The following is a 54,817-nucleotide window of genomic DNA, read 5'->3' as shown; positions in this document are numbered from 1 at the left end:
TGCAGGGTCGCGGTATTCCGAACTATCTGGCGTCGCCAGTGATTGCACCGGACGGAAAGAGTGCTTGGGTCCCATCGAAACAGGACAACGTCAAGCGCGGAACCCGGCGCGACGGCTTGGCCCTGAACTTCGAAAGCACGGTGCGCGCGATCACCTCGAGGATCGACCTGGTGACCTTCGCGGAAGACTATGCGGCCCGCGTCGATCACGACAACTCGAGTCTCGCCAGTGCCGCGGCCTTCCACCCGACCGGGGCGTATCTGTTCGTCGCGTTGCAGACGAGCCGTCACGTCGCGGTGATTGATCCGGTCCGGGAAGTCGAACTGTTCCGCTTCGATGCGGGGCGCGCACCCGATGGGGTCGCCGTCTCGCCCGACGGCTTGACCCTGTATGTCAACAACTTCATGGATCGGACTCTGGGGGTCTTCGATCTGACGCGGCTGGTTCGGTATGGCGAGTTCAGCGTGCCTGCGTCTGCAGCCGTCGACGCGGTCGCCGTCGAGAAGCTCTCGGCCGTGGTTCTGACGGGCAAGCAGTTCTTCTACGATGCCCGCGACACCCGGTTGTCTCGCGATGCGTACATGAGTTGCGCGGCTTGCCACAACGATGGTGGGCACGATGGGCGCACATGGGACCTGAGCAGCCTGGGAGAAGGGCTGCGCAACACGATCAGCCTGCGCGGTCGGGCTGGTGGACAGGGCTTCAAGCATTGGAGCGGAAATTTCGACGAGATCCAGGATTTCGAGGGGCAGATCCGAACGCTTGCGCAAGGCGCCGGGCTGATGACGGACGTGCAGTTCAATACCGGAACACGGTCTCAGCCGTTGGGCACAACGAAGGCCGGGGTCAGCGCAGACCTTGACGCGCTGGCGGCCTACGTGGGCTCGCTCAATACGTTCGCGCCGACGCCGAATCGCAACGCAGACGGTAGTCTCACCGCAGCTGGGACAGCAGGCCAGGCCGTGTTCGCCAGCAAGTGCTCGACATGCCATTCTGGAACGGCGTTCACCGAGAGCGGAGCCAGTACATTGAGAGACATTGGCACGCTCAAGGCCTCCAGCGGCAACCGTTTGGGCGGAACGTTGACGGGGATCGACACACCGACGCTTCGCGATGTTTGGGCCACGGCACCTTATCTGCATGACGGGTCTGCGGCAAGTGTGACTGCAGCCATCCAGGCGCACACGGCGATCGTGTTGACGGCGACTGAACTGTCCAACGTCGCGTCGTATGTCGCTCAGATCGGCGCCGAGGAAGCCACCGCCCCGACGAGCACGCCCGGCGGCGGTGGAGGCGGTACACAGTACGTGAGGCTGGAGGCTCTGTCGGAGGTGATGGGGCGGGCGTACACGACGATGGCGGAGTTCAACCTGCTGGATGCGACCGGAGCGGTCATTCCGCGCACGGGGTGGACGGTGGTGGCCGACAGCCAGGAGACGCAAGGCGAGAACGGCGCGGCGACGAACGCGATCGACGGCAGCACAACGACGTTCTGGCACACGCAGTGGCAGGCAGCCAGCCCGCCGCCGCCGCATACCTTCACGGTGAACCTGGGCACGGCGAGGTCGGTGGGTGGATTCAAGTACCTGCCGAGGCAGAACCTGAGCGTTGGCCGGATCGCGGGCTGGCGGTTCCTGACGAGTCCAGACGGCACCAACTGGACGGTAGTGGCTCAAGGTACGTTCACCAACGACGCGACAGAACGCACCGTGACCTTCCAGGCACCGACGAACCAGGTACCGGTGCTGACAGCCGTTGCGAATCTCTCGACGACGGTCGGGCAGAGCGCTACGTTGGCACTGAGCGCGACCGACCCGGACGGAGACGCGCTGACCTACTCGGCTACCGGGCTGCCGGCGGGCGTGGCCATCAATGCCGGAACGGGCCTGATCGCCGGGAGCCCGACGGTGGCCGGCACCTACAACGTTGTCGCCCAGGTCAGCGATGGCCGTGGAGGTGTGGCCAATCGAGCTTTCGTCTGGACGGTCACGGCCGCCAGCGGTGGAGGCGGTACACAGTACGTGAGGCTGGAGGCTCTGTCGGAGGTGATGGGGCGGGCGTACACGACGATGGCGGAGTTCAACCTGCTGGATGCGACCGGAGCGGTCATTCCGCGCACGGGGTGGACGGTGGTGGCCGACAGCCAGGAGACGCAAGGCGAGAACGGCGCGGCGACGAACGCGATCGACGGCAGCACAACGACGTTCTGGCACACGCAGTGGCAGGCAGCCAGCCCGCCGCCGCCGCATACCTTCACGGTGAACCTGGGCACGGCGAGGTCGGTGGGTGGATTCAAGTACCTGCCGAGGCAGAACCTGAGCGTTGGCCGGATCGCGGGCTGGCGGTTCCTGACGAGTCCAGACGGCACCAACTGGACGGTAGTGGCTCAAGGTACGTTCACCAACGACGCGACAGAACGCACCGTGACCTTTACGCCGCCGTGAACGGAAAGGAATGACCGCTGTCGGGTATCGTTCTGCCGCGCGAAGTGGGCTTCGTGCGCTGAAGGAATACAACAGCGGCAGGTGCCCTCTGGCGTGGTTGACGGTCTGGACGGGCTTGCTGCTGGGATTGGGGGCAGTTCCGGCTGTGCCTTTCGCTCAGCCGGCGGAACAAGCTCTCGGTGCTCGCCTGTATGTCGGGCAGCAGATGCTCGCGGGGTACATCGTCGGACACGAGACCCCGTTGCCGACGACGGCAAGTCGCTGCATCAACTGCCATGAATTGGCTGCCGCATCGGCTCCATCGGCTGGATCGCAGAAGACAGCGGCGTTCGGGCCTCGCTTGTCTCCGGAAGGGCTGAAAGGACTGGCGGCTCGTCGTGGGGGGCCACCGACGCGTTATGACTTGGACGCGTTTTGCGAACTGCTCAGAACGGGCGTCGACCCCGCCAAGGTCATCATTCAGCGCGCGATGCCGCGCTACAGGATCGACGGGCCTCAGTGCGAGGCTCTGTGGATTTACGTCACGCAACCGGGGCCGTGAATGCGTGGCCTGGAGATCCCATTGAATCGACGTCATTTCGTCATGATCGCAGCCGCGACGGGTCTGGGCCTGGACAGCGAGGCGGCGCCGCCGCCGCCACCTCCGGCTCACGCGCCGTTCGGGCCGGTCGATCCTCCCCAGTTGGCACTGGCCATCCCACTGGTCGGGGACGACGGTAAGACCTTCACGCTGGTGCAACACCTGCGGGGCAAAGTAACGGCGGTTCAACTGATGTTTGCGGGGTGCAGTGCCATCTGCCCGATCCAGGGCGCTTTGTTCGCAGGGGTCGCGCAGAAGATCGAGGCAATCCGTGATGCCCAGCTTCTGTCATTGACCATCGATCCGCTCAACGACGATCCGGCGGTATTACGTCGGTGGAAAGCGAGTTTCGGGGCGCATCGCTTGTGGAGCGCTGCGGCGCCTAAGCTGAAAGATGTCGACGCCTTGTTCGGTTTCTTGGGTGGGCGCAATCAAGGCGTCGACGAGCACACGGGGCAGGTCTACCTGTTCGATCGGCAGGCACGCTTGAGATATCGAACGCCTGATTTGCCGACGATTTCGTATGTCGCCGAGACCATGAGCCAATTGGCACGAATTTGAAGTAGTCTGCTTCGAGGGTCGGCGTGTTGTAAGCTGGTTAGATTTAAATTACATCTACCCAACTCACCAGCTCATGACGCGCAGCACGGGCCAGATGGGAAAACGTGCGTATATCATCGAACTCGGTTTTGCGCCAATCCTCCGCGGTTCCGGGGTGTGCGCCGACCTCCATCGTGTTCGGAGTCAGGCGCTGCAATAGAGCTTCCTGCCAGTCGGTTTCGAGGAGGGTGGCTGGCATATAAAACCAATCGGTCGTTTTCCAGCGCTCCCGCAGTTTGCGATCTTGAAATTTACCGAACCAGTATGTTGGTTTGCTGTAGGCGGGCTTGACGTAGAAATTCTGCACACATCTGACACGGTCGATGCCGAATTTGGGTAGCACTCGATTGAGCGCTTCCGTCACGACCGGCAATTTATGAACGTGGTGATGCGAATCTACATAATCTATCAGGATGCCAGCGTCTCGCGCCAAGGCGATTTGCGCGCTGATTTCTGCTTCGATCTGCTGTGGATCGATCTGCCCAAGCAAGGCGAGCGCACGAAAGCGTTGCAATGAACCCAACCGGCCGTCCGAATCCAGGAGCGTTCCGACTTTCGAGCGTGACGCTGCTGGTTTTAGTTGACCGCGTCCAGCGAGCGTGAGATGAATGCCATAGCAGAATTGGGGGTGAGTTTTAGCGAAGGCGAGTGCCTGTTCAAATGCGGGAGCACCTGTCATCAACGAAGCATTGTTGATCGATCCGTCCAGCAGGCATGCGGAGGTCGCGTCGACACTATCGGGTGACCAGCCATAGTCGTCGGCCGTGATGGTGATCTTCATGTGACGATGCTACCCGATTGCGCGCTCTTGCCATGATTGACGAACGTGCTCGTCCATGCGCGAGGCAGACATGTTCGCAGATGCGTGCGGTATCACCGAATCGTTGTCGACTCGTCATGGACTGTACGAACGCGGCGCTCCAGCCTATCTACACTACGATGTTTGCTGCAATGCGGTCGTGCCTTTAATATAACCTTGGCGCGATTTCTGCATGTTGATTCGGGCGGCATCTCAGATCGATTTTATATTCTGGCGCGATGTTGCCTGATCGGGCTTGTTTTCATTTGGATAATTGCGTGACAAAGAGAAAAGTACTAGCGATCGCTTCGGGTGGTGGCCATTGGGTGCAGTTGCTTCGACTGCGGCCGGCGTTCGAGGACTGTGAGGTGGTGTATGCCAGTGTGCATGCAGCATCCTCCGCCGAGGTTCCTGGACATCGCTTCTATTCTTTCAAGGATGCCTCGCGAAAGAACAAGTTAGCGTTCTTCGTGGTGGTGCTTCGGATGTTCTGGATCTTGTTGCGTGAACGGCCAGATGTGATCGTGACGACAGGCTCCGGGCCGGCGCTGATCTGCATCAGCCTCGGACGCTTGTTCAGTGCTCGCACACTGTGGATCGACAGTATTGCCAATTGCAAGGAGCTGTCGACCTCGGGGCGCAAGGCGAAAAAGGTCGCGACGCGGTGCCTCAGTCAATGGGAGGAGATCGCCAACGAAAATCAAATCGAATACTGGGGGCGGACTCTATGATTTTCGTGACGATTGGTTCGATGTTTCCATTCGATCGACTCGTTCGTGCGGTCGATCGCTGGGCCGGGCATGCGAACTACAGCGCTGTCAGCATGCAGATCGGCGCCGGCACCTATCATCCCAAGAATGCAAAATGGGTTCGAACGCTGCCGCCCGATGAATTTTCGAATGCCATCAGGAATTGTGATCTGATGGTGGCGCATCTCGGAATGGGCTCCATCATTTCGGCAATGCAAGCGCAGAAGCCTGTCATTCTGTTGCCACGAAAAATGCAGCTGGGTGAGGCGACCTCAGACCACCAATTGCATGGTATGGAGTGGTTGCGCGGTCGTCCTGGTGTGTGGATCGCGGAAGACGAAAGCCAGATGGAGGAACTGTTGGGTAGTTTTGTCGACGGAAAACTAAATCAGGCAATCGAAGCTGCTTCGCAATACGCATCGGTCGAGATGATCGAAAAAGTCAAGAAGTTCGTGCATGCGATCTAGCATCGTGACGCTGACGAGAGCATGAGTACTGCCATGATCGTGATGCTTTGTACCGTCGCCCGTGGTGGCATGCGTTCTGTCGTCGAAGGCTATCGTGATGATGGAATATTCGACAAGTGGGGTATCTCACTGATCGATACGCACGTCGAGGGTGGCTATTGGGTGCGTTTCAAGGTTTTCTGTGCTGCATTATTCCGATTTGCCGGTCTGCTCGTTCAGCGAAAAGTCGATGGATTGCATTGTCATGTTGCCGCCTATGGAAGCTTTTGGCGGAAATCAATATTCGCATCGCTGGCTCATTTGAGTGGGGTGCCGGTGATCTTGCATCTCCACGGTTCCCGTACCAAGGAATTCGTGGCCCGGCAGCCGCGCTGGTCGCTCCGCTTGATTCGTTGGCAGCTTCGCAAGGCGAACGCTGTCATCGTTCTGTCGGAAAGTTGGAAAGACTACATTCTTTCGATCGAACCCGCGGCACAGGTTCGCGTGATTCCAAATGGCGTGACCCTGCCGAAGGAGCACACTTACGATGCAGCCGGCAGCGAGTTCATCAATATTCTGTTCTTGGGTGAAGTCGGCGAACGCAAGGGGATTTACGATCTTCTACGAGCGTTGCCGGAAGTGCTTCGCCATTGCCCATCGATGCGACTCCAGATCGGCGGCAAAGGTGAAATGGAACGCGCTCAGGATTTGGTCCGAGAGCTTGGTATCGGTGATGCCGTCGAGTTCTGCGGATGGGTGGTCGGCGATCAGAAGCGGGCGCTGCTGCGTGGTGCATCGATTTACGTGCTGCCGTCCTATAACGAAGGCCTGCCCATGAGCATCCTGGAAGCGATGTCGTGGAAGTTGCCGATCATCTCCACCACGGTCGGTGGAATTCCGGAACTGGTGCGCGACCGCGAAGAAGGTTTCCTGATCAATCCAGGCGATGTCAAGGCATTGACGCTGGCCTTGGTCCAGCTGGTATCTGATGCCTCGCTCCGGCAGTCGATGGGTCAGAAGGCCTTGAAGCGCGTTGAGCAAGGATTCTCTTCGGTCTATGTCTCGAGAAGCATTGATGAATTGTATTCTGCCATTTTAAATAAATAGCATGATCATGTATTTTGGATTGAATTGGAACAAAAGGAGTTTGTGTGATTAGGATTGCCATGGTTGGCTTGGGGAAGATGGGTCTGTCTCATCTTGCGATTGTGCGGGCGCATCCGGAAGTTCAGCTGGTTGCCGCATGCGATACCACGACCTATTTGACGGATATTCTGACGAAGTATTCGAATCTGAAATGCTATGCCAGCTTTGATGAAATGCTGGCGAAAGAGAATCTTGATGCCTTGCTCGTTGCCACGCCGTCCACGCTCCATGCCGGCATGGTGGGAAAGGCGCTCGAGCGTGGTTTGCACGTGTTTTGCGAGAAGCCTTTCGTGCTGGACTCGAACGATGGTCAGAAGCTTGTGGAACTGGCTGATCAGAAGAGTCTAGTGACTCAAGTTGGCTATCACTATCGATTCGTCGGTGCCTTCAAGGAAGCTGCACGCATCGTGAAGTCGGGGGCGCTCGGCAAGATTCATCATGTCCGAGCCGAAGCCTATGGGCCGGTCGTGCTGCGCCAGAAGGGAATGACATGGCGCTCGGCGAAGAATCAGGGCGGCGGGGCGCTCTACGATTACGCCTGCCACGCGATCGACTTGGTCAACTTTGTGTTCGAGGCGCCTGCGTCGGTTCACGGCAGCGTGCTCAACAGGATCTTCTCGCACGACGTCGAGGACGAGGTCTATTGTTCATTTGCGTTCGCCGATGGCGCAAGTGGCCAACTGGCGGTCAATTGGAGCGACGAAAGCTACCGGAAAATGTCGACCAAGATCTCCGTTTGGGGGACCAATGGCCGCATTACCGCGGATCGACAAGAATGTCAGATCTATCTACGGCAACCGCAAGATTCCTTGCCTGGCGTTGGTGAGGGCTGGACCGTTCGCTACACGACCGATCTCACCGAAGAAGTATGGTATTACCTGCGAGGCGAGGAGTACTCCGCGCAGATAGATTATTTCGTGCAAAGCATCAAGCAAGGACGCAGAGATGGGCAGAACAGTTTCCGGTCCGCGCTCGAAACCGATCAGATTGTCGAAATGATCTTGTCGGAGAAGGAAACGGCGGAAAAGACTGGGGAAGTCACTCCACGCGCGGCGGCGCGAGGCGATCGCAAGGGTCTGATCGGTAAACTGTTTAGCTGAGATATAATATGAATCATCGCATGGACAGGGTTTTATTCGGCGACAATCAATTCTTCGGCGTCAACCATATGTCTGAGGAGAAGGCGCGCGCTCAATCAATGCGTTTTCAAGATCTTCAGGCTGTGATCGATGTTCTTGATACCGCCTACCAGGAAGGTGTCAGAACCTTCATGTGCACGACGCACGATCGTGTCGCAAAGATTTGTGATTATTTCAGAGATAATAAGCAAAAATATCCTGATTATATTTTCTATCCTTGCATGCCGTATGCTCATAAATATGCCAATGCGGTGACCGAGCATGGGATGGTGGACGCTCTGAGGATGTTCTTGCCGACCGATGGTGCGCTCGGCGCCATGCTGAAGGGTGGCGTGGCATTGGCAGGCAAGGATGCCCAAGCGATCCTGAAGTTGTTGATCGACGCGGAAATGAAGATGTTCCATGGGTTGACGACCCCTGTCATCTTCATTCAGAACGTGATCGCTGATTTGCTGATGGGTTTGGGTATGAACGAGATGTTCCGGTTCTTTGCGGATCATGTGCGAGAAAAATACAATGCCGAACCAGGATTCATCACGATGAATCTTCCAAAAATGCTCGACGTACTCGAAGAGCAAGGTATCGAAAATCCTATTGTTTGCTCCAACATCAACAAGATAGGTTTCAGAATGTGTGGCGGTGTGAAGGTTTACGAGGATATCATCCAAACTCGTAAATTCAGGCCGGTCGCGATGTCTGTCTTCGCTTCCGGGGCGATTTCCCCCAGGGCGGCCTTGTCATACGTGTGCGAACAGCGAAACATTGAATCGATCGTGTTCGGTGCTTCCAGTCGGGCGAACATCAAGCAAACCAAGGCGCTGATCGATGAATTGTCCGTCAGTCATGCCGGCTGACGCATCTGATGTCGTGTCCATCTTGATCCGGGCAAAGATGCGGTCGGGGCGATCAATGGTTTCATCGCATGATCTGTTTTAGGTCGCGAGAAAAGATGCGTTGTCAGGAGCTCTGGTTCGATGAACCAGAGCAGGCGGGACCGTTTGATGTGGTTTTCAGGAACCAAGCGGAATTTCCCGTACCTGGCAAGCGCAGCGAGGCATTTCACACCTTGCTGATCGATCTGGCACCCGAGCCGGAAGTGCTCCTCGCGTCGTTCGATCGCAACACCCGCTCTCAGATTCGGGCGGCCGAGGCTGACAAGAGTACGACGATCGAAATCATCGAGAGAGCCACGCCAGAGCAGCTTGCCGCGTTCTTGGTTTTTTATGATGATTTTTCACGCAGCAAGTCGATCTGGCCGATATGGACGCCTCGACTCGAAGCACTGCATGAGTCCGGGCGTCTTGTTCTCAGTCGCGTTATCCGAGATCAGGAAACCCTGATCTGGCATGCCAGCTTGCGGACGGCCAGTAGATTTTTAGTTCTGTATTCTGCAAGTCTGCGAGGCACCGACCCATCGCTCCGGAAGATCATCGGGCAATCGAATCGTTTGCTGCATTGGCGCGAGATGCAGTGGGTGAGGAGGCAGGGTTGCTATACATACGACTTCTGCGGCTGGTATTCAGGGGTCGAAGACAAGGCCTTGCTTTTGGTCAATCGATTCAAGGAAGAGTTTGGTGGGCGCAAGGTTGTTGAGTATAATATTATCGACGACAAAACACTGCGAGCCAAACTGATTAGATTTCTCAAGTTTCTGATCTCTAAATTCCCAAAGGAATACAAGGCAGGATGGCAGCGCTTGTTCCACGCGAGTGTTCTGCTTGTTTTGTCAATAAGTGACGGTCGAAATGTCGCAACGCCTTCGTTTTGACGTTCGCGAAGTATGCGTAACCGTGCGTCGACTGATGGCTGTTCGTCGTGATTGAATCACGGCCGATGCGTTCATGGAGGCTGATGACACGCCGCGGCGATTACCCACATTGGGTTTTAGCTATTGCCGAGGTGTTGCGTGAAGCTTTTGCCGTCGATGGAGTAATCGTCGGAATTCCTGTCGAAGGAAATGCTGAGCCGCTTTTCCCATTGGGCCTTGCCGGCCTTCTGGACTCTGCCCGGAGTGCCGGGGCCTGTTCGTTGCAGCGAGCGGGGTACGCCCGAGACGTAGGCCATATTGCGGATGATCCGCGGAATGCCCTGGTCTGCGTCGTCCTGACGGATGCACAGCATTTCCAGCAGGAAGGCTCGATCGAATTGCGCGCCGATGGCGGGCCCGCGTGTCACCTGGCTGTCGCTGTCGAACGGGCCTTGCAGTGCGGATCCGGCAGCATCGAGTTGGAGGCCATTTGGCGCTACCGCGGCCGAACCAACCGATTGACTTGGCGCTGTGCGCTCAAAGACCACTCCGTCGCGCGCTCCATGGATGCTGCGGCAGCCAGATTGACGGATCTCGTGGCTCATGTCGTCCGTCGCCTGGAGCCAACGTCTGAAGCCTCCCCGACGGTCTCGTGCCTCGTGCCCGACGTGCCGCCGCTTGCCGCACGTGGGGGCAACCTGGGTCGTGCCTTCCGCCACATGGTGCATCGGTTGACCGCGCATGATCAGTGGGCGTTTCGCGTTTACCAGAATCTGATTCCGGATCAACTCTGGCCGACGGCGGGAAATCAGTTCATAGATTTTGTTCCGCCGATCGATAAAATCTGGGCAGACCCTTTTGTGGCGCGCGACGGTAACTTGCTTTGGGTATTTTTCGAAGAGGATTCGATAAAATCACCGAAAGGGCGAATCGTTTGCGTCTCGATCGATCAGTCAGGTCGTTGTAGCGAGCCGGTGGTGGTGCTTGAGGATGCAAGCCATCTGTCATATCCGCAGGTATTCAAGTGCGATGGTCAATGGTTGATGCTGCCTGAAAGCGGAGCGCGTGGCGATTTGGTGCTTTACCGCGCCAAGAAATTTCCATTCGAATGGGAGCCGGTGGCCGACCTGTTGCAGCAGGTCCGGCTGGCGGATGCGACTTTGCATCGAAACAATGCAGGATGGTGGTTGACGGCGAGTGGCGTCGGGTCGATCAGTGGCAATAGTTGCGATGAATCACCCTACGACATGCGGCTCTACGACAGCCTGCATGTTTACCACTCGTCGTCGTTGACGCACGGTTGGCAACCCGTGTCGCTGAATCCGCTGCGGGTCGATGCGGCCACGAGTCGACCTGCCGGACCCTGGTTTCAATGGCAGGGAGAGTGGATTCGTCCGGTGCAGGATTGCCGCGGTCGTTATGGCCGGGCCGTACACCTGCTGGCGGTCGAATCCATTTCGACGCAAGGAATCAATGAGCGCTTGTTGGCAACGCTCGGCGGAGGTGGTCGCACCAATTGCGTCCATACCTACTCGAGAGTGGGCGGGGATCTCGCAATCGACTGGAATGCCTGGCGATTCCGATCCGATCTGTTTCGATCGCCAGTCGGTGCCACGTTCGAGTTTCAACGGCATGACGCCGTGGAAATCCAGGCGAGATAGTGTCCCGCAGTCGAGCCACAACTCTCCGTTGTCACGCGTGGCTGATGGGAGAGCGCTTAGCGCGATGGCTGGTGGCGTACCGCGCAGGTTGCCGATAGAGACACGACGGACGGGGCCGCCATCCTTAAGATGGCCACCAGGCCACAGGACTCGGGAGAGTCGGGGCGTCAGTAGCGATCGCGCCGTTGCGCCGAGGGACGACGCGGCAATGCGCATCGCCCCAGAATGGGTTTACAGGCGCCAGACCTTGATGCCGTTCGCCTGCAAATCCTTCTCGTCGAAATTGGCCTTCACGTCGATGAAATTGCCGCCCTTGACGACCTTGCGGGTGAAGTCGCTGGCTGTCAGCGACTTGTACTCGTTGTGCGCGACCGCAGCGACGATGGCATCGGCGCGGGGCAGTTCGTCCCAGGGCAGCAGCTTGACGCCGTATTCGTGCATGGCCTCTTCTGCGTCGGCCTCCGGGTCGTGCACGAACACTTCAATGCCGTAACTCTTGAGCTCCTGGATGATGTCGATGACCTTGCTGTTGCGCAGGTCAGGACAGTTCTCCTTGAAGGTGAGGCCGAGGACGTTGACCTTGGCGCCCTTCACGTAGCTGCCGCCGCCGATCATCTGCTTGACGGTCTGCTCGGCGATGTACTTGCCCATGCCGTCGTTGATGCGCCGCCCCGCCAGGATGACCTGCGGGTGGTAGCCCAGCATTTCGGCCTTGTGGGTCAGGTAGTACGGATCCACGCCGATGCAGTGGCCACCGACCAAACCGGGCTTGAAGCGCAGGAAGTTCCACTTCGTGCCCGCTGCCTCGAGAACCTCCGCGGTGTCGATCGAAATCTTGTCGAAGATGATCGCGAGTTCGTTCATCAGCGCGATGTTGAGGTCACGCTGTGTGTTCTCGATCACCTTGCAGGCCTCGGCCGCCTTGATGCTGGTGCAGCGGTGCACTCCAGGCTTCACGATGCGTTCGTAAAGGCTCGCCACGCGTTCCAGGGTTTCCGGGGTATCGCCGGCGACCACCTTCACCACGTTCGTGAGCATGTGCTCGCGGTCTCCCGGATTGATCCGCTCTGGGCTGTAGCCGACGTAGAAGTCGCGCTTCCACTTCAAGCCCGACGCCTTCTCGAGCTCGGGGATGCAGATCTCTTCGGTGGCTCCGGGATACACCGTCGATTCGTAGATGACAACGGCCCCCTTCTTGAGGTGGGCACCGATGGCCTTGCTGGCTCCGATCAAGGGTCGGAAATCGGGGATGTGGGCATCGTCCACTGGCGTCGGCACGGCGACGATGAGATAGTCGGCAGCACTCAGTTGCGCGGCATCGCTGGTGTACGTTGCATGAGTGGCCGCCTGCATCTCCTCATCGGGAATCTCCCGCGAGGGGTCCGTCCCGGCCTGGCATTTGGCGACCTTGGCTTCAACGATGTCGAAACCGATCACAGGCATGCTCTTGCCAAATTCCACCACCAGGGGAAGTCCCACGTAACCCAGGCCTATGACTGCAACGACTGACACGATACGTACCTCTTGCTAGGGATGATGAATACTTGTCGCGCCGGGGCATCAGATGCTTCCGGCCATCGAGTGCGATACCTGCACCAGAGCCTCGCGAGTGCGATGGCTATTGGAATATCAGTTGTGCCTGGCAACTGGCCTTGCCGGCCGAGTAGGCGTAGGAAATCGGCGAGGACGTCGTCCGCTTCTCGCGCCCGACGCCGCACTCGATCTCCGCATTGCGGGTCGGCTTGTAGCGCCCCGTCAGGCCCAACTCGGTGGTCTTGTCGTTGCCGGTTTGCGTCGAGGTGCCACCGGTCAGCGCGAAGGTATTGACGAGATCGCGTTTCTGGTACTTGAGGTCGGTTCCGAATCGGATCTTGGCTGTCGCGTCATAGGTAGCCCTCAAGCGCACCGCGTTTGAGACGCGATTGGTGTTGCCCGAGGTGCTGGCGCCGCTCGAAAAACTGTTGAAACTGTTCTCTGAACCTGTATCACGGATCAGGTCGGTGATGAAATTGAGCTTGCCGGTGGCCGCATAGGCCCAGCTCAGCGCTCCGGTCACGCCGGAGAAGTCACGCGACTGCAAGCGGTCATGGTCCTCCCGGCTGTAGCTCAGGCGCGCCGTCAGGCGGCTCAACCCGGTTGCCGCCCAAACCGCCGACAGGTCGAAATCCCGGCGATCGAAGGCATCTTCCTCGAAGACGCCTGGAGCCGACTGGATCGCGGAGGGGTAGCGGCCATCGGTGCCCCGAACGCCGGCCCCTAGCGTGAGCAGGCCGCTGGGGCGATACAGCACGCGCAAACCGAGCGAGTTCTGTCTCAGTTCCTTGAACGCGTAGCTGGCCGCCGAATAGTCGAGTTTGCGGTGGATGGCGGTGCCCTCCAGGGAGAGCAGCGACGCCATGCCGTACTGGACGCGAGCCAGCAGCTGCTGGCTGCGTTCCTCATTCCGTTCGGTGGTCAGTGTCGGGCCGTCATCCACGCCATAGCGAGCGAGGTTGCGCCGGGTCGCATAGCTGAGCGTGCCAGAGAGCTTTTCGATCGTGGCCCAATCCACGCCAGCGTCTAGATCGTATGCGGTGTTGTTGAGTTGGGAGTTGTCGCGAAAGAGGTTCCTGCTGAGGGCCGCGTTCGCGAACAAGCGCTGGCGCCCGATCGGCTGGTTCACGCCGGTCAGGAGCGATGTCGTGGAGTAGGTGTCGCTGATTTCCGGCTGACCATCCGGCGTGCGGAAGATGTTGTCTTCGCGTGTGAAGGCCTGGGATCCACCGATGTAGTACGGACTCGACGAAGGCTGGAGCTCCACCTGGGCGACCGAACTTCCAGTGCAGACGACCCCGAGCAAGGCAAGATTGAGCTTGTGGTGAAAATTCATCGTGAATCCCTTGTGAGTCTCCGGACCGCGGCCGCATCAGTAGGCATTGCGATCGAAGAACATGGTTCGAACCGTGCGAATGATGATCTGAAGATCGAGCGCGAGCGACCAGTTGCGCAAGTACTCAAGATCGTATTCCACGCGAGCCTGCATTTTCTCGATCGTGTCCGTTTCGCCACGGAAGCCGTTGACTTGCGCCCAGCCGGTGATCCCCGGTTTGACCTTGTGTCGAACCATGTAGGCCTTGATCAGTTCGCGGTACATCTGATTGTGTGCTACGGCGTGCGGCCGCGGCCCGACGATGCTCATGCGGCCCTGCAGCACATTGAAGAACTGCGGAAGCTCGTCCAAGGACGTACGGCGGATGAACGCACCAAACTTGGTGATGCGCGCGTCGTGCTTCGTCGCTTGCTTGACCACGGCTCCGTTGTCCTGAGTGGTCATGGAGCGAAACTTGTAGACCGTGATCTCGTTGCCGTCGAGCCCATTGCGCTTTTGACGGAAGATGATGGGGCCGGGCGAGCTGAATTTCACGCCGATCGCAATGGCCACCAGGATCGGCGAGATCAGGATCAAGATGAGCGTTGCCACGACAACGTCGCTGATGCGTTTGACGAGATCGTTCGTGCCTGTGAACGGGGTTTCGCAAATGCCCACGACGGGCACTCCGTTGACGTCTTCGAACCGGCCTTGAATGATGCTGATCCCGAAAACGTCCGGCACGAAATACAACGATGCGGTGGTGCCTTGGAGCGACTCGAGAAGTTCGACGATTCGCGGCTGCGATCCCAGCGGCAGGGTGATGTAGGCCTCGCGAATGCCATGCAGTGATACATACGCTGCGACGTCCGCAAGTCCGCCGAGTCGTTTGGCCATCCCGTCGACGTGCACGCGCTCATCGGTTCGATCATCGAAGTAGCCGACAAAGTCAATGCCAGTGCTCCTTCCGGAGGTCAACGCCCTGGCCACTTTGACGCCCAGCGGGCTGGCGCCGATCACAATCGCCGTGCGGCGCGCCTCGGGGAGTGCTGCGCGCCGACGCAAGATCAGCTTTCCGGCCCAGACAGCGCCCCATTGGAACACTGGCGTGATCAGCGCCCAGGAGACCAGCACGTCCCGGTTGAAGAACTGCAGACTGCGCGTCGCGTAGCCGCAGAGTGCCAGGATGGCCAGCAACACCAGCCAGGACGAGGCGATGTCGATCCCTGCGGCCACCAGGTGATCGCGGAAGCGGTTGCGCCCCGGAAAGGTGAGCACGAAGACCAGCAGGCACAGGGTCAGCGAAGCCCGTAGGATGGGTTCATCGAACCAGTGGCAGACGGCCACGTAGGTCACCACCGACACCGTCGGCTCGAGGAACGCCGCAACGAGCGAGGTCACCGACTGCGGTGCGCTGTAGAACGTTCTCTTGTAGCTGCGGTCGTCGAACATGGATAAGGGGTCAGGGCTTTCGCATCAGGCACTACCGTGGATTGCAGCCGTCCCGCGTCTGGCCGGCGGAACGCGGCAGCGGGTCATAAATACCTACAGCCATTGCGATCGACGAGAGTCGCGCCTCCCGCACTCGTCAGCGAGAATTCTCGCGCAAGTCCCCAGGGCGTCGGGCCCCTATACCCGGGGGCGCGATGCGGGCGCTTGCCTACAATTCGCAAATGCTTCACGCTTTCGACTCGCCGTTGTTCGGCGCCGCCACGGCGGCGCTCGGGCCCGCCCTGGCCGAGCGGCTCACGCTGTGGCTCAACCATCTTCTGGCTTCCGAGCCAGCGGCGGCTGAGCGTCTGGTCCGGCATGCTGGCCGGTGCGTGACCTTGCGAGCCGATGCCTTGCCGTCCTGGTGGCCGCGATCGCCGGTGCTGAGGTTCCGCGTGACGCCCGCCGGCTTGCTGGAATGGGCACCGGATGAGGGCGGCCTCGAAACGAACGATGACCTGCAGATGAGCTTCGAGGCGTCGAACCCGGGCCAGGCCGCGCTGGACTGGTTGAGCGGGCGCCGGCCGAGCGTGACGATCCAAGGTGATGCGGCCTTCGCCGCTGACTTGCACTGGGTGGTCGAGAACCTGCGGTGGGATGTGCAAGCCGATCTCTCCCAGCTGTTCGGTCCCGTGATTGCCGAGGGGTTGGTGCGTGCGGGGCAGGGCGTCGCCGCCGCGTTGCGGGGCGCCGCCCAGGCGGCCGCCACGCTCGCCGCCGGCGCGAACGGATCGCTGTCGCGATGAGGGATCTCGCACGCCTGGTCTACATCGTCTTCATCGTCCTCCGGTACGGGCTCGACGAACTGGCGCTGTCGAGTTTCCGCCAGCGCTGGGTGCGTGGGCTGGCCCGGCTGGTCGGCGTGGGGCGGCGCCTCGATGCGCCGCGCGGTGCGCGCCTGCGAATGGCCCTGGAGCGGCTCGGCCCCATCTTCGTCAAGTTCGGTCAGGTCCTGTCGACCCGGCGCGATCTGCTTCCGGTCGACGTGGCCGACGAACTGGCCAAGCTCCAGGACGACGTGCCACCGTTCCCCGCCGCACAGGCGGTGGCGTTGGTGGAGGCGGCTTTCGGTCGACCGCTGGACCAACTGTTCGCCAGCTTCGAGCACGAGCCGGTCGCCAGCGCGTCGATCGCGCAGGTGCATTTCGCAGTCCTGAAGAATGGCCGCGAAGTGGCCGTCAAGGTCCTGCGCCCTGGCGTGCTGCAGATCATCGATTCGGATCTGGCGCTGCTGCGCGTCCTGGCCGGCTGGGCTGACCGTTACTCGGCCGACGGCAAGCGGCTGAAGCCGCGCGAGGTGGTGGCGGAGTTCGACAAGTACCTGCACGACGAGCTGGACCTGGTGCGCGAGGCCGCCAATGCCACTCAGCTGCGCCGCAACATGGAGGGACTGGATCTCGTGCTGGTGCCCGAGATGATCTGGGACCTCTGCACGCCCGGCGTGATGGTCATGGAGCGCATGACGGGCGTGCCGATCAGCCAGGTGGCGCGGCTGCGAGAGGCGGGCATCGATTTCCAGAAGCTCGCGCGCGACGGCGTGACGATCTTCTTCACGCAGGTCTTCCGTGACGGCTTCTTCCACGCCGACATGCACCCGGGCAACATCCAGGTCAGCGTGGCGCCGCAGACCTTCGGGCGCTATGTCGCGCTCGACTTCGGGATCATCGGCACGCTCACGGAGTCCGACAAGGACTACCTCGCGCAGAACTTCATCGCCTTCTTCCGCCGAGACTACAAGCGGGTGGCCGAGCTGCACCTCGAGTCGGGCTGGGTGCCGGCCGGGACCCGCATCGACGAACTCGAGGGCGCGATCCGCGCTTGCTGTGAGCCCTATTTCGACCGCCCGCTGAAGGAAATCTCGCTCGGCCAGGTGCTGTTGCGGCTGTTCCAGACCTCACGGCGCTTCAACGTCGAGATCCAGCCGCAGCTGGTGCTACTCCAGAAGACCTTGCTCAATGTCGAGGGTCTGGGGCGCCAGCTCGATCCCGAACTCGACCTGTGGAGCACCGCCAAGCCCTTCCTCGAGCGTTGGATGCACGAGCAGATCGGCTGGCGCGGCCTGGTCGAGCGTCTCAAGGACGAAGCGCCGCGCTACGCGAAGATGCTGCCCGAGTTGCCGCGGCTCCTGCACGACGCGCTCGCGGCGCAGGCCAGGGCGCGCCCGGCGGCCCACGGCGACGGCCCGTCCGACGCCCTGCTCGCCGCGCTTCTGGCCGAGCAGCGGCGCACCAACCGTCTGCTGCAAGCGGTGCTCTGCACCGGCGTCGGCTTCCTGCTGGGCCTGTTGGTGGTGCAGATCTGGCAGCGCTGGCCCGGTTGATGCGGTGCAGCGCTTGAGGTGCGCGTGCTCCCTGGAGCCGGCGCCGCGCGAGGCCGCGCCCTTACAATTGCAGTTTTCGAATCAAGGGTTTGGTCATGCCGATCTACGCCTATCGCTGCGAGTCCTGCGGCCATGCGCAGGACGTGCTTCAGAAGATCTCCGATCCGTTGCTCACGGTCTGTCCGTCCTGTGGTGCCAGCGCGTTCAAGAAGCAGCTCACCGCCGCCGGGTTCCAGCTCAAGGGCTCGGGGTGGTACGTCACCGACTTCCGCAATGGCGCCCAGCCCGCGGCTGCGACGGCCAAGGCGCCCAAGACGGATGGTATCGCCACCGCCACGCCAGCTGCTGCACCGGCCGCCGACAGCGGCGGTGGAGGCGCCGGTGGCAACAGTTCGGGCGGCGATGCGGGTGGCGGCGCCACCCCGACCGCCGCGACATCGGCGGCCGCGGGCGGCTGCGGCTCGTCGTGCGCCTGCCACTGAACCGTCCCGGCACGCTGCGTTCCGCCCCGTCCGAAAGCCCTGATTGAAAAAGTACCTGATCGCCGGCCTGCTGGTCTGGCTGCCGCTGGCCATCACCATCTGGGTCCTGCATGCGGTGCTCGGCCTGCTTGACGGCGTGTTCGCCTGGCTGCTCAGCGCGTCGCAGGCACTGCTGCCGGCGGCCGCGCATTCCCCGCTGGAGATGCTCAAGCAGATCCCCGGCCTCGGCGTGATCGTCATGTTGGTCGGCCTGCTGCTGACCGGCATGTTCGCGACCAATATCGTCGGCCAGTGGTGGCTTCGCCAGGGTAGCCGCGTGCTCCAGCAGATCCCGATCGTCAAGTCGATCTACAGCTCTGTGAAGCAGGTCTCGGACACGCTGTTCTCCAGCAGCGGCAACGCCTTCCGTGAGGCGGTGCTGGTGCAGTACCCGCGCCAGGGCTCGTGGACCATCGCCTTCGTCACCGGCCGGCCGGGCGGCGAGGCGGGCGAGCACCTGAGCGGCGACTATCTCAGCCTCTATGTCCCCACCACGCCCAACCCGACCTCGGGCTTCTTCCTCATGGTGCCGCGCGCCGATGTCGTCGCGCTCGCGATGAGCGTCGACGAGGCGCTGAAGTACATCATCTCGATGGGCGTCGTGGCGCCACCGACGCACCTTCCGGCGCGGCCGGTGCGAAATCTGGCGGGTTGAACGCCGCGGCCCGCGTTCAACCCTGAGGGCTTGCGAGACAGCCTGCCAGCGCCCAACATTGCGCCGCCACGGCGGCCTTCGATCCCAGAGTTCCGGAGCCTTCTTCCATGCGTACCACCTACTGCGGCCTCGTCAGCGAAACGCTGCTCGGCCAGACCGTGACCCTGATGGGCTGGGCCCACCGCCGCCGCGACCATGGCGGCGTGATCTTCATCGACCTGCGTGACCGAGAGGGCCTGGTGCAGGTCGTCTGCGACCCCGACCGCGCCGAGATGTTCAAGGCCGCCGAGGGCGTGCGCAACGAGTTCTGCCTGAAGATCGTCGGCAAGGTCCGCGCCCGGCCGGCCGGCACCGAGAACGCCAACCTCGTGAGCGGCAAGGTCGAACTGCTGTGCCATGAGCTCGAGGTGTTGAACCCGAGCGTCACGCCGCCGTTCCAGCTCGACGACGACAACCTCAGCGAGACCACGCGCCTCACCCACCGCGTGCTCGACCTGCGCCGCCCGGCGATGCAGAAGAACCTGATCCTGCGCTACCGGGTCGCGATGGAGGTGCGCAAGTTCCTCGACGCCAACGGCTTCATCGACATCGAGACGCCGATGCTGACCAAGAGCACGCCCGAGGGCGCGCGCGATTACCTTGTGCCGAGCCGCGTCAACGAAGGCATGTTCTTCGCGCTGCCGCAGTCGCCGCAGCTCTTCAAGCAGCTGCTCATGGTGTCCGGCTTCGACCGCTACTACCAGATCACCAAGTGCTTCCGCGACGAGGACCTGCGCGCAGACCGCCAGCCCGAGTTCACGCAGATCGACATCGAGACCTCGTTCCTCGACGAGGAAGAGATCCGCGGCATGTTCGAGGGCATGATCCGCACGGTGTTCCGCGCGGTGATGAACGTCGAGCTGCCCGGCTATCCGGTGATGAAGTACGCCGAGGCGATGCACCGCTATGGCTCCGACAAGCCGGATCTGCGCGTGAAGATGGAGTTCACCGAACTCACCGAGGTGATGAAGGACGTGGACTTCAAGGTGTTCTCCGCGCCGGCCCAGGCCAAGGGAGGCCGCGTGGTCGCGCTGCGCGTGCCGGGCGGCGGCGAGATGAGCCGCAGCGAGATCGACGGCTACACCGAGTTCGTCAAGATCTACGGCGCCAAGGGCCTGGCGTGGATCAAGGTCAACGACGCGAGCAAGGGCCGCGAGGGACTGCAGAGCCCGATCGTCAAGAACCTGCACGACGCGGCGATCGCCGAGATCATCGCGCGCAGCGGCGCCCGCAACGGCGACCTGCTGTTCTTCGGGGCCGACAAGGCCAAGGTGGTCAACGACGCCATCGGCGCGCTGCGCGTCAAGATCGGCCACAGCGACTTCGGCAAGTCGGGCGGCCTGTTCGAGGACAAGTGGGCGCCGCTGTGGGTGGTCGACTTCCCGATGTTCGAGCACGACGAGGAGGGTGACCGCTGGGCCGCGGTGCACCACCCGTTCACGGCGCCGAAGGACGGCCATGAGGACCTGATGGACACCGATCCCGGCAAGTGCCTCGCCAAGGCCTATGACATGGTGCTCAACGGCTGGGAGCTCGGCGGCGGCTCGGTGCGGATCCACCGCGCCGAGGTGCAGAGCAAGGTGTTCAGCGCACTGAAGATCGGCTCCGACGAGGCCCAGCTCAAGTTCGGCTTCCTGCTCGACGCGCTGCAGTACGGTGCGCCACCGCACGGCGGCCTGGCCTTCGGGCTCGACCGCCTGGTCACGCTGATGACCAAGGCCGATTCGATCCGCGACGTGATCGCCTTCCCGAAGACCCAGCGCGCGCAGGATCTGCTGACGCACGCGCCGAGCCCGGTCGACGAGAAGCAGCTGCGCGAGCTGCACATCCGGCTGCGCAACCCGGCGGCCGGACAGAGCGGCGTCTGAGCCGGCGGCTTGCCGCACAATCCAGGGGCGCCGATCGGCGCCCCTTTTTTCTGACCGCTTCCCTCGACGTGACGACGCCATCCCGCCCGTACAAGGTCCCCGAATCCGTGCTGGTGGTGATCCACACGCCGGCGCTCGAGGTCCTGCTGATCGAGCGGGCCGACCAGCCCGGTTTCTGGCAGAGCGTCACCGGTTCGAAGGACGCGGCCGGCGAGCCTCTGCTGGAGACCTGCATCCGCGAGGTGGCCGAGGAAACCGGCATCGAGGTCGGTTCGCCCGCGGTGCCGCGGGCCGCGCTGCGCGACTGGCAGCTCGCCAACGTCTACGAGATCTACCCGGTGTGGCGCCATCGCTATGCACCGGGCGTGACCCACAACACCGAGCACGTGTTCGGGCTGACGGTGCCGCGCGACATCGCGATCCGGCTGGCGCCGCGCGAGCACCTTCGGCACGTGTGGCTGCCGTACCGGGAGGCGGCCGACCGCTGCTTCTCCCCATCGAACGCCGAGGCCGTGCTGCAATTGCCGCGGCTCTGGCAGGGCGAGGCATGAACCCGCTGCAGTCCTCGGTGCTGCCGCCCGCCTCGGGCGACGAGCGGCGGCTGCGCGTGGCCACCTACAACATCCACAAGGGCGTGCGCGGCGTCGGCCCGGCCAAGCGGCTGGAGATCCACAACCTCGGGCTCGCCATCGAGGCGCTGGACGCCGACCTGGTGTGCCTGCAGGAAGTTCGGCGCTTTCACCGGCGCGACGCGCGGCGCTTCGACCGCACCTCCTTCGGCTGGCCGCAGCAGGGACAGGCCGAGTTCCTTGCGCCGGAAGGCTACGACGTGGCTTACCGCACCAACGCCATCACGCGCCACGGCGAGCACGGCAATGCGCTGCTGTCGCGCTGGTCGATCGGTGAGCCGAACCACCACGACGTGTCGGACCACCGCTTCGAGCAGCGCGGGCTGCTGCACGTGCAGGTCAACTGGCAGGGGCGGGCGGTCGACACCATCGTCGCCCATTTCGGCCTCAGCCACTCGAGCCGCCTGCGGCAGGTGCAGCGTCTCGCCGCCTTCGTGCAGCAGGAGCTCGATCCCGCCGTGCCGCTGCTCGTGGCCGGCGACTTCAACGACTGGGGCGAACGCCTCGACGGTGCGATGCAAGAAGTCGGTCTCCGGCGCGCCGTGGCGCCGTCGGCCAAGGGGCTGCAGCGCAGCCTGACGTTTCCGTCGCTGGCGCCGGTGTTCGCGCTCGACCGCGTCTACACCCGTGGCTGGCGTTGCGTGTCGACCTTCGTGCCGCGTGGTGCCACCTGGGCCCGCATGTCGGACCATCTGCCACTGGTGGCCGAGTTCGAGCCGCTGGAGGCCTGAGGGCATGACCGCTCCGGCCGGCGCTCCGCCGCCGGACGACCCCGTGCTGTCCGAGGCCCTGGCCTGGTATGTCCATGCCCGGGCCGTGTTCAGCGGCGGCAACGAGGTGCAGCTGCTGCGTGGTGGCGATGCGCTGTTCCCGGCCATGATCGAGGCGATCGGCCACGCCACGCACGAGGTCTGGCTCGCCACCTACATCTACGGCGACGACGTCGCGGCGCAGGCCGTGTCGGCGGCGCTCGTCGCTGCCGCCCGGCGCGGGGTGCGCGTCCGCGTGGTGGTCGACGGCTTCGGTTCGCTGCATGCGTTGGCGGCGCTGCGCGAGAGCCTCGAGCCCGCGGGCGTGGCGCTGGCCGTGTTCCGGCCGACGCAGCGCTGGTGGAGCTGGCTGCAGCCGGGCCAGCTGCGCCGCCTGCACCAGAAGCTCTGTGTCGTCGATGGCCAGGTCGGCTTCGTCGGCGGCATCAACGTGCTCGACGACCGCCACGACCTCAACCACGGCTGGGGCGACACCCCGCGGCTCGACTACGCGGTGCGCCTGCGGGGCGCGGTGGTCGGGCCGGTCGAGCAGACGGCCCGCGCGATGTGGACGCGCGCCGCCTTTGGTCGCGACTGGCGCGACGAGGTGCGCCAGATCGCGCGCAGCAGCCAGCCGATGGCCCGCGCGCGCCGCCTGCTGCGTCGCCTGCGCATCGCGGTGCGGCGCGGCTCACCAGGCGGCTTCGGCGCCGGTGCGCTGCAGCCGGTGCGGGCCGCCTTCGTGGTGCGCGACAACCTCAGCCAGCGTCGCAGCATCGAGCGCAGCTACATCGACGCGCTGCGCCGTGCGCAGCAGCGCATCGACATCGTGTCGGCCTACTTCTACCCTGGCTTCGAGTTCCGCCGCGCGCTGCTGGCCGCGGCGCGGCGCGGCGTGCATGTGCGGCTGCTGTTGCAGGGCAAGGCCGACTACCGCTTCGCCGCGCTGGCGGCACAGGCGCTGTACGACGAACTGCTGGCGCACGGCGTGGCGGTTTTCGAGTACACGCCGGCCTTCCTGCACGCGAAGGTGGCGCTGGTCGATCAGCGCTGGGCCACGGTGGGCAGTTCCAACATCGACCCGCTGTCGCTGCTGGTCAACCTGGAGGCGAACGTGATCGTCGAGGACCGCGGCTTCGCGGCCACGCTGTCGCGCGAGCTGGACCGCGACTTCGCCGTCTCGCGCGAGATCACCGCGCCGGTGCCGGTGGCCGGCTGGCGCCGCTGGCTGCGCCGGGGCTTCGTCGCCTGGGTGGCCCGGCTCTACCTGCGCGCGGCTGGCGCCGGCGGGCGCTACTGAGCCGGCGGCGGCCGGGAACACCGCCGGCCGCCAGGGCGATCCGACAACCGTTAAGCTAGCAGACCGCAGTCGCTGCTCGCCCCGCGCGAGATGCTCCGATGAACGCTCCCCACACCCTGCCCAGCCTCCGTGCCGTGTCCGACGACGAAGGCGTGCCGGTCTCCGTCAAGATCCGCGAGCGCATCAAGTCGCAGCGCGAGCGTTTCCACGCCAACGACAACATCGCCGAGTTCATCGAGCCGGGCGAGCTGGAACAGTTGCTCGACGAAGTGGCCGGCAAGATGCGCGGCGTGCTCGACAGCCTGGTGATCGACACCGAGAGCGACCACAACACTCAGGACACCGCGCGTCGCGTCGCCAAGATGTACCTGAACGAGGTCTTCAAGGGCCGCTACGTGCACGAGCCGGCGGTCACGGAGTTCCCGAACGTCGAGCACCTGAACGAGCTGATGATCATCGGCCCGATCACCGTGCGCAGCGCCTGCTCGCACCATTTCTGCCCGATCATGGGCCGGGTGTGGATCGGCGTGATGCCCAACGAGCACTCCAACCTGATCGGCCTGTCCAAGTACGCGCGGCTCACCGAGTGGATCATGAGCCGGCCGCAGATCCAGGAGGAGGCGGTCACCCAGGTGGCCGACCTGCTGCAGGACAAGATGAGCCCCGACGGCCTGGCGATCGTGATGGAGGCCGACCACTTCTGCATGCAGTGGCGCGGCGTGCGTGACCTGGACTCCAAGATGATCAACAGCGTGATGCGCGGCGTGTTCCTGAAGGACGCCAACCTGCGACGCGAGTTCCTCTCACTGGTCAACAACAAGAAGGGCTGACGACCATGCTGGTGCGTCTTCTGTACGCGAGCCGCGCCGCCGGGCCGGTGACGCCGGAGATCATCGAGGGCATCCTGGTCCAGTGCCGGGCACACAACCCGGCGCTCGGCATCACCGGCATCCTGTGCCATGGCGGCGATGTCTTCATGCAGGTGCTCGAAGGTGGCCGTGACGTCGTCAACAGCCTCTACGCGCAGATCGTGCGCGACCCGCGCCACCGCGACATCGCGGTGCTGCACTTCGAGGAAGTGACCGAGCGGCGCTTCGCTGGCTGGACGATGGGCCAGGTCAATCTGGCCAAGATCAACCCGTCGATCGTGCTGAAGTACAGCGAGCGCCCGGCGCTCGACCCGTTCGGCGTGTCCGGCAAGGTCTCGATGGCCCTGCTCGAGGAACTGATCGCGACAGCGTCGATCATCGGTCGCGCGGGGTAGAGCGGCAGGCCGCTGCCGTCGGGTTGCTCCGCGTCATCCCCGATCCCTTTTGCAGATTTTCTCTATTGGGCAGGGGTGTTCCTGAAGGTAGAGTCCGCGCGCTTTCGCATTCACCGGACATCTTCAGGAGCATTCATGTCGTCAGCCCAGCGTCCCGCCCTTTCCCGGCTGCGGGTGAACCCGGTGGTCGCCGCCTGCGCGCTGATCGGTGCAGTGCCGTTCGCCCAGGCGCAGGACGCGGCGAGCGGGACGCTCGCGCCGGTGGTCGTCACCGGCAAGGGCTTCGAGCAGCGCGCCTTCGACACCCCGTACTCGGTGGGCACGGTGGACGAGGAGGTGCTGCGCAACGCGGGCCCGATGATCAACCTGTCGGAGGCGATGGCGCGCGTGCCGGGCCTGACGGTGGCGAACCGCAACAACTACGCGCAGGACCTGCAGATCAACTCACGCGGCTACGGCGCCCGTTCGACCTTCGGCGTGCGCGGCATGCGCTTGTACAGCGACGGCATCCCGGCGACCATGCCCGACGGCCAGGGGCAGGTATCGCACTTCGACCTCGCCGGCGCGCAGCGCGTCGAGGTGCTGCGTGGGCCGTTCAGCGCGCTCTACGGCAACAGCTCGGGCGGCGTCATCGCGCTGGTGAGCCAGCCGGTGCGCGAGCGCTATGGCGAGCTCGGTGCGGACATCGGCCGCTTCGGCCTGCGCCAGGGGCGCGTGACGGTGCAGGCGCCGCTCGGTGACGAGCCGGGCCGCGGCTTCGACCTGCGCTTCGGCGCGAGCTATCTCGACTATGACGGTTTCCGTCCGCAGAGCAGCGCCCGCCGCACGCTGGCCAACCTGCGCCTGGGCTGGACCGGCGAGCGCGACACCGTGGTCGTCAGCGTCAACCACGTCGACCAACCCGCCGACGATCCGCTGGGCCTGAACCGCGCGCAGTTCGACGCCGATCCGCGCCAGACGGCCGCCGTGGCGACCCAGTTCAACACCCGCAAGACCGCGCAGCAGGAGCAGATCGGAGCCACCTGGCGGCATCGCTTCGCGGACCTCGGTGCTCTGAACGAGAGTGCCGTCACCGCCTATTTCGGCCAGCGGTCGGTCACCCAGTGGCAATCGATCCCCGTCCTGACGCAGCGCAACCCAACGCCGCCGCCGAACACCGACCGGCACCCTGGCGGCGTGATCGACTTCGACCGCGATTACCAGGGCCTGGACGGCCGGCTGATCTGGCGCTGGACGCTGGACGGCGACCGCAGCGCCCAGTTCGTGGCCGGCGCGGCGCTGGAGCGCAGCACCGAGGACCGCCGCGGCTACGAGAACTTCCTCGGCGATCCGCTGGCGCCCACGGCGCTCGGCGTCACCGGCAACCAGCGCCGCGACGAGAAGAACACCGTGAAGACCACCGATGTCTACGCGCAGGGCGAGCTGGAGTTCGTCAAGGACTGGGTCGCCACGCTCGGCGCGCGCAGCGGCCGCGTGCGCTTCGAGGCGGACGATCACTATGTGTCCGGCCTCAACGGCGACGATTCGGGTTCGCTGAAGTACAGCTACACCAACCCGGTCGCCGCGCTGCAGTGGCGCGGCCTGCCGGACTGGAACTTCTATGTCAGCGCCGGCGAGGGCTTCGAATCGCCGACCTTCGGCGAGCTGGCTTACCGGCCCGACGGCGGCAGCGGCTTCAACAACGGCTTGAAGGCGCAGACCAGCAAGCAGATCGAGCTCGGCGCGAAGTGGCGCGACGATGCGCGTGGCCTGGCCGCCGACTTCGCGGTGTTCGAGGCGCGCACCGACGACGAGATCGGCGTGGCGACGAACGCCGGCGGCCGCTCCACCTTCCAGAACGTCGGCTCGACCACGCGGCGCGGCGTCGAGCTGGGTGCGGGCTGGAGCATCACCTCGCACTGGCGCACCGCGCTGGCGTTGACCTGGCTGTCGGCGACCTACGACGACGCCTTCGTCACCTGCACCGCCGTGCCCTGCAACGGCGCCAACCCTGGCAACCAGGCGACCGTGCCGGCCGGCAACCGCATCGCCGGTACCAGCCCGCGCAGCGCGTTCGCCGAGCTGGCGTGGCGGCCCTTCGGCACGGCGGCGACCGAGCTCGCCGCCGAGCTGCGGGGGCAGGACGAGGTGGCCGTCAACGACCGCAACACCGACTTCGCCGGCACCTGGGCCACCTGGGCTCTGCGTGCCACCCAGAGCTGGAAGCTGGCCGAAGGCAGCCGCATCGACGCACTGGTGCGCGTGGACAACCTGTTCGACCGCGAGTACGCCGGCAGCGTGATCGTCAACGACGGCAACGGCCGCTTCTTCGAGCCCGGCATGCCGCGCAACTGGCTGCTGTCGGTGAAGTGGCGGCAGGCGTTCTGAGCTGAGCCGGCGGCGACGCTAAAGTCGGGGCTTCCCGACTCGTACGATCCGCCGTTTGCCTGCCTCCGCCCTTGCTCTGGTTCTGACCGCCGCGCTGCTGCATGCGTTGTGGAATCTCGTTGCCAAGCGCGCAGGAGGTGACCAGCGCTTCGTGCTGCTGACGGCGCTGATGGTGGCGGTGCTGTGGGCGCCTGTCGGCCTGTGGGTGGCCTGGGACGAGCTGCCGCGCTGGGGCCTGCTGGCCTGGGCCGCAGTGCTGGCCAGCGGTCTGACGCACCTGGCCTACTTCACGGTCCTGCTGCGGGGCTACCGGGCATCGGATCTCACGGTCGTCTACCCGGTGGCGCGTGGCACCGGGCCGCTGCTGTCGGCGCTGGGCGCCGTGCTGCTGCTCGGCGAATCACTGTCGGCGCTCGGTGCAGCCGGTGTCCTGGCAGTGACGGTCGGCATCGTGCTGATCGCCGGCGGGCCGCGGCTGCTGCAGGCCCTGAGGGGTCGCCATGGTGACGGCGACATGGCGTCGCAGCGCGTGCGTGCCGGCCTCGGCTGGGGCGCGGCGACCGGCGCGACCATCGCCGCCTACACGCTGATCGACGGCGCGGCGGTCAAGCTGCTGGCGGTCTCGCCGATCCTGGTGGACTACTTCGGCAATTTGCTGCGCATTCCGTTCATGCTGCCGCTGCTGCGGGACCGCGTGGCGCTGCGGTCGGCCTGGCGCGCGCAGTGGCGTCACGCCCTGGTGGTGGCGGTGTTCAGCCCGGCGGCCTACGTGATGGTGCTGTACGCGATGCAGCTCGCGCCGCTGTCGCACGTGGCCCCGGCCCGCGAGGTGTCGATGCTGTTCGCGGCCCTGCTCGGTGGCCGTCTGCTGGGCGAGGGCGAACTGGGCTGGCGGCTGGTCGGGGCGGCGTGCATCGCACTCGGCGTGGCGGGTCTGGCGCTGGGGTGAAGCGCAAGCCGCGGAGCAAGGGTTTGGCCTGTGAAGGTTTCGGCGCCCCCGGGCGGCTTGCAAGACAATCGGCAGGCAACCCGCGTCCTGCGGCCAGCCCAACGCCATCGTGAAACCCATGACTCCGTCGATCTCCACTCTCTCGGCTCTTGCATGCCTGGCACTGGCCGGCGTGGCGACAGGGGCCTGGTCGGCTGAGACGGTGCGCTCGGCAGTCGTCTCGACGGAGCGGTCCGTGCCGATCGCCGACTCGGACATCTTTGCGGAGATTGACGCGAACAAGCCGTTCCGGCAGATCCGGGGCGGGCAGGTCGGTCTGGAATGCGCCGGGGCGAAGGACATCAGCGTCGCGTCCCTCGATGACGCCGGCGGTTTTGACGGTACGGCGCAGCCCGCGGGCCGGCGCTTCGGAAAGACGGTCGATCCGCTGGACGCGTCGAAGAAGGTGCTGATGTTCGCGCCGTCGGTCGGCGACAGCCTGGGCGGCGCCGGGGCCAAGCGCTGCGAGGTCAGCTGGTGGATCACGCAGCCGGGTGTCGTCAAGCCGTACATCGACATCTGGCACGCGTTCGGACTGTTGATGCCCGATGGCGGCTACGACTTCCAGGCCGTGATCAGTCAGTTCCACCAGCTGACGCCGCAGACGGTCAATCCCTGGGCGGCGATCCAGGCCGAGAAGAACGGTCTGGTGCTCTTCGTTCGGCACAACACCACGGTGCCGCCGACGCGCGCCACGAACCAGACGCGCAGCTTCGAATCCCCCGGCATCCCGACAAAGGCATGGACCGTGATCGTCACCAAGCTGCGGATCGATCCCAACGAGGGCGGGCGTGGGTATTTCCAGGCGTGGCGAGACGGCGTCCAGTTCGCGGACTACGTCGGCCCGACCGGCTATGCGACGATCGATCGCTACCCGACCTGGCAGAAACTCGGCTTCTACCCCTGGGACCACGCCAACTGGTCCACGCCGGCCACGGCACGCGTGCTGTTCAAGGCCCCAGTGTTCGTCCGGGATCCGACCGGCGCCAAGTACACCGAGGCCAGCCTGCGCGCCTACGTCCTGAGCCGTTAGGGGCTGGCGGGGCGGCGGGACTGCGGCCCCGTCGATATCCGCGGCCACTCAGCGCCCGAACAGCCCCTTGACGACGCTGCCGACGCCTTCGACCACGCCTTCCACGCTCAAGCCCACCACGTTGCCCAGCGCCGAGGCGACTCGCGTCGCGAAGTTCTCGTTGAGGGAGAACGCGGGATCGTCGAGCCGGCCCTCCAGCGTGAAATCGAGTTCGATGCGTTCGTGCCGGTTCATGAAGGCCAGCATGGCCTTGCGCGGCAGGCCGGCGAAGTTGCCGTCGCCGAGTTCCAGCTGGCTCAGCGTCATGTGCCCCGGCGCGTGCAGCTGCTGGTTTTTCACGGTGGGCGCCAGATCGAGGTCGAGCGTGCCGCGCCTCACGCCGCCTTGGGCCACCCGGTTCACGTAGGGCTGCAGCGCGAGCAGATCGACGCGGCGCAGGCTGAGCTTCAATGCGGCATCGCGGGTGGCACCGGTCGCGCTGCCGCGCAGCTCGAGCCGGCCTTCCGGGCCGGCCCGCGCGCCGCGGACCCCGGCGGTGAGGTCAATCTGCGTCGCCACATCCAGCGACGGCAGCGCGAGCGGCCCGATGCTCGCCTGCATGTCCACCAGCCGCAGGGCCAGCGGCGGCCGGCTCACCGAGGCGTCGTAGAACGCGATCTCGGTCCCGCGCAACTGCACGTCGCCGATGCGCACTGCAGGCAGGCTGCCGCCGCGGCGTTCGGCACCGGCTCTTTCGCGCCGACCCAGCAGCGCGGGCAGCACCTGCATCTGGCCGTCGCGACCCCGCAGCAGCGAGATGTAGCCGTCCTCGATGCGCACGCTGTGCACCCCGATGCGTCCGCGCAGCGCGGACCACAGGTCCGGGGTCACCACCACGCGGGGCGCACGCAGTTCGTCGGCGACCGGCCAGCCGCTGCCCGGCGCGGCGGCGATGCGCAGGCCGCGGATCTCGACGCCGCCCCAGGCGAGGCCGATCGAGCCCACCTCGCTGCGCGGGCCGAGGGCAGCCACCATTTCCTGCTGCAGCCGGTGGGCTGCCAGTTGCCAGGCCAGCGCCAGGGTCGCCAGCACGACGGCCAGGCTGATCCCCAGCCGGCGGACCCGGCGGCACGGGGCAGCAGCGCTGGCGCGGGAGGGGATGGCGGTCGTCATGCCGGGATTGTCGCGGGCCGGTAGAGTCCCAGCGTCCATGTCAGCGCCCCCTTCACCCCCCGCCGCCATCGTGCCGCTGCCCTTGCTGGGCGTCGACTTCAGCAGCGCGCCCACGCGGCACAAGCCCATCGTGCTGGCGCGAGGCCATGCCGACGGTCACTTGCTGCGTCTCGACGCGATCGAGCTGCTGCCCGACCTTTCCGCCTTCTCGGCCCTGCTGCAGCGGCCCGGTCCCTGGCTGGGGGCCTTCGACCTGCCGTTCGGCCTGCCGCGCGAACTGGTCTCCGAACTGGGCTGGCCGCAAGCCTGGCTGCCGATGCTGCGTCTCTATGCGGCGCTGCCGCGCAGCGAGATCCGCGAGCGTTTCGCGGCCTTCTGCGCGGCCCGGCCTGCCGGGGCCAAGTTCGCCCACCGCGCCACCGATGGCCCTGCCGGGTCGAGCCCGTCGATGAAGTGGGTCAACCCGCCGGTCGCCTACATGCTGCACGCGGGTGTGCCACGGCTCGTGGATGCGGGCGTGACGCTGGCCGGTCTGCATGCCGGTGATCCGCAACGCGTGGCGCTCGAGGCCTACCCCGGGCTGCTGGCGCGCGAGTTGATCGGCGCACGCTCGTACAAGAGCGACGAACGCGCGAAGCAGACACCCGAACGCCTGATCGCCCGCAAGGACCTGGTCGACGCGCTGGAGCAGGGCCGGTCGCGGCTGGGCCTGCGGCTGAAGCTGCGCCATGCGCAGCGCGAAGAACTGGTGGCCGACGCGCGCGGCGACCGGCTCGACGCCGTGCTCTGCATGCTGCAGGCCGCGTGGGCCGCGACGCAGCCGAACCACGGCTTGCCGCCCGTGATCGATCCGCTGGAAGGCTGGATCGTCACCGCGCCCTGGTCTGCCGATGCCAGGAGCACAGCATGAAGCTCGGCCCGCTGTTCGGCCGAGCGAACCGGGCGCGGCTCGCGATCTACCTGCTGGCGCTTTGGAAGCTGTTCAAGCACCCGGACACGCCGCGTGCGCCCAAGCTCATCGCCATCCTGGTGATCGCCTATGCACTGAGCCCGATCGACCTGATTCCCGATTTCATCCCGGTACTGGGGATGCTCGACGAACTGGTGCTGCTGCCGCTGGGGATCGCACTCGCCGTCAAGCTGACGCCCGACGCCCTGTGGCAGGCGCGGCTGCGCGAGGCCGAGGCCAGTGGCGAGCGCGTGCCGAAGATGCTGTGGGGCGTGTTGCTGATCGTCGCGGTGTGGCTTCTGTGCGGGGGCTTGCTGGCGTGGTGGGCGTGGCGTAGCTGGGGCGCTGCGTGACGCCGGGCCGTCGGCAGGTGATCGGATGGCTGGCCGCCATCGCGGTGTCGGGCAGTGCTGCGGCAGCGGAAGAGCGCTTCGATGGCGTGGTCACCCGCATCACCGACGGCGACACGGTCTGGGTGCGACCCGACGCGACCGAAGGCCACGGTCGCCGCAAGCCCGTGAAGCTGCGCCTGGCGGGCCTGGACGCGCCCGAACGCTGCCAGCCGCACGGCAGCGCAGCCGGCGCCGCGCTCGCGGCGCGCGTGCAGGACCGCCGCGTCACGGTGCGGCGGCGTGCGACCGACATGCATGGCCGTGCACTCGGGACGCTGTGGCTGGATGAACAGGACGTGGGCGCCTGGCTGGTCGCCGAGGGGCACGCATGGTCGTCTCGCTACGGCCGCGACCCGGGCCCCTATGCCGCCCAGGAGCAGCGGGCCCGCGCCGCGGGGCGGGGCCTGTTCGCCGTGCCGGATCCCGAGCTGCCGCGCGATTTCCGGCGGCGCCATGGGCCCTGTGATTGACAGATCGCCGTCCGAGAGGCGGCCATTACTTTCGCATCAACGTGCTCTTGCCGAACAGCGACTCCACCAGATCCACCGCGAGCACCGCCGTCGCATTGCGCACGTCGAAGGCCGGGTTCAGCTCCATCACGTCGAGCGAGGCGAGGCGGCCGGTGTCGGCGATCATTTCCATGCACAGCTGCGCTTCGCGGTAGGTCGGGCCGCCGTTGACGGTGGTGCCGACGCCGGGGGCGATGGGCGGATCGAGAAAGTCGACGTCGAAGCTCACGTGCAGATGGGTGTTGGCGTCCAGCGTCGCGAGCGCGAGTTCCATCGTGTGGCGCATGCCCATCTCGTCGATGTAGCGCATGTCGAACACCTCGAGGTCGACCTCGTGCACCAGCCGCCGCTCGCCGGCGTCGACGCTGCGGATGCCGATCTGGCGCACCCACTTCGGGTTGATCGCCGGCACCTGGCCGCCGATCTCGATCAGCGCCTGCGGACCACGGCCGCACAGGCACGCGACCGGCATGCCGTGCACGTTGCCGGTGGGCGTCAGCACGTTGGTGTTGAAGTCGGCGTGTGCATCGAGCCACAGCACGCGCAGCTTCTTGCCGGCCTCGCGGCAGTGGCGCGCCACCGCGCTGATGCTGCCGATCGCGAGGCAGTGGTCGCCGCCCAGCAGGATGGGCAACCGGCCCAGGCCCAGCTCGGCGTGCACCGCTTCGTGCACCGCGGTATTCCACGCCACCACCTCGGCGAGGTGGCGGTAGCCCTCGGTCGGCGGTAGCCAGGGGTTGCGGGGTCCGGCGAGGTTGCCGCGGTCCACGACCTCCAGGCCGTGCGCTTCGAGCGTGCTCTGCAGGTTGGCGACGCGCAGCGCCTCCGGGCCCATCGACGCGCCTCGGGCCCCGGCACCGATGTCGGTGGGTGCGCCGATCAGCGAGATCTTCGGGGCGAGGCGGCCGACGTCGCTCATGGTCACTCCGGGCTCAGGTGTCCTCGGCGAACGCGCCGGTCTGGGTGTCGAGCGCATCGAGCCCGTAGTGGCGCTCGATCACGCCCCAGGCCTCCTCGGCGCTCTCGACGAAATGGAACAGCTTCAGGTCTTCGGCATGGATCATGCCGGTGCCGACCAGCAGATCGAAATTGATCAGCTTGGTCCAGAACTCGCGGCCGAACAGCAGCACCGGGCGGCGGCGGATCTTGCCGGTCTGCATCAGGGTCAGCGCCTCGAAGGTCTCGTCGAGCGTGCCGAAGCCGCCGGGGAAGCACACCAGCGCGATCGCGCGCATCAGGAAGTGCATCTTGCGCAGCGCGAAGTAGTGGAACTGGAAGCACAGCTCCGGCGTGATGTAGTCGTTGGGCGCCTGCTCGTGCGGCAGCACGATGTTGAGGCCGATGCTCGGGCCGTCGGTCTCGAAGGCGCCGCGGTTGCCGGCCTCCATGATGCCGGGGCCACCGCCGGTGACGACGGCGATCGGCTCGTCGAGCTGCTTCGAGGCCGTCGTCACGATGCCGGCGAAGCGCCGCGCTTCCTCGTAGTGGTGCGACATGGCCAGCTGCATCTCGGCGCGCTTGAGCGCGTCGGTGTCGCCCAGCGCCTGCGCGGCGGCGACGCGCCGCAGCGCCTCGTCGCGCGGCAGGATGCGGGCGCTGCCGAAGATCACGATGGTCGATTCGATGCGGTGCTCGCGTTGCACCAGCTCGGGCTTGAGCAGCTCGAGCTGCATCCGCACCGGGCGCAGTTCCTCGCGCAGCAGGAAGTCCTTGTCGTCGAAGGCCAGGCGGTAGGCGCTTTCGGGGCCGGCATAGCGCGAGGCCGGCGTGACCGCGGCCACGTCTTCCTGGGCCGAGGGGAAATTGCGTGCGCGCAGATCGTGGGTCGTGTCGTCCATGCGCCCAGCTTACCCCGCAGGCCCGCGGTGCGGCCCGCACACCGGGCAGTCGGCGCGGCGGGCGAGGCGGATCTCGGTCCATTCCATCGCTCGGCCGTCGAGCATCTGCAGCCGTCCCGCCAGCGTCGGCCCGATGCCGGCCAGCAGCTTCAGCGCCTCGGCCGCCTGCATGCTGCCGATGATGCCGACCAGCGGCGCGAACACGCCCATCGTGGAGCAGCGCACCTCCTCGAAGGCGCTGTCCTCGGGGAACAGGCAGGCGTAGCAGGGGCTGGCGGCGTCGCGCACGTCGTAGACCGAGATCTGGCCGTCGAAGCGGATCGCCGCGCCGGCCACCAGCGGCTTGCGGTGCACGGCGCAGGCCCGGTTGACCGCGTGGCGCGTCGCGAAGTTGTCGCTGCAGTCGAGCACCACGTCGGCCTCGCGTACCAGGGCGTCGAGCCGCGCTGCGTCGGCGCGCTCGGTCAGGGCCTGCACCCGCACCGCCGGGTTGATGGCGGCGATGCTGCGCGCGGCCGATTCCGCCTTCGGCATGCCAATGCGCGCCATGTCGTGCACGATCTGTCGCTGCAGGTTGGTCAGGTCCACCGTGTCATGGTCGGCTACGGTGATCGTTCCGACCCCGGCCGTGCCCAGGTAGAGCAGGACCGGCGAGCCCAGCCCGCCGGCACCGATGACCAGCGCATGACCGTCGATGAGGCGCTGCTGGCCCTCGATGCCGATCTCGTCGAGCAGGATGTGGCGGCTGTAGCGCAGCAGCTGGTCGTCGTTCATGGCGCGAGGATAGCGTCGCGGGCCACCCAGGATTCAGCGCAAAGCGAAGAGCCCGCCGTGGCGGGCTCTTCGCGTGGGGGCACGACGGGGCGCTCCGTCAGTTGGTCTTGGTGTCGTCGGGCTTGCGCTCGGTCTGTGTCTTCGAGGCCAGTACCGTCTTGCCCTTCAGTCGGTTCAGCGCCTGCTGCAGCGGGAAGTCCTCGGCGCTGCCGAACTCGGGCAGAGGCTTGGGCGCCTTGTCCTTGTCCTTGCCGTTCGCCTCTTCCAGCTTCTTCAGCGCCTCCTCGCGGGCCTTCTCGCGCGCCGGGTCCTTGACCTCCGGGCCCTGGCCGCTGGAGATGTGCTTTTCCAGATCGGCCTCGCGGGTGCGGATGGCGGCGAACACGTTGCCTTCGGCGGTTTCGTCGAGCCACACGTCGGGCACGATGCCGGTGGCCTGGATCGAGCGACCGCTCGGCGTGTAATAGCGGGCGGTGGTGATTTTCAGCGCCGTGTCGGGCGAGAGCTGGCGCACCGTCTGCACCGAGCCCTTGCCGAAGGTCTGGCTGCCCATTACCGTGGCGCGCTTGTGATCCTGCAGGGCGCCGGCGACGATCTCGCTGGCAGAGGCCGAGCCCTCGTTCACCAGCACGATCAGCGGCACGCTCTTCAACCCCTCGGGCAGCTTCTTCAGCGGGTCGCTGCCACGGCGCGAGTAGAACTCCGGATTGGCCTTGAAAACGGCCTTCGATTCGGCGATCTGCCCGTTCGTGGAGACCACTGTCACGTCCCTGGGCAGGAAGGCGGCCGAGATCGCCACCGACGCCTCGAGCAGACCACCCGGGTCGTTGCGCAGGTCGAGCACCAGGCCCTTCAGGTTGGGGTCCTGCTTGTACAGGTCGGCCAGCTTGGTGGCGAAATCCTCGACGGTGCGATCCTGGAACTGGCTCACGCGCAGCCAGGCATAGCCGGGCTCGATCATCTTCGCGCGCACGCTCTGCACGCGGATCTCCTCCCGGGTGATGGTGACCGGGAAGCTGCGGCTCTCGGCCTTGCGGAACACCGTCAGCACGACCTTGGTGTTGGGCTCGCCACGCATCTTCTTGACGGCCTGGTCCATCGTCAGGCCCTTGACGAAGCTGTCGTCGATCTTGGTGATCAGGTCGCCGCTCTTCACGCCGGCCCGGAAGGCCGGCGAGCCTTCGATCGGCGAGACCACCTTGACCAGCCCGTCCTCCATGCCGATCTCGATGCCGACGCCGACGAAGCGACCGCTGGTGCCTTCGCGGAATTCCTTGAAGGTCTTCTTGTCGAAGTACTGCGAGTGCGGGTCCAGGCCGGCGACCATGCCGCCGATGGCGTCGGTGATCAGCTTCTTCTCGTCGACCGGTTCGACGTAGTCGCTCTTCACCATGCCGAACACCGCGGCGAGCTGCTGCAGCTCCTCCAGCGGCAAGGCCGCCGACGGGTTGCGCGCCGTCGCGGTCAGTTGCATCGTGGTCAAGGCACCCGCGACCGCCCCGACGACGATCCAGCCAGCCACTTTTGTCTTAGCACCCATGACGTCCGGGTTCCTTTTCGATTGCTGCAGTCCAGTATAGGACCGGCACCTGCGCTGTGAGTCTGCTCCAGGCCCCAAAGTTGCGTCGTTTGGAAGGCTTTGCAGGCTTTTACCGACGCTTCCGGCGGCGCAGGCGGGCAGGCCGTCAGCTCGGCTGGCGTGGGAAGGTGACCACGTGGTCGACCTCGGCGCGGATGCCGATCCATTCGCCAAGCTGGTGATCGTGGTGCGAGGGCACGTGGGCGAGCACGCGTTCGCCACTGGCCAACTGCAGCGTGTACAGGAACTCGGAGCCGCGGAAGGCCTTGCGTTCGATGCGGGCCTTCACCGGCGAGCTGTCGTCATGGACGATGTCGTCCGCCCGCAGGAGCACCTCGCACTCGCCGTCCGGATAGGCGGCGGACAACGGGCATTCCTCGAGATCGTTCAGGTCGCCCACGGGGGTGTGCACACGCGGACCGTCGGCGCCGTCGACGATGCGGGCTGGCGCGAACACGCCGTGGCCGATGAAGTCGGCCACGAAGCGCGTGGCCGGACGGTGGTAGAGCTGGTAGGCGCTGTCCCACTGGTCGAGGCGGCCCCAGTGCATCACGCCGATCACGTCACCCAGGGCGAAGGCCTCGAGCTGATCGTGGGTGACGAAGAGCGCCGTCGTGCCGGTGCGCTTGAGGATCGCGCGCAGCTCCTGCGCCAAGCGTTCTCGCAGGTCGACGTCGAGGCTGGAGAAGGGTTCGTCCAGCAGCAGCAGCCGCGGCGCCGGCGCCAGGGCCCGGGCCAGGGCGATGCGCTGCTGCTGCCCGCCCGACAGCTGGTGCGGCGCGCGCTTGGCGGCGCTGCCCAGGCCCACCAGGTCGAGCAGTTCGGCCACGCGTTGCTCGCGCTGCGCCCGCGGCAGGTCGTGCAGGCCGAAGGCCACGTTCTGCGCCACGCTGAGATGGGGGAACAGCGCATAGTCCTGAAACACCATGCCGATGCGGCGCTGCTCCGGCGCGAGATGGCGGCCGCTGGCCGCGTCGCCGAGCCGTTCCTCGCCCAGCGAGATGCTGCCGCCGGCCAGTGGCTCCAGGCCGGCGACGGCGCGCAGCAGCGAGGTCTTGCCGCAGCCCGACGGGCCGATCAGCACACCGATCTCGCCCTCGGCCAGACCGAAGGACACGCTGTCGACCGCTGGCCGTTCGCCGCCGCCCGGGTGCGCCGCCGGGTAGCGGATCGAGACATCGGCGAGACGCAGCAGCATCCCTCTATGATAGCGAGCTGACTTCAAATGAATTTCGTTCGCATTCCCGTATTCGCCCCGCTGCCGCGCCTTGACCACGGCCGTCGCGGGCCTCCCGGCCGCGGCCTCGACTGAGCATGCGCCGCCTCGCCGTCGTGCTGTGCGCGCTGCTGGCGCTGCCCTTGCTGGGCGTGTTCGGGGCCTGGCTGGCCCCGCAGGCGCAGAGCCTCGAATTGCTGCGTCACCAGGCTGCCACGGTGCTGCCTGGCTATGCCTTGAGCTCGCTGCTGCTGGCGCTGGGCGTGGCGATCGGCGTGGCGCTGCTGGGCGGGGCCACTGCCGCCGCGGTCAGCCTGTTCGACTTCCCCGGGCGGCGCGTCTTCGAGTGGGCGCTGCTGCTGCCGCTGGCGATGCCGGCCTATGTGCTGGCCTATGCCAGCACCGATTTCCTGCAGTACAGCGGCCCGCTGCAGACCACGCTGCGGGCGCTGACCGGCGCGCAGGGGCCGTTGTGGCCCGACGTGCGCAGCCTGCCCGGCGCCATCGTGCTGTTCACGCTGGCGCTCTACCCCTATGTCTACCTGCTGACCCGCGGCGCGCTGATGGAGCGCGGCCTGCATCTGATGGAGGCTGCGCGACTGCTCGGCGCCGGACTCGGCCGCCGCGTGCGCGCCGTCGCGCTGCCGCTGGCGCGGCCCGCGCTGGCGGCCGGCGTGGCGCTGGCCCTGATGGAGACCCTCGCGGACTACGGCGTCGGCTCCTACTTCGGCCTGACCACCTTCACCACCGGCATCTACAAGGCCTGGCTGGCGATGGACGACCGCATCGCCGCCGCACAGCTCGCCACCCTGCTGTTGCTCGTCGTTGCGCTGCTGTTGTGGGCCGAGCGGCGTGCGCAGCGGAGGCTGCGCTATGCCAGCAGCCGCGGTGGTGCGGCGGCGCGCGAGGGCCGACCGGTTCCGCTGCACGGCCGGCGCGCCGTGCTGGCCTTCTCGCTGTGTGCGGCGCCGGTGCTGCTGGGTTTCGTGCTGCCGGTGGCGGTGCTGCTGCGCGCGGTGTGGCTGGAGGCTCGGCACGGCGAATTCGGCCTGCCCTGGCTGCGCTTTGCCGGCTGGGCCTGGACCAGCCTGCAGCTCGCCGCCATCGCGGCGCTCGCCGCCGTGGCGCTGGCGGTGCTGCTTGCCTTCGTGCTGCGGGGCCGCGCCGGCGGCGCGGTGCGGCCACTGGCGCGGCTGGTGTCGCTGGGCTATGCGGTGCCGGGGGCGGTGATCGCTGTCGGCCTGCTGCTGCCGGTGGGCTGGGTGCAGGCCGCGGCGCCGGGCAGCAGTGCCGCCGCCTGGGTGACGGCGGCAGCGACCGGCAGCATCGGCGGCCTGCTCTACGCCTACCTGGTGCGCTTCTCGGCGGTGGCGCTGCAGTCGGTGGAGGCGGGCTATGCACGCATCCCGGCCAGCTTCGACGACACCGCCCGCACGCTCGGGGCGGGGGGCGGGCGGCTGTTCTTCGGCGTGCACGCGCCGCTGCTCACGCGCTCGGCGCTGGCCGCGGCGCTGCTGGTGTTCGTCGACGTGATGAAGGAACTGCCGGCCACGCTGGTGCTGCGGCCCTTCAACAGCGACACGCTGGCCGTGGTGGCCTACCAGTTCGCACGCGACGAGCGTCTGGCCGAGGCTGCGCTGCCTTCGCTGGCGATCGTGTTGGTCGGCCTGATTCCGGTGCTGCTGCTGTCGCGCGCGATGCGGGTGCGGTGAGCGGCACCCCGCCGCGGCTGGTGCCTCCGACAGGAATCGAACCTGTATCTGCCGCTTAGGAGGCGGCCGTTCTATCCATTGAACTACGGTGGCTAAGGGTTGGCCCTGGGTCGATTTTCACTCACCCGCTCTCCTGTAGCATCACGCGAAACCACCGGCAATCACAACTCCGGTGCTACTCGACTACTACAGGACTGCTACAGCGTGGCCTCCATCATCCAAGTTGGCGACCGCTGGCGCGCGCAGGTGCGTCGGGCCGGGCACAAGTCTATCGCGCGCACGTTCGACACCCGCCGGGAGGCTGAGAGCTGGGCCCGGCGAGTCGAAACCGGCATGGACGAGCACCGGCCGGCGGCCCTGGGCGACGACATGAAGGTCGACACGCTTGTTTCGGAATACCGTCGCATGCGCGCCACGCTGGGCCGGGCGGTCGATCCGGCGTCGAACGTCCACTACATGCTGGAGCACCTGGCCGAAGACCTGGGGGCGGAGCGGCTCCGGGAGCTGACGCCCCAGCGCCTGACGCAGTGGGCTCAGTTGAGGAAGTCGCAGGGGGCCGGCGGCTACACGGTCAACATGGAACTGTCCCTGCTCGGGACCGCGATCCGGCACGTCGGGGCCTACCTGCAGGTGCCGCTGCCCGATGTGGTCGGCCTGGCGCGACCCCTGCTGCACTACGCCCAGCTGATCGGTGGCGGTGGGCGCCGGACGCGCCGGCCGACCGAGGACGAACTGTCCCGGCTGGTGTCGTGGCTGGACGAGAACAGGGGGCCGGAGGTTGGCGACGCCGTGCGGGTGGCCGCGATCACCGGCCTGCGCCGCGCCGAGCTGACGCGGATCGCCTGGGCCGACGTGGACGAGCTACGCAAGGCGGTGCTGGTGCGCCACCGCAAGCACCCCCGCAGGATCGAGGCGCGCGACGAGTGGGTTCCCCTGCTGGGCGATGCCTGGGCGATCGTGCAGCGTCAGCCGAAGGACGATGCCAGGATCTTCGCCTTCTCGCCGGAACGGCTCACCGACAGCGTGACCTTCGGAGTGCGTGCGCTCGGCATCCCCGATCTGCGTCTGCACGACATGCGCCGCGAGGCTACGTCGCGGCTTCGGGAGATGGGCTTCGACGCCGACGCCCGGAAGGCAGTGACGGGTCATCGCTCGGACGCGATCCACTCTCGCTATGTGGCGGTGTCGATGGAGGAGCTTCACGAGCAGTACGCTGCTGCGACTCCAGATAAGCCGCCACGTCCGCAACGTCCGCGTAAAGCTGGCGGCCGTCCGACTTGAGCCAGTCGAGTTCGCCCCGCGCGCGCCGGTTCTTGATCGTGCCGGCGGCGATGCCGATCTGCTCGGCGACCTCCTCGAGCGATAGCGACATGCGGCCGTAGCGCTCGGCGAGGAACAGGACGCGCCAGAGGCTCATGCTTGCTTCTCGCCGATCGTTGCGATGGCACTTTCCATCGCTTCCGCCATGGCTGCACGAGCGATAACCTGCGCATCGTGTGCCGCCTTGAGCTTTGATGTGATCTTAGCGAACGTGAGGGCTTCGGACCTTGCTCGCAGCCAGTCCTGGCAGGCCCCCAGTTCGTATCGCCAGCGCTTTGCGCTGACCTGCTCTCGCGGCATCCCTTCAGCGATCAAGCGCGCGATGGTTTGCAGGCTCACCGCGAAGTGGGTTGCAACAGCCTCCGCGCGGTCCACGTAATGCGGCTCACGCGGCTTCGGCGCAGGTGGTGCGACCAATACGCCTCGGCGTGCGCGTCCCATGACGTTGTGAGCCGGTCGCTCGGTGGCAATGGCGTATGCCTCGGCCTGCAGCGCTTCTGCGCGAGTCTGAAACCACTCAATGCTCACCCTGGCGATCTTCTCGGCCCACGATGAGCCGGAGCGGTGCGAGCTGAGTCGGTAGATCGGGCTGAGCGAGATGCCGACGTAGAGCAGAACGTCGCCGCCGTCGAAGTGCCGATATAGGGCGGTGGTCGATTCGTTCATGGCGCCTCAATGATGCCGAGCATGGGGGCGACCTGGGCTGCCGTCAGCATGGGTCGTCAGCGGTGGGCGCGATGCTGGGCATCACCCCTCCTGGTTCTCGGTGGAGGCGGTCTTGCATCGCTCCGCCAGTTGCACCAGCCACGCAGCCAGATCGGGTGGCGTGTGCTCCCGCTCAGCCTTCGTGATGTGCGGGCGGTAGTCCTCGCGCTTGCGGCTCTGCACGACGTGTGTCGCCTCTCCCAGCACCAGCGGAACCTCGGGGATATCTTGCGGCTCGCAGCCGACGACGTAGAACCACGTTTCCTTCTCCGCCTTGTGCCCCCACCACTTCTGAGGTGCGGCCATCGTCCACCCGCCGTAGGAGTCCCGATGCCCCGGCATGGGCAGCGACTGCGCCGGCCACAGCGTGCTGCCCGCAGGGTGCTCCAGCACGCCACCGAACTCCCGCACTATGGCGACAGCCAGCCGAGCCAGATTGCGCTCGTCCGGCCGAGGCTGGGCGAAGGTGCGCAGCCGGCCCCACGCGCGGCACGGAGGATGCGCCACGACAGGATGCGGCCCATCGTAGGTTCTGGCGTCGCGGTCGATGTCGTACACATCGACGCCGGGAAGCGCCTTGTAGTTGCTGTCGCGTCGAGCAAACAGGACAGCGACGGCCATCACGCGCCTCCCTGATCCGCCATCGCGGCAGGCTGCTGTGCCGCAGAAGCAGGCGCGGTGTGGGCGAACGATCGCCGTGTCCCGCGAAACGTCGATGGCTTCGGCTTCTCGGCCCGCCCGGCCTCCATTGACATCGCGATCAGACGGTTCCAGTTCGCACGCGTGTTGTCGACGACCGGACCGCGTTGGTCGTAGAAGCGGGCGGGGGCGTGGGGCCGAAAATATGGCTCCGGCGAAAGCAGCGAACGAACCACGTTGACAGGGACCGCGATGTAGTCGATGCCGTTGTTGAGGTCCGCGGCATCTTCCGCAGCGTACTCGCCGATCACGTCCGCAACGACGAGCGTGTATCCGCAGCGGTTCTTGCCCCACCAGGTGATGTGCTCGTGATCCTTCCTGGTGTGCTTGAGACTAGCGATGTAGTAGCTCTCGGGTTTCATCCCTCTCCCCCTTCAGTCGGGCACATCGCGGCAGCGGCGCGGACGATGGCGCGGCGGGTGGCTGCATAGGGGTCGTCGGTAGCGGACAGGTTCTCGTCGGCCCACTTAGATGGAGCGTCTTCGCAGCGAGCCGAGGCCCCGAACGTCACGAGGACCAGGTTCATGCGCAGCGCCACCGCCAGCCGCAGCGCGTCGCCATCGTCGTGCAGCGGGTTCCAATAGGCCGAGTTGTCCGGCGAGCGAGCGCCTTTCAGCCACATGCCTTCGCTCTCATACGCCTCATCGGGATGGAACTCCGCATCGATCCCCGCAGCCCTCGCCGCGCGTTCGAGCAGCTCGCGATCTGTCATGACTCCTCCTTGCGGCATTCGGACGCGTGACACACCCCACAGCAGTACCAAGGACTGCCGAGCGGCCCGAGGTGCGTGAAGCGCCACTTGTGCCCGAGCCGTCCGCAACCTTCCTGAAGCTCGCGTAGGCGCTGGTAATGGCCCTGATCGAACGTGCGCATAGCCTCGCGCATGAACTCGCGGCGTTCCCTCTCCAGCTCGTAAACTGCCGCGGAGATGTCACGTTGAGTTGGCGGCTCGCTCATGCTGGGCCTCCGGTCTTGGTGATGGCGGCGCAAGCCTTCTCTTGGGCCTTTTCAAAGCGGTCGATGCTGTCGGGCATCAGCACAAGCGCGCCGTCCACGCGGTCCCAGATCCGGGCGTATATGTCGCTCAGATCGCGGAGCGCCTCCAGCAGTTCGTCACGCTGGGCCATGTGCTCGCGCAACAGGTATAGCTGCCGGACCGCTTCACCGTGCGATGTATAGCGCAGCTCGACGACGTTGCCGACGATCGCCGCATTGATGTCGAGCGGCTTGCTCTGCGCGCTCATGCCGCACCGCCCTTCTTGCTGGCCGCGAGGTCACGGAGCAACGGAGCGACTGAGGCGTGGAACTCGTACATGTTGGCGATGGAGCGCAGGCTGACCGCAACTAGGCAGCGGCACCGGGCCTCGTATTCCATCTCTACACCGAACTTGAGCAACGTGCCCGCGTTCTCTTCGGTGTGCTGCGCCGAGGCGAGAAGGTCTTTGACCAGCTCGGCCCGAGCTGCGTCTCGCGCATCCTCGGCATGCTGTGCCGGGGCGCTGGCTGCACGGTCACGGCGCTTGCGGAACTCGTGGATGCCGTCCCGGAGCCCGCGCATGGCCTCGTCTACCGTCGCGCGCGCGGCATCCACGTCGGACGGGTTGGCGATGCCGTCCTCTGCCTCCAAGCTGGCGCGGGCGAGATCGTTGACCGCTGCGATTAGATGCTCGCCGCTCGCTGCCATGTACTCGGCGTGCTCGATGGCGTAGTCCTGGGCGCTGCGGCCGGTGGCGTCTCGCGCATCCTCGGCATGCTGGGCCGCGACTGGGCCTGCATAAAGCGCAGTGGTCACCGGCGGTGTGCGGCTCGTCCTTACTTTCACGTCGCCATCGGCATACCACCAAGCAACGATCTCCTGAGCCGGCTCGTCGCGCTCGGGCAGTGTCGTGGCTACATCCGCCGCTGTCGCAGTCCTCGACCACCCGCAGGCCGGGCACTTCATGCACGGCACGATCACGCCGGGACCGGCCGGTGAACAGGTGCCCTCGTCGCTGCAGTCGAAGGTCTGGCCTGTCGCAATTCCTGCGGCGAGCTTGGTGCCGCACTTGCAGCAGGCGTCGTCGGCATGCTGGGCCTTGAGGCGTTCGATTTCGGCGCGCAGGGCTCCGTTCGCCTCGGCAAGATCCGACTCCCTGCGCTCCGCATCGGCGCGCCCACTTTTGTCGTCGCACGACTCGCAGTACAACGGCTCGCGGGTCTCGGCGGAGTGCAGCATCAGCGACGCGGGGTGTCCGCAGGGCATCAGTGCCTCGGGCTGTGCCGGGGCGGGCGGGGAGGCGGCGAGCGTGGCGTTGTGCCGTGCGTAGCGGTCGTCGCGCGTGTTGCTTGCGATCTTCACGAACAGGTGCGCATTCCAGTTGACGCTGATCTGTCTGAACACTTCGCGTGCGGCAGCCTCACCGACGACGACACCGGGCCGGCGATCGTAGTCGTCGAAGTAGATCAGGAACGGCACTTTCGATAGGTCCGGCACGGCCTGCGCTGCGGGCTTCGCCTGAAGTGCGGCGCACAGCTTTGCGACGGCTGCGCGGTCGACAGGTCGGTTCGGCTCCTCGTTGAGCCACTTGCCTACCTCGCGCAAAGCATCCGCCAGGTCTTCCGGCAGGGCTGCTGGCTTCGGGGCTTCCGGCGGGGTGGCGAGGGCGGCGCGCAGTGCTTCGAGTTCAACACCGTAGGTCGGACCCTTGTAGGGCGTGCCGCGGTTGTGGGCCATTGCGCACATGGCATCGATGTGGGGCTCCGCCGCGTCGAGCTTCTCGATCAGCGCCAGAGCCGCCTCGCGAAAGTCGTCACTCATGGCCTTCTCCATCCGACCGACCTGAGAGAGCTTGGCCCATGGCCTGGGCGTCCTCAGCCGTCATCGTCTTCATGTGCACGCCGGGCATGTGCACCGATCTATCCGCCCGGTCCTGGCTGCCAGAGCCGATGTGCGTTTCAGCGATCGTCGTGTAGTAACCGCCGCACTTAGGGCAGGCCCTGCACATGGAGCCATCCCGGTTGCACCCCGGGCACAGATCCTTTTCGGGAGACGGCCCATGCCAGGCGCAAACCGAACAGGCAGACTCGGTCTCGCTCTCGTCGTTGATGCCCGTGTGTCCGCATTCGGTGCATTCGTGGCAAGCCACGTACAGCGATGTGGCGTTGGTGACTTCCGCCCGGTCCTGGCTGCCAGTGGCGGGCTGGGGAGGGGCGGGTTGCTTGAGGTTCTCCGGGTACACGCCATCGCGCGGCGGCTCGAAGCCGTTGGCGTTGATGAACTCGCCCACCAACTCGGCCATCGAGCTGGCCTCGTGGAAGCTGCCGACGGTCAGCGTTGCGGGCCGGCACGTCAGCCACGCTGCGAAGCCGTAGACTGCCTCCGACGGCAGCACGCGCACTTCCTCCTCCCGTGCCGCTGCTGGCGGCGCAGCGGATGCGAGGGCGGCGCGCAGTTGCTCGATCTCGTCTGCCGCCTCTGAGCACTCAGCATCCAATGCGTAACCGCTAGCCTTGGGCGTCTCGCCTGTGGCATGCACCCACCGAGTTACGCGGCGCTCTCTGAGCCTTGCAGCAATGTCGCGCTCGGCCTTGATCTGTTCTTCGGTGAGGTTCATGGTGTTCCCTGCTTGGTCAGGCATTGCTGTTCTCCTGACGGGCCAGCCAGTGATCGATGCGCTCTTGTTCGCGGGCGGCGACGTGCTTGCCTCGTTCGTAGAGCGAGACGCTCGTTTGATGGACTCCAGCTTCACGCGCAACCGCTGCCTGCGTCATCCCGAAGGCGTTGCGAAGCGCGAGCAAGGTCCGGGCGCTGCCGAAGTCGGGGTGCTCGGATTTCATGTGCTCGCGCAGATTTCCGAAGCTGCGGTTGCAGCAAGGGCACACCCCATTCATCACGCGCTCGCGCATCTTGCGGTGGGCACGCGTCACCTGCGACAGGTTCTGCTCGGCCTTCTCCGCGCGCAGTTCAGTCGAGTGCAGGATCTCGTTCTTGCGCTCCAGCTGTTTGCGCAGCCGGTCGTTCTCCGTCTCGTGATAGGCGCGCGGATCACCGTTCGGGCAGTAGAACGTCTTGCCGTCGTTGCGTCTCGCGGTGATGTAAGCGTCGGACATGGCGAACAGCACTCCGCACTTCCCGCAGATGATGGTGTGCATCCATTGGTTTTCAACGAACGTGGCCATGGTGGTGTTCCTTCGGATGCCTCGGGGTGATTCGACCGAGCAACCAGCCTCAGACGCTCTCGACCTTGATGCCGACAATCACGGCCAGCGCCTGCAGGATGTCGCCGCCGTAGCGGTGGCCGGAGCCGTAGCCGCCGGCGCCCAGGCGCTTGATGTCGTCGTCTGACGAAGCGAGCGGCTCGGCATCGTCGTCAGCGCCTTTGGCGTGAATCCACCAGCAGTCGTTGTCGATCGTTGCAACGCATCCGGGGTTGTCGCGGATGATCTTCACGAGGTCTTTCTGGCGAGGCATGTGCTGCTCCTGATGTGTTAGGGTGATTCGACCGAGCGCTGCGGCTACAGGCCCGATCACGCCACCCCGTGCGCTTCCTTCGCCGCGTCGAGCACCGGGTCATCGCCCTTCGCAGCAGCGCCGCCCTTCGGGAACGGCCACGGTTCCTTGCTGCCGCTGGGGTCGGCGTCGCCCTTGCGCGCCTTCTTCGCGGCAGGCTTCACCTCCTCGATCTCGGCCTGGCTGTCGTCGACCTCCGGCCCAGCCAGCAGCATCTGCACATCCGTGCTCTTGAGGCCGGTGAGCTTCCCGCGCGTGGTGTCGTTGAGGCCCGGCACGTCGGCGGTCCACTGGATCACGACGCCCGTCTGCTCCGGCCGCATCGACAGCCGGTGCACCTTCACGTCGTCGAGCACCAGATTGCTCCCGCCGCCGAGGCCGAAGTCGATCGTGAGCGTGCACCCGGTTTGCTCATAGACCCACGGCAGCCGCTTCACGTGCTCGCCGACGGCGGTGAGCTCCGCGGTGTCGATACCGGCGAGTTCGCCCTGCGCCTTGCCGGTGGGCTTGCGGTACAGCATGCCGGGCAGGAAGCCGTCGAACATGGCCAGGACGCCGACGCCGAGCGTGGCCTGCATCAGCAGTTGGACGCCAGGGTTCTCGCCGGGCTTGCGGTCCTTCTTCGAGAGCACGCGAACGTCGAGGAAGCGGACCTTGGTGAGGGAATCGAGGATGAACATGGTGGCTCCTGGGGGTGGGTGGGGGAGGGTGCGGCGGCGCAGGCTTGGGACGGGTGGGTGGAACGGGCTTTCCGCTTCAGGCCGCCGCGAAACAGATCAGGTCGGCAGCTCGGCTTGCTCGTGCCTCACGGTCTCGACAGCCACGCCGCGCCCCAGCAGGTCGATCAAGTCGTCCTGCGACGCGACGGTCACCTGCAGCTGGTCGGCAGCGACGTGCCGCAGCGCGTGGCTCGGGTGGGAGGCGCGGACCAGTCGGCGCACGACCGGCTGGCCCTCGGAGAACTTCGTGGAGACGATGTAGACGCGGGCCTGTGCCATCACGCGCTCCACTTCGCGCGATACACACCCGCCAGTTCCTCGAGCTGCTCGGCCGGCAGGTGCTCGCGGGCCTCGTCGAGAATCAGGGACGCGACCTCGGCGTCGGTGGCCTTCTGGATTTCGTCGGACAGGGTGGCGTAGGTCTTTTTCGCCTCCCCTGGTGGCTGGGTACCCGCTGCTGCAGCAGCATCGCTCAGCGCCTTTAGCCGTGCGTCGTAGGCGGCCTTGAACTGCGACCGGATGTTCGCGTCCTTCGTCGCCTTGTACGCCGCGCCGAAGTTCTCTTTCAGCGCCTCGATGGTCGGCGCCCCGGTGATGTCGGCGAGCTGGCCGGCCACAGGCGACGACAGCCGGCGGATCTCGTACTTGGCCTTCTTCCCGCGCGTCGACGTGAGCGAGACCTTCACGTCGCGCTCGATGTCGGTCATGTGGCTGATGCGGATGCCGCCGACATCCTCGCCGCCGAACTTCACGGCCGGGTCGTTGTAGAGCGTCATCGCGCGCCCGACCCAATCACGACCGTCCGCGCCCCAGGCGTGGATCAGCACCTTGCGCATGGTCTTGCATGGCTTGAACGGCCGGCCGCCCTCGTTCGCGTAGTGGACGATGACGGGCTGTTCCTCGCTGCTGCCGAGCCGCACGTCGGTGACGGTGACGGTCATCGGGCCGCCGAGCAACTGCTCAGCATTCAACTGGTCCGACTTCGGGATGATGGTCGGGCGCAGGTCTTCAACGGTTGCGTTCATGGGGATTCCTGTGTGTCAGAGGACCACTCGACCTCGACCTCGCCGGATTGCTTGGCGTAGGCCGGGAAGTCGAGCAACTGGACGCCGGCGCCGTAGGCCGGCCACTCGTTCTCGCGCCGGCACCACACCAGGCGCTCCATCAACTCGCGCCGCTCTTCGCGGCCCTGGTCGCGGATCTCGTCGGTGAGCACGTAGGGCACGGCCAGCACCGGGGGCTTGTTGGTCACGGCGCCGAAGACGAAGGCGTCGACCTTGACGCGCGTCACGGCTTCGATGCCGGCGGTGTAGTGCGCGGCCTGCAGGTCGTAGCGCAGGCGCGCAGCAGCACGACCGAAGCCGCTCGGCGATTCGTCGACGCAGGTCTTCAGGTCGAGCGGTGACGCAGCCAGGTCGCCGAGCGGCAGCCAGTCGGGCCGGGCCTTGCAGTAGATGCCCGTCGCTTCGTCGATCCAGAACACCGAGACCTCGCCGCGCCCAGCACGCAGCAGCTCGGCAAGCCTCGGCTGCTGGCGCACGGCGTCGAGCTGCTGCTGGCAAACGGCGTAGTCCTCGCGGGACACAAGGTCGCGCCCGGCGTTCGCCTCCTGAAAGATCGTCCACCACGCCATCGCTGCTTGGCTGTCGGCGCTCGGCTTCTTCGCGGCCCACTGCGACTTCGACGGCATGCGCGGGGCGTCTTCCGGCACGACGACGAAACGCTGCGCCATCGCGTCGGGCTCGAGCACCGCGCAGTGTGCGAGGGTGCCGCGCAGCATGGATCGGGTCTGCGCGACTTCGATGCGGTTGCGGTAGTGCCACGGCGAGCGAGACAGCAGGCGAAGGTCGGTCGAGCTCACCGCGTCGACGGCGAGGTAGTCGTCGAGCGGCAGGTCGTAGACCAGCCCCAGCGGCAGATCAGCGCGCGCGTTCACAGCCCCGCCTCCACCGCTGCCAACTCGCACCGCATCGCCTCGATGGCACCGCGGTACACGTCGGCCTGCTTCTTGTCGTGGGCGATCTGGCGCTGCAGGGCGCGCTCGTCCTTCTCGGCCTCGCGGATGCGCCAGCTGATGTAGGCGCAGCGCACCCAGCGGTTCAGCAGCTGCAGCGGCGACGGGCGCAGCGCGATGAGGCGGCCGGCGGTCATCCCGGGACTCCGATGTGGCCGAGGACCCACAGGGCCAGGAAAGTGCCGAACGCTGCGCCGATCACGATGGCGCTGATGGCTTCGAGGAGGAAGGCTTTCACTTCGCACCTCCGGCAGCCTTGGCCAGGGCGATTCGCTCAGCGCGCAGGAACTCTTCTTGCGTCGCCAACCGGCGCTCAGTTTCAGGAGCGGAAAGTCGCGCAATCTCTTCAGCGATCGAACTGAGGATGTCGACAAACCGCGGCTTGAGCGCCTCCTCGTAGGTGTCCTTGGCCCACACACCATCGCGCCACACGACGATCGCTATGCCGTCGATGGGCTTGTAGGAGCCGCCTGGAAAGTGCGGCATCCACCCAGAGCCGTTTGTGATCTCGATGGTGCAGCGATCGTTGATCGTTGCTCTTGCCGAGAACAGAATCGTTTCGTGGATCAGGCCCTCGATCGGCGGAAGGTTGCTGTTGGTTTGCCAAGAGCAGGCCCCACGGACACCGTACTTCACGGCCTCGGACATCAGCCACCAGAACTCGCGGGCGCTTTTCAGCGCTACTTCAGCGCGGCTTGCGGCGGACTTCGGCGTGGCGCTCACTTCGCACCGCCCTTCGCCTTGAAGTCGGCCACAGCAGCGCGCGCCCCGTCGTGGAACGCGGGGGTCTCGAAGGGGCTCAGGGCCAGGGTTGCCGACAGCACTTGCTCCGGCGTGTTGGTCTTGAGCTTCTCGACAGCGAAGTCGAATCCAGCGTGCCAGTCCCTCAGGTAGCGGCTCGACTTGGTGAACCACCAGAGCCGCGACGGCGCCCGGAGGCGGGTCTCGATGCGCTGGATCTTGATCTCCAGCGATCGCACGCGGAACCACGCCTTGAGTCGCTCTTCCTCCAGCGCCTCGACGTTGCGCTCGCTCGCCCGGGTCAAGGCATCGGCCTTGTCCATCTGCCGTGCCTTGGCGTCTTCCAGCTTGCGCTTCAGGCGGGCGAGGCGGTAGCGGTGCAGGGCGCGGATCACAGCCCACCCCCTTCCACCATCTCGTCCGCGTAGTCGTCCGCGTAGTCCCGCGCCACGCACTCCACGAACGCCTCCAGCATCCCGCTCGCGTTCTCACCCCGCACCGCCGCACCGCACGCGCGGAACAGAAGATCCCGCGCCTCCGGGCTCACAGACTCCGCAAGGTAGGTGCTCGTCGCGAACAGCGTCGAGAAGCGGTCCCCCGGCCGCGGCAGCTTGATGTCGTTGCCGGACTTCACCGACTCGACCAGCAGCGTCTTCAGCTGGTCGTGCGCCAGCGTGTACTGCCGGATCGCCCGGTCCTGCCGCTGCATCTGCGCCTCGGCGCCGGCCTGGGCCTGGTTCTCGTACTGGACGTGCAGCGCGCTCATGCCGCACCAGCCTTCGCGTCGATCGCCTGCTTCTGGCGGCGCGTGATCGCGGCGCGCAGGCCCTTGCCGAAGCGGCCGGCGTCCTTCGAGGACCGGCCGTTGCGGTGCTTCACGTAGTCGGGGTGGGCGACACCTTGGCCGTGCTGACGGCCGGGGCCGGACTTCGTCGGATGTTTCGTGCGCTGCATCTGCTGCTCCCGGTGGGTTGATGGGATCACTATACAACTGTTGTTTGAATTGAGCAAACAGTTGTTGTGTGAGTTTCTGGCGGACGTGAAAAAGCCCGCACTCGGCGGGCTTGGTCGGGGCGGGGCGGCCTAGGGGCGGTGGACGCGGCCGAAGCAGGCCGCCACGTCGCGCTTCGTCTTCAGCTGGTGGTCGCGCACCGTGAGCCACTGCAGGTTGCCGGGCTCATCCTTGCCGCCGGCGCAGAGCGGCTGCACGTGGTCTGCCTGGTGGCCGGGGCAGGCACCGCGCGTCGCGCCGGTGCTTGGGCAGGGCGTCTGTCGCTGGAACTCGGCGCGGACGGCGCGCGAGCGCGCCTCTCCTGCCGCGGCGACTGACACGGCCAGCGCCAGCGCGCTAGAACCGAGGATCGAAGCCCATCGGGAAGTTGGTCGCATCGCGCGGGTCGAACGGGGTGCTCAGTCGAATGCGGAGGCTCGCGGCCGCCTCCTCGATTCCGTCAAACCCCCGCGCCAGCTCGCGCCACATCTGCCGCGCCAGGGGCACCAGGGTGGGCCGCAGCGCGGCCCGCATGGTGTGCGCCCAAACCATGAGCGCGGACGCTGCCACATGGTTTCCTTGCCGGCGGAATCCCTCAACGGCGCGGACGAGCTCGAGCGGCATTGTTGGGCGCCGCACGATGAGGTCAAACGGCTTCATCACGTCGTTGCCCTCCATCTGCATGCCCTTGCGGACGTGGTCGGCAATGACGACCAACTCGGCGAGCTCAGTGCGGTTCAGCTCGGCGAGGATCGCGAGGAGGGATTGCAACTCGGCAGCCTGCCTACGGGCCGCCCAGCGGTCAATGATGCGGCCGATCATTCGTACAAACCCCAGGCCCGGTGGATGTCTTCCACGTGGGTGAGGGGGTGGTTGCCCCCCGATCGAGGTAACACCATTGCGTCAGGTTGGCGCAAGGTGCGAATGTCGGCCGTCATCCGTCTGTGCCGTTCGGTTTCCCGCGCAGGGCCTCGCACTCTTTGAGGGCGATATTCATCGCGCTCTCGACGTAGCCCTTGTCGTTCTGGCTGCAGTCGTCCCACCGATGCCGCTCGACCTTGGCAAATGGCCAATCGCGATCGGCGCGGTCGCCCTGACCGTCAAGCAGCCACCTGACCGACACCCCCAGGGCGTCGGCGATACGGATGCCGAACTCCGAAGTCTTGGAGTCGCGGTTCTCGAGGTTCGAGAGGGACTGTTGTGTCAAGCCGGGCACGCGGTCGCACAAGTCGGTCTGGCCCCAACCGAGGCCCTCCCGGACTTCCTTGATGCGCGCGCCCAGTGCCATGCGCGCCAGTTTCACAACCCGTGTTGTGCAGGGCAAACCACAAGTGTTTGCTTGTAGACCACAACTGTTGTATTCTGAAAGCATGGATGCACTCTCACGGGCGGTCGAGATCGCCAAAGGTCAGGCCGCGCTCGCCTCCGCGATCGGCGTGAAGCAGCAGCACGTGTGGAACTGGCTCAGCCGTGGGCGCGTCCCGGCTGAGCACTGCCCAGCGATCGAACGAGCCACCGCCGGCGCCGTCCGCTGCGAAGAACTCCGCCCCGATGTCGCGTGGGGCGTGCTCCGCGAGCAGGTCGAGCCCACCCCCGAGCCCGCCAAGGCCGGAGCCTGACCCGTGCGCGCCGCCGCTCATCGCGGGTCGACCCCGCACCAGATCAGCACCCGCACGCGCCGCAGCATCGCCAGAACGCGGCGGCGGGCCCAGTCGTGGAGGTCGGCTTCGTCGTTCGTCATGGGCTTCAGTTTTGCCCCGGCGAGCCTCTCAACGCCACTCAACAAAATTGCGGGGCACCGGTGACGCAGCTCGGAATACCCGTTGAGGTCTCGCCGCGCGAGGTCGTGCGGAAGACATCGCTCGGTGGCTCGTTCGAGCTCTGCGCCGAGCTCGCCGGCAAGGAGCCGAAGGAACTGCAGGTCGAGCTCAAGCTCGACAAGGCGCAGTGGTCCCGCTGGGTGAGCGGTCAGGAAGGCGTCGTGTGGACGAAGCTGACCGCGCTGATGGACCACTGCGGCAACGACGCGCCGCTGCTGTGGATGAACCACGCCCGCGGGTGGGACATCGGCCGCATGTCCCGGTACGAGACCGAGCTCGAGCGACAGAACCGACTGCTCCGGGAGGAGAACACCGCGCTGCGCCGCGTCATTCAGGGGTCGGTCTGATGGCGGCTGCTTCCTCCCGTGCCATCTGGGCCGAGTACGAGCGCCGCAAGCGCTCCTGGCTGGCGCTGCATCCCGCGGCCACGGCCGACGAGATCGAGCACGCCTGCCGCCGCATCGCGCGGGAGCTGGGACTTTGAACCGGGGCCGCTGTGAATGAAGCGCTGGCCGAGATCGATCGCCTTCGCAGGGGGGCGAGCATGACGCCGACCGATGACATGACGCGGCTGCGCATCCCGCCGCAGTCGCTGGAAGCCGAGCAGAGCATCCTCGGAGGGCTGCTGCTCGACAACGCCGCGTTCGCCGGCATCGCCGACACCGTCGCGTCGACGGACTTCTACCGCCACCCGCATCGGCTGATCTTCGAGGCCCTGTCCGCGATGATCGTCGCTCACCAGCCGGCCGACCCGATCACCCTCTACGAGCGCCTGGACGCCGCCGGGCAAGCCGCCGAGATCGGCGGGCTGGCCTACATCAACTCCCTGTCGTCGAGCGTCTCCAGCGCCTCGAACATCGGCCGCTACGCCGAGATCGTGCGGGAGCGTGCGCTCCTCCGGGCCGCGATCAGCGCAGCCGACGAAATTGCCACCAGCGCCTTCAAGAACACGTCGGTCGACGAGGTGCTCGACGCTGCGAAGCTGGCATTCGGGCAGCTGGACCTGCAGCGCAAGCCCGGCGCGCGCCGCGTCCCGATGCTCGGGGTGCAGCAGCTGCGCGAGGCTTCCGCTTCGGTGCGCTGGGTGGTCAAGCACGTGTTGCCGGCCGAGTCCATCGGCATGATGTTCGGCGCCAGCGGCACGTTCAAGAGCTTCATCGCCCTCGACTGCGCGCTGCACGTCGTGCACGGGCTGCCGTGGATGGGCCGGCGCACGACGCAGGGGCCGGTGCTGTACATCGCCGCCGAGGGCGGCACCGGGCTGTGGAAGCGTGTCGCAGCGTGGCATCGCAGCCGGCGGATCCAGTACAAGGACGCCGCGTTCTACGTGATCCCGGTGGCCATGGACCTCGGCTCCGATGCCTGGCGCATCGTCGAGGCCGCCCAGGCGATGAACGTGACGCCCTCGATGGTGGTGGTCGACACCCTGTCGCAGACCTATGCCGGCGAGGAGAACAGCGCCAACGAGATGGCGGCCTACCTCCGCGAGATCGGCGCCCGCTTCCGGCAGCTGTGGCAGTGCGCCGTGCTGCTGATCCACCACACCGGGCACCAAGCCACCGAGCGCCCCCGCGGCTCCAGCGCGATCCGGGCCAACCTCGACTTCATGCTCGGGGTGTTCCGCGACGAGAAGGAAATGCTCGCGACCCTGACCTGCGCGAAGCAGAAGGAGCAGGACGCCTTCGCGGACGCGACCTTCCAGCTGACGCTGCACGAGCTTGGGACCGACGAGGACGGAGACCGGGTCACGTCGCTGGTCGCGCGCCACCTGAGCAGCGCCGAGGAGGTCCGCGAGGCCATGGAGACCGAGCGCGG

64 protein-coding genes and 1 tRNA gene (2 of these 65 cut by a window edge) are annotated in these 54,817 nt (G+C 65.9%); 31 read left to right on the top strand and 34 right to left on the bottom strand.

Going from position 1 to position 54,817, the window contains the following annotated elements; translation table 11 throughout:
- Together C1M51_RS03200 and C1M51_RS03195 are read left to right on the top strand one after the other, a co-directional pair.
- Positions 1–2,444, top strand: the 3' portion of a protein-coding gene (locus C1M51_RS03200; protein ID WP_165349641.1) for a discoidin domain-containing protein. Its footprint begins 3,457 nt before the window's first position; 2,444 of the gene's 5,901 nt are visible here — the last part of the coding sequence; its start codon lies off the left edge, out of view; the stop codon is at positions 2,442–2,444.
- A 541-nt stretch (positions 2,445–2,985) separates the two neighbouring features.
- Positions 2,986–3,585 (top strand): SCO family protein, encoded by a 600-nt coding sequence (locus tag C1M51_RS03195; protein WP_129448199.1) that lies wholly within the window; start codon positions 2,986–2,988, stop codon positions 3,583–3,585.
- 43 nt (positions 3,586–3,628) lie between these two features.
- On the opposite strand, the gene C1M51_RS03190 is transcribed toward C1M51_RS03195, so the two are convergent.
- Complete coding sequence (locus tag C1M51_RS03190) at positions 3,629–4,405, bottom strand: carbohydrate deacetylase (protein WP_129448198.1); 777 nt, start codon at positions 4,403–4,405, stop codon at positions 3,629–3,631.
- Between the two features lie 296 nt (positions 4,406–4,701).
- On the opposite strand from C1M51_RS03190, the gene C1M51_RS03185 reads away from it, so the two are divergent.
- The 6 genes from C1M51_RS03185 (at position 4,702) to C1M51_RS03160 (ending at position 9,671) form a co-directional block, all read left to right on the top strand.
- The gene (locus C1M51_RS03185) at positions 4,702–5,154 is read left to right on the top strand and encodes a glycosyl transferase (protein ID WP_207207791.1); all 453 of its coding nucleotides are present in this window, start codon (positions 4,702–4,704) and stop codon (positions 5,152–5,154) included.
- Positions 5,151–5,639, top strand: coding sequence for a glycosyltransferase (locus C1M51_RS03180; RefSeq protein WP_165349640.1), 489 nt, complete (start codon positions 5,151–5,153; stop codon positions 5,637–5,639). Before C1M51_RS03185 ends, C1M51_RS03180 begins: the two co-directional genes overlap by 4 nt.
- Positions 5,640–5,672: 33 nt before the next feature.
- Positions 5,673–6,725 carry a glycosyltransferase family 4 protein gene (locus tag C1M51_RS03175; protein WP_165349639.1) on the top strand — a complete coding sequence of 351 codons (1,053 nt, stop codon included), beginning with the start codon at positions 5,673–5,675 and terminating at the stop codon, positions 6,723–6,725.
- Between the two features lie 44 nt (positions 6,726–6,769).
- On the top strand, positions 6,770–7,864 hold the full coding sequence (locus C1M51_RS03170) for a Gfo/Idh/MocA family protein (RefSeq protein WP_129448194.1): 1,095 nt from the start codon (positions 6,770–6,772) through the stop codon (positions 7,862–7,864).
- A gap of 20 nt (positions 7,865–7,884) precedes the next feature.
- Positions 7,885–8,757 carry a hypothetical protein gene (locus tag C1M51_RS03165; RefSeq protein WP_129448193.1) on the top strand — a complete coding sequence of 291 codons (873 nt, stop codon included), beginning with the start codon at positions 7,885–7,887 and terminating at the stop codon, positions 8,755–8,757.
- A 95-nt stretch (positions 8,758–8,852) separates the two neighbouring features.
- Positions 8,853–9,671: a GNAT family N-acetyltransferase gene (locus tag C1M51_RS03160; RefSeq protein ID WP_165349638.1), complete on the top strand. Its 819-nt coding sequence runs from the start codon at positions 8,853–8,855 to the stop codon at positions 9,669–9,671.
- A 116-nt stretch (positions 9,672–9,787) separates the two neighbouring features.
- Here the strand turns inward: C1M51_RS03160 and C1M51_RS03155 are convergent, their stop codons facing one another.
- Positions 9,788–10,255 carry a hypothetical protein gene (locus tag C1M51_RS03155; RefSeq protein ID WP_129448191.1) on the bottom strand — a complete coding sequence of 156 codons (468 nt, stop codon included), beginning with the start codon at positions 10,253–10,255 and terminating at the stop codon, positions 9,788–9,790.
- A 54-nt stretch (positions 10,256–10,309) separates the two neighbouring features.
- Here C1M51_RS03155 and C1M51_RS03150 point away from each other — a divergent pair, with 54 nt between their 5' ends.
- Positions 10,310–11,311: a hypothetical protein gene (locus C1M51_RS03150; protein ID WP_129448190.1), complete on the top strand. Its 1,002-nt coding sequence runs from the start codon at positions 10,310–10,312 to the stop codon at positions 11,309–11,311.
- 231 nt (positions 11,312–11,542) lie between these two features.
- On the opposite strand, the gene C1M51_RS03145 is transcribed toward C1M51_RS03150, so the two are convergent.
- From C1M51_RS03145 to C1M51_RS03135, 3 genes are all read right to left on the bottom strand, one after another.
- The gene (locus C1M51_RS03145) at positions 11,543–12,823 is read right to left on the bottom strand and encodes a nucleotide sugar dehydrogenase (RefSeq protein ID WP_129448189.1); all 1,281 of its coding nucleotides are present in this window, start codon (positions 12,821–12,823) and stop codon (positions 11,543–11,545) included.
- Between the two features lie 106 nt (positions 12,824–12,929).
- A complete protein-coding gene (locus C1M51_RS03140) occupies positions 12,930–14,180 on the bottom strand; it encodes a hypothetical protein (RefSeq protein WP_129448188.1) in 1,251 nt (416 codons plus the stop codon).
- 36 nt (positions 14,181–14,216) lie between these two features.
- Entirely contained in the window at positions 14,217–15,611 is a 1,395-nt protein-coding gene (locus C1M51_RS03135; RefSeq protein ID WP_129448187.1) for an undecaprenyl-phosphate glucose phosphotransferase, read from the bottom strand.
- 221 nt (positions 15,612–15,832) lie between these two features.
- On the opposite strand from C1M51_RS03135, the gene C1M51_RS03130 reads away from it, so the two are divergent.
- The 13 genes from C1M51_RS03130 to C1M51_RS03070 all read left to right on the top strand — a co-directional run bounded on the left by C1M51_RS03130 (position 15,833) and on the right by C1M51_RS03070 (position 29,383).
- Positions 15,833–16,396 carry a hypothetical protein gene (locus C1M51_RS03130; RefSeq protein WP_129448186.1) on the top strand — a complete coding sequence of 188 codons (564 nt, stop codon included), beginning with the start codon at positions 15,833–15,835 and terminating at the stop codon, positions 16,394–16,396.
- Complete coding sequence (gene ubiB, locus C1M51_RS03125; protein WP_129448185.1) at positions 16,393–17,970, top strand: ubiquinone biosynthesis regulatory protein kinase UbiB; 1,578 nt, start codon at positions 16,393–16,395, stop codon at positions 17,968–17,970. Before C1M51_RS03130 ends, ubiB begins: the two co-directional genes overlap by 4 nt.
- A 95-nt stretch (positions 17,971–18,065) precedes the next feature.
- Positions 18,066–18,452 (top strand): FmdB family zinc ribbon protein, encoded by a 387-nt coding sequence (locus tag C1M51_RS03120; RefSeq protein ID WP_129448184.1) that lies wholly within the window; start codon positions 18,066–18,068, stop codon positions 18,450–18,452.
- A 43-nt stretch (positions 18,453–18,495) separates the two neighbouring features.
- On the top strand, positions 18,496–19,146 hold the full coding sequence (locus tag C1M51_RS03115; protein ID WP_129448183.1) for a DUF502 domain-containing protein: 651 nt from the start codon (positions 18,496–18,498) through the stop codon (positions 19,144–19,146).
- A gap of 107 nt (positions 19,147–19,253) precedes the next feature.
- Positions 19,254–21,053: an aspartate--tRNA ligase gene (gene aspS, locus C1M51_RS03110; protein WP_129448182.1), complete on the top strand. Its 1,800-nt coding sequence runs from the start codon at positions 19,254–19,256 to the stop codon at positions 21,051–21,053.
- Between the two features lie 68 nt (positions 21,054–21,121).
- Positions 21,122–21,604 carry a dihydroneopterin triphosphate diphosphatase gene (gene nudB / locus C1M51_RS03105; protein ID WP_129448181.1) on the top strand — a complete coding sequence of 161 codons (483 nt, stop codon included), beginning with the start codon at positions 21,122–21,124 and terminating at the stop codon, positions 21,602–21,604.
- Positions 21,601–22,413 carry an endonuclease/exonuclease/phosphatase family protein gene (locus C1M51_RS03100; RefSeq protein WP_129448180.1) on the top strand — a complete coding sequence of 271 codons (813 nt, stop codon included), beginning with the start codon at positions 21,601–21,603 and terminating at the stop codon, positions 22,411–22,413. Before nudB ends, C1M51_RS03100 begins: the two co-directional genes overlap by 4 nt.
- Before the next feature lie 4 nt (positions 22,414–22,417).
- Positions 22,418–23,731 (top strand): cardiolipin synthase ClsB, encoded by a 1,314-nt coding sequence (clsB, locus tag C1M51_RS03095; RefSeq protein ID WP_129448179.1) that lies wholly within the window; start codon positions 22,418–22,420, stop codon positions 23,729–23,731.
- A gap of 98 nt (positions 23,732–23,829) precedes the next feature.
- A complete protein-coding gene (folE, locus tag C1M51_RS03090) occupies positions 23,830–24,561 on the top strand; it encodes a GTP cyclohydrolase I (protein ID WP_129448178.1) in 732 nt (243 codons plus the stop codon).
- Between the two features lie 5 nt (positions 24,562–24,566).
- Entirely contained in the window at positions 24,567–24,995 is a 429-nt protein-coding gene (locus C1M51_RS03085; protein ID WP_129448177.1) for a BLUF domain-containing protein, read from the top strand.
- Between the two features lie 135 nt (positions 24,996–25,130).
- A complete protein-coding gene (locus tag C1M51_RS03080; protein WP_129448176.1) occupies positions 25,131–27,362 on the top strand; it encodes a TonB-dependent receptor in 2,232 nt (743 codons plus the stop codon).
- Positions 27,363–27,417: 55 nt separating this feature from the next.
- Positions 27,418–28,311: an EamA family transporter gene (locus C1M51_RS03075; RefSeq protein ID WP_129448175.1), complete on the top strand. Its 894-nt coding sequence runs from the start codon at positions 27,418–27,420 to the stop codon at positions 28,309–28,311.
- Positions 28,312–28,546: 235 nt separating this feature from the next.
- The gene (locus C1M51_RS03070; RefSeq protein WP_165349637.1) at positions 28,547–29,383 is read left to right on the top strand and encodes a heparin lyase I family protein; all 837 of its coding nucleotides are present in this window, start codon (positions 28,547–28,549) and stop codon (positions 29,381–29,383) included.
- A 48-nt stretch (positions 29,384–29,431) separates the two neighbouring features.
- Here C1M51_RS03070 and C1M51_RS03065 read toward each other — a convergent pair whose 3' ends face one another.
- Positions 29,432–30,535: a DUF748 domain-containing protein gene (locus tag C1M51_RS03065; protein WP_129448173.1), complete on the bottom strand. Its 1,104-nt coding sequence runs from the start codon at positions 30,533–30,535 to the stop codon at positions 29,432–29,434.
- Positions 30,536–30,572: 37 nt separating this feature from the next.
- Between C1M51_RS03065 and C1M51_RS03060 the strand changes: the two genes are divergently transcribed.
- The 3 genes from C1M51_RS03060 to C1M51_RS03050 are packed head-to-tail and all read left to right on the top strand — an operon-like array spanning position 30,573 to position 32,346.
- Positions 30,573–31,445: a DUF429 domain-containing protein gene (locus tag C1M51_RS03060; RefSeq protein WP_129448172.1), complete on the top strand. Its 873-nt coding sequence runs from the start codon at positions 30,573–30,575 to the stop codon at positions 31,443–31,445.
- Entirely contained in the window at positions 31,442–31,837 is a 396-nt protein-coding gene (locus tag C1M51_RS03055; protein WP_129448171.1) for a YkvA family protein, read from the top strand. The genes C1M51_RS03060 and C1M51_RS03055 overlap by 4 nt, the downstream gene beginning before the upstream one ends.
- A complete protein-coding gene (locus C1M51_RS03050) occupies positions 31,834–32,346 on the top strand; it encodes a thermonuclease family protein (RefSeq protein WP_129448170.1) in 513 nt (170 codons plus the stop codon). The genes C1M51_RS03055 and C1M51_RS03050 overlap by 4 nt, the downstream gene beginning before the upstream one ends.
- A 25-nt stretch (positions 32,347–32,371) precedes the next feature.
- Here the strand turns inward: C1M51_RS03050 and rocF are convergent, their stop codons facing one another.
- The 5 genes from rocF to C1M51_RS03025 all read right to left on the bottom strand — a co-directional run bounded on the left by rocF (position 32,372) and on the right by C1M51_RS03025 (position 37,774).
- Entirely contained in the window at positions 32,372–33,304 is a 933-nt protein-coding gene (gene rocF / locus C1M51_RS03045) for an arginase (protein ID WP_129448169.1), read from the bottom strand.
- A gap of 13 nt (positions 33,305–33,317) precedes the next feature.
- Positions 33,318–34,223: an LOG family protein gene (locus C1M51_RS03040; RefSeq protein WP_129448168.1), complete on the bottom strand. Its 906-nt coding sequence runs from the start codon at positions 34,221–34,223 to the stop codon at positions 33,318–33,320.
- Positions 34,224–34,232: 9 nt separating this feature from the next.
- A complete protein-coding gene (locus C1M51_RS03035; RefSeq protein ID WP_129448167.1) occupies positions 34,233–34,997 on the bottom strand; it encodes a HesA/MoeB/ThiF family protein in 765 nt (254 codons plus the stop codon).
- Between the two features lie 97 nt (positions 34,998–35,094).
- Positions 35,095–36,537, bottom strand: a complete 1,443-nt coding sequence (locus C1M51_RS03030; protein ID WP_129448166.1) for a S41 family peptidase — start codon at positions 36,535–36,537, stop codon at positions 35,095–35,097.
- 145 nt (positions 36,538–36,682) lie between these two features.
- Positions 36,683–37,774, bottom strand: coding sequence for an ABC transporter ATP-binding protein (locus C1M51_RS03025; protein WP_207207790.1), 1,092 nt, complete (start codon positions 37,772–37,774; stop codon positions 36,683–36,685).
- Between the two features lie 116 nt (positions 37,775–37,890).
- On the opposite strand from C1M51_RS03025, the gene C1M51_RS03020 reads away from it, so the two are divergent.
- Entirely contained in the window at positions 37,891–39,504 is a 1,614-nt protein-coding gene (locus C1M51_RS03020) for an iron ABC transporter permease (protein WP_129448165.1), read from the top strand.
- Positions 39,505–39,522: 18 nt separating this feature from the next.
- On the opposite strand, the gene C1M51_RS03015 is transcribed toward C1M51_RS03020, so the two are convergent.
- Positions 39,523–39,597, bottom strand: a tRNA-Arg gene (locus tag C1M51_RS03015).
- Positions 39,598–39,708: 111 nt separating this feature from the next.
- On the opposite strand from C1M51_RS03015, the gene C1M51_RS03010 reads away from it, so the two are divergent.
- Positions 39,709–40,785 (top strand): tyrosine-type recombinase/integrase, encoded by a 1,077-nt coding sequence (locus tag C1M51_RS03010; protein WP_129448164.1) that lies wholly within the window; start codon positions 39,709–39,711, stop codon positions 40,783–40,785.
- Positions 40,786–40,917: 132 nt separating this feature from the next.
- Here C1M51_RS03010 and C1M51_RS03005 read toward each other — a convergent pair whose 3' ends face one another.
- The 22 genes from C1M51_RS03005 to C1M51_RS02905 form a co-directional block, all read right to left on the bottom strand.
- Positions 40,918–41,490: a GIY-YIG nuclease family protein gene (locus tag C1M51_RS03005; RefSeq protein WP_129448163.1), complete on the bottom strand. Its 573-nt coding sequence runs from the start codon at positions 41,488–41,490 to the stop codon at positions 40,918–40,920.
- Positions 41,491–41,571: 81 nt separating this feature from the next.
- Entirely contained in the window at positions 41,572–42,150 is a 579-nt protein-coding gene (locus C1M51_RS03000; RefSeq protein ID WP_129448162.1) for a hypothetical protein, read from the bottom strand.
- A complete protein-coding gene (locus tag C1M51_RS02995; protein WP_129448161.1) occupies positions 42,150–42,590 on the bottom strand; it encodes a hypothetical protein in 441 nt (146 codons plus the stop codon). The genes C1M51_RS03000 and C1M51_RS02995 overlap by 1 nt, the downstream gene beginning before the upstream one ends.
- Complete coding sequence (locus C1M51_RS02990) at positions 42,587–42,940, bottom strand: hypothetical protein (protein ID WP_129448160.1); 354 nt, start codon at positions 42,938–42,940, stop codon at positions 42,587–42,589. Before C1M51_RS02990 ends, C1M51_RS02995 begins: the two co-directional genes overlap by 4 nt.
- Positions 42,937–43,185, bottom strand: coding sequence for a hypothetical protein (locus C1M51_RS02985; RefSeq protein ID WP_129448159.1), 249 nt, complete (start codon positions 43,183–43,185; stop codon positions 42,937–42,939). Before C1M51_RS02985 ends, C1M51_RS02990 begins: the two co-directional genes overlap by 4 nt.
- Positions 43,182–43,472, bottom strand: a complete 291-nt coding sequence (locus C1M51_RS02980) for a hypothetical protein (RefSeq protein ID WP_129448158.1) — start codon at positions 43,470–43,472, stop codon at positions 43,182–43,184. The genes C1M51_RS02985 and C1M51_RS02980 overlap by 4 nt, the downstream gene beginning before the upstream one ends.
- Positions 43,469–45,025, bottom strand: coding sequence for a hypothetical protein (locus C1M51_RS02975; RefSeq protein WP_129448157.1), 1,557 nt, complete (start codon positions 45,023–45,025; stop codon positions 43,469–43,471). The genes C1M51_RS02980 and C1M51_RS02975 overlap by 4 nt, the downstream gene beginning before the upstream one ends.
- Positions 45,018–45,821: a hypothetical protein gene (locus tag C1M51_RS02970; protein ID WP_129448156.1), complete on the bottom strand. Its 804-nt coding sequence runs from the start codon at positions 45,819–45,821 to the stop codon at positions 45,018–45,020. The genes C1M51_RS02975 and C1M51_RS02970 overlap by 8 nt, the downstream gene beginning before the upstream one ends.
- A 16-nt stretch (positions 45,822–45,837) precedes the next feature.
- Positions 45,838–46,386: a helix-turn-helix domain-containing protein gene (locus C1M51_RS02965; RefSeq protein WP_129448155.1), complete on the bottom strand. Its 549-nt coding sequence runs from the start codon at positions 46,384–46,386 to the stop codon at positions 45,838–45,840.
- Positions 46,387–46,435: 49 nt separating this feature from the next.
- Positions 46,436–46,657 carry a hypothetical protein gene (locus tag C1M51_RS02960; protein ID WP_129448154.1) on the bottom strand — a complete coding sequence of 74 codons (222 nt, stop codon included), beginning with the start codon at positions 46,655–46,657 and terminating at the stop codon, positions 46,436–46,438.
- Positions 46,658–46,734: 77 nt separating this feature from the next.
- A complete protein-coding gene (locus C1M51_RS02955; RefSeq protein ID WP_129448153.1) occupies positions 46,735–47,397 on the bottom strand; it encodes a hypothetical protein in 663 nt (220 codons plus the stop codon).
- 96 nt (positions 47,398–47,493) lie between these two features.
- Positions 47,494–47,715 (bottom strand): hypothetical protein, encoded by a 222-nt coding sequence (locus tag C1M51_RS02950; RefSeq protein WP_129448152.1) that lies wholly within the window; start codon positions 47,713–47,715, stop codon positions 47,494–47,496.
- Positions 47,715–48,461, bottom strand: coding sequence for a hypothetical protein (locus C1M51_RS02945; RefSeq protein WP_129448151.1), 747 nt, complete (start codon positions 48,459–48,461; stop codon positions 47,715–47,717). The genes C1M51_RS02950 and C1M51_RS02945 overlap by 1 nt, the downstream gene beginning before the upstream one ends.
- Entirely contained in the window at positions 48,458–49,372 is a 915-nt protein-coding gene (locus tag C1M51_RS02940) for a PD-(D/E)XK nuclease-like domain-containing protein (RefSeq protein WP_165349636.1), read from the bottom strand. Before C1M51_RS02940 ends, C1M51_RS02945 begins: the two co-directional genes overlap by 4 nt.
- Positions 49,369–49,587 carry a hypothetical protein gene (locus tag C1M51_RS18975; protein ID WP_165349635.1) on the bottom strand — a complete coding sequence of 73 codons (219 nt, stop codon included), beginning with the start codon at positions 49,585–49,587 and terminating at the stop codon, positions 49,369–49,371. Before C1M51_RS18975 ends, C1M51_RS02940 begins: the two co-directional genes overlap by 4 nt.
- Positions 49,588–49,684: 97 nt before the next feature.
- Entirely contained in the window at positions 49,685–50,173 is a 489-nt protein-coding gene (locus tag C1M51_RS02935; RefSeq protein WP_129448149.1) for a hypothetical protein, read from the bottom strand.
- Positions 50,170–50,586: a hypothetical protein gene (locus C1M51_RS02930; protein ID WP_129448148.1), complete on the bottom strand. Its 417-nt coding sequence runs from the start codon at positions 50,584–50,586 to the stop codon at positions 50,170–50,172. Before C1M51_RS02930 ends, C1M51_RS02935 begins: the two co-directional genes overlap by 4 nt.
- A complete protein-coding gene (locus C1M51_RS02925; protein WP_129448147.1) occupies positions 50,583–50,957 on the bottom strand; it encodes a hypothetical protein in 375 nt (124 codons plus the stop codon). Before C1M51_RS02925 ends, C1M51_RS02930 begins: the two co-directional genes overlap by 4 nt.
- Complete coding sequence (locus C1M51_RS02920) at positions 50,954–51,145, bottom strand: hypothetical protein (RefSeq protein WP_129448146.1); 192 nt, start codon at positions 51,143–51,145, stop codon at positions 50,954–50,956. The genes C1M51_RS02925 and C1M51_RS02920 overlap by 4 nt, the downstream gene beginning before the upstream one ends.
- Before the next feature lie 129 nt (positions 51,146–51,274).
- Entirely contained in the window at positions 51,275–51,523 is a 249-nt protein-coding gene (locus C1M51_RS02915) for an HNH endonuclease signature motif containing protein (RefSeq protein ID WP_242499952.1), read from the bottom strand.
- A 16-nt stretch (positions 51,524–51,539) separates the two neighbouring features.
- Positions 51,540–52,004, bottom strand: coding sequence for a hypothetical protein (locus C1M51_RS02910; protein WP_129448144.1), 465 nt, complete (start codon positions 52,002–52,004; stop codon positions 51,540–51,542).
- 112 nt (positions 52,005–52,116) lie between these two features.
- Positions 52,117–52,554, bottom strand: a complete 438-nt coding sequence (locus tag C1M51_RS02905; RefSeq protein WP_129448143.1) for a helix-turn-helix domain-containing protein — start codon at positions 52,552–52,554, stop codon at positions 52,117–52,119.
- On the opposite strand from C1M51_RS02905, the gene C1M51_RS02900 reads away from it, so the two are divergent.
- The 4 genes from C1M51_RS02900 to C1M51_RS02890 form a co-directional block, all read left to right on the top strand.
- Positions 52,553–52,801: a helix-turn-helix domain-containing protein gene (locus C1M51_RS02900; RefSeq protein ID WP_129448142.1), complete on the top strand. Its 249-nt coding sequence runs from the start codon at positions 52,553–52,555 to the stop codon at positions 52,799–52,801. The two genes, C1M51_RS02905 and C1M51_RS02900, sit on opposite strands and share 2 nt — an antisense overlap.
- Positions 52,802–53,028: 227 nt before the next feature.
- Positions 53,029–53,349, top strand: a complete 321-nt coding sequence (locus C1M51_RS02895; protein ID WP_129448141.1) for a hypothetical protein — start codon at positions 53,029–53,031, stop codon at positions 53,347–53,349.
- Positions 53,349–53,486 (top strand): hypothetical protein, encoded by a 138-nt coding sequence (locus tag C1M51_RS18970; protein ID WP_165349634.1) that lies wholly within the window; start codon positions 53,349–53,351, stop codon positions 53,484–53,486. Before C1M51_RS02895 ends, C1M51_RS18970 begins: the two co-directional genes overlap by 1 nt.
- Before the next feature lie 60 nt (positions 53,487–53,546).
- Positions 53,547–54,817: the 5' portion of an AAA family ATPase gene (locus tag C1M51_RS02890; protein WP_129448140.1), read on the top strand. Its footprint extends 214 nt past the window's final position; only the first 1,271 of its 1,485 coding nucleotides appear in the window; it begins with the start codon at positions 53,547–53,549; the stop codon falls past the right edge of the window.

Source organism: Methylibium sp. Pch-M (genome assembly GCF_004136295.1).
Taxonomy (GTDB): Bacteria; Pseudomonadota; Gammaproteobacteria; order Burkholderiales; family Burkholderiaceae_C; genus Methylibium; species Methylibium petroleiphilum.
This window is presented reverse-complemented; position numbering and strand designations above follow the sequence as displayed.

Coding starts and splice junctions, on each gene's coding strand:
- C1M51_RS03175 (WP_165349639.1), top strand. CDS start 5,673: ATGATCGTGATGCTTTGTACCGTCGCCCGTGGTGGCATGCGTTCTGTC.
- C1M51_RS18975 (WP_165349635.1), bottom strand. CDS start 49,587: ATGACCGCCGGCCGCCTCATCGCGCTGCGCCCGTCGCCGCTGCAGCTG.
- C1M51_RS03005 (WP_129448163.1), bottom strand. CDS start 41,490: ATGAACGAATCGACCACCGCCCTATATCGGCACTTCGACGGCGGCGAC.
- C1M51_RS03155 (WP_129448191.1), bottom strand. CDS start 10,255: ATGAGCCACGAGATCCGTCAATCTGGCTGCCGCAGCATCCATGGAGCG.
- C1M51_RS03180 (WP_165349640.1), top strand. CDS start 5,151: ATGATTTTCGTGACGATTGGTTCGATGTTTCCATTCGATCGACTCGTT.
- C1M51_RS02950 (WP_129448152.1), bottom strand. CDS start 47,715: ATGGCACAGGCCCGCGTCTACATCGTCTCCACGAAGTTCTCCGAGGGC.
- C1M51_RS03055 (WP_129448171.1), top strand. CDS start 31,442: ATGAAGCTCGGCCCGCTGTTCGGCCGAGCGAACCGGGCGCGGCTCGCG.
- C1M51_RS03140 (WP_129448188.1), bottom strand. CDS start 14,180: ATGAATTTTCACCACAAGCTCAATCTTGCCTTGCTCGGGGTCGTCTGC.
- C1M51_RS03040 (WP_129448168.1), bottom strand. CDS start 34,223: ATGGACGACACGACCCACGATCTGCGCGCACGCAATTTCCCCTCGGCC.
- aspS (WP_129448182.1), top strand. CDS start 19,254: ATGCGTACCACCTACTGCGGCCTCGTCAGCGAAACGCTGCTCGGCCAG.
- C1M51_RS02985 (WP_129448159.1), bottom strand. CDS start 43,185: ATGAGCGAGCCGCCAACTCAACGTGACATCTCCGCGGCAGTTTACGAG.
- C1M51_RS03020 (WP_129448165.1), top strand. CDS start 37,891: ATGCGCCGCCTCGCCGTCGTGCTGTGCGCGCTGCTGGCGCTGCCCTTG.
- C1M51_RS02920 (WP_129448146.1), bottom strand. CDS start 51,145: ATGCAGCGCACGAAACATCCGACGAAGTCCGGCCCCGGCCGTCAGCAC.
- C1M51_RS02965 (WP_129448155.1), bottom strand. CDS start 46,386: ATGGCCACGTTCGTTGAAAACCAATGGATGCACACCATCATCTGCGGG.
- C1M51_RS02955 (WP_129448153.1), bottom strand. CDS start 47,397: ATGTTCATCCTCGATTCCCTCACCAAGGTCCGCTTCCTCGACGTTCGC.
- C1M51_RS02910 (WP_129448144.1), bottom strand. CDS start 52,004: ATGATCGGCCGCATCATTGACCGCTGGGCGGCCCGTAGGCAGGCTGCC.
- C1M51_RS03030 (WP_129448166.1), bottom strand. CDS start 36,537: ATGGGTGCTAAGACAAAAGTGGCTGGCTGGATCGTCGTCGGGGCGGTC.
- C1M51_RS03100 (WP_129448180.1), top strand. CDS start 21,601: ATGAACCCGCTGCAGTCCTCGGTGCTGCCGCCCGCCTCGGGCGACGAG.
- C1M51_RS03130 (WP_129448186.1), top strand. CDS start 15,833: ATGCTTCACGCTTTCGACTCGCCGTTGTTCGGCGCCGCCACGGCGGCG.
- C1M51_RS03135 (WP_129448187.1), bottom strand. CDS start 15,611: ATGTTCGACGACCGCAGCTACAAGAGAACGTTCTACAGCGCACCGCAG.
- C1M51_RS02970 (WP_129448156.1), bottom strand. CDS start 45,821: ATGAACCTCACCGAAGAACAGATCAAGGCCGAGCGCGACATTGCTGCA.
- C1M51_RS03190 (WP_129448198.1), bottom strand. CDS start 4,405: ATGAAGATCACCATCACGGCCGACGACTATGGCTGGTCACCCGATAGT.
- C1M51_RS02905 (WP_129448143.1), bottom strand. CDS start 52,554: ATGCTTTCAGAATACAACAGTTGTGGTCTACAAGCAAACACTTGTGGT.
- folE (WP_129448178.1), top strand. CDS start 23,830: ATGAACGCTCCCCACACCCTGCCCAGCCTCCGTGCCGTGTCCGACGAC.
- C1M51_RS03000 (WP_129448162.1), bottom strand. CDS start 42,150: ATGGCCGTCGCTGTCCTGTTTGCTCGACGCGACAGCAACTACAAGGCG.
- C1M51_RS03080 (WP_129448176.1), top strand. CDS start 25,131: ATGTCGTCAGCCCAGCGTCCCGCCCTTTCCCGGCTGCGGGTGAACCCG.
- C1M51_RS02975 (WP_129448157.1), bottom strand. CDS start 45,025: ATGAGTGACGACTTTCGCGAGGCGGCTCTGGCGCTGATCGAGAAGCTC.
- ubiB (WP_129448185.1), top strand. CDS start 16,393: ATGAGGGATCTCGCACGCCTGGTCTACATCGTCTTCATCGTCCTCCGG.
- C1M51_RS03120 (WP_129448184.1), top strand. CDS start 18,066: ATGCCGATCTACGCCTATCGCTGCGAGTCCTGCGGCCATGCGCAGGAC.
- C1M51_RS03195 (WP_129448199.1), top strand. CDS start 2,986: ATGCGTGGCCTGGAGATCCCATTGAATCGACGTCATTTCGTCATGATC.
- C1M51_RS03165 (WP_129448193.1), top strand. CDS start 7,885: ATGGACAGGGTTTTATTCGGCGACAATCAATTCTTCGGCGTCAACCAT.
- C1M51_RS02980 (WP_129448158.1), bottom strand. CDS start 43,472: ATGAGCGCGCAGAGCAAGCCGCTCGACATCAATGCGGCGATCGTCGGC.
- clsB (WP_129448179.1), top strand. CDS start 22,418: ATGACCGCTCCGGCCGGCGCTCCGCCGCCGGACGACCCCGTGCTGTCC.
- C1M51_RS02995 (WP_129448161.1), bottom strand. CDS start 42,590: ATGAAACCCGAGAGCTACTACATCGCTAGTCTCAAGCACACCAGGAAG.
- C1M51_RS03160 (WP_165349638.1), top strand. CDS start 8,853: ATGCGTTGTCAGGAGCTCTGGTTCGATGAACCAGAGCAGGCGGGACCG.
- C1M51_RS03065 (WP_129448173.1), bottom strand. CDS start 30,535: ATGACGACCGCCATCCCCTCCCGCGCCAGCGCTGCTGCCCCGTGCCGC.
- C1M51_RS03025 (WP_207207790.1), bottom strand. CDS start 37,774: ATGCTGCTGCGTCTCGCCGATGTCTCGATCCGCTACCCGGCGGCGCAC.
- C1M51_RS03060 (WP_129448172.1), top strand. CDS start 30,573: ATGTCAGCGCCCCCTTCACCCCCCGCCGCCATCGTGCCGCTGCCCTTG.
- C1M51_RS18970 (WP_165349634.1), top strand. CDS start 53,349: ATGGCGGCTGCTTCCTCCCGTGCCATCTGGGCCGAGTACGAGCGCCGC.
- rocF (WP_129448169.1), bottom strand. CDS start 33,304: ATGAGCGACGTCGGCCGCCTCGCCCCGAAGATCTCGCTGATCGGCGCA.
- C1M51_RS02945 (WP_129448151.1), bottom strand. CDS start 48,461: ATGAACGCAACCGTTGAAGACCTGCGCCCGACCATCATCCCGAAGTCG.
- C1M51_RS02990 (WP_129448160.1), bottom strand. CDS start 42,940: ATGACAGATCGCGAGCTGCTCGAACGCGCGGCGAGGGCTGCGGGGATC.
- C1M51_RS03085 (WP_129448177.1), top strand. CDS start 24,567: ATGCTGGTGCGTCTTCTGTACGCGAGCCGCGCCGCCGGGCCGGTGACG.
- C1M51_RS03035 (WP_129448167.1), bottom strand. CDS start 34,997: ATGAACGACGACCAGCTGCTGCGCTACAGCCGCCACATCCTGCTCGAC.
- C1M51_RS02925 (WP_129448147.1), bottom strand. CDS start 50,957: ATGAGCGCGCTGCACGTCCAGTACGAGAACCAGGCCCAGGCCGGCGCC.
- C1M51_RS02900 (WP_129448142.1), top strand. CDS start 52,553: ATGGATGCACTCTCACGGGCGGTCGAGATCGCCAAAGGTCAGGCCGCG.